This window comes from Exiguobacterium sp. BMC-KP, assembly GCF_001275385.1.
In the GTDB taxonomy this organism is placed as follows: domain Bacteria; phylum Bacillota; class Bacilli; order Exiguobacteriales; family Exiguobacteriaceae; genus Exiguobacterium_A.
Genome location: NZ_LGIW01000011.1, coordinates 115,344 through 173,014 on the forward strand (window position 1 = coordinate 115,344; position 57,671 = coordinate 173,014).

A 57,671-nucleotide genomic window follows, 5' to 3' on the forward strand; every position below is an offset into this window, starting at 1 on the left:
CACACTGATGTACTCGCCATAATCAGGATCTTGAATGACATCAGTCGCAAAAGTTTGTCCTTTTAAAACATCTTTCATGTCTTTTGCTTTTGCTCCAGTCGCAGGGGAATCGATTTTTACAGCGTCCTTTGCAGGTAATCCATCTACTAAAAGATGAACTTTATTATTTTCTACTCGTGCTGTGTACGCATACATTAAGCCATTTTCCTTGCGAAGGGTATTTAATTGTTCACGCAATTGGTCGTACTTTGCTGATGGCGTTAGTTCATTTAGAAAGGATTCATATTTCTCTAAACTAATTGTATTTGCAATACGTAACGCATCTTTTTCAGCTGTAGCTTTTAAGGTAGATAATGCAGTCTGTTTAGTATTAAAGTAAAGTGATGCACTACTTATAATAAAAAATAAAGTAAAGATTAGTCCGATAATCAACAATAATCGAGTGCGAATGGAGTGTTTTTTCCCGCTCATGCTCAACCTCCTAAATAAATTGGTAACGAGAGTATAGTTCATATATCGGACTGGATGATGAAAAAGTAAATAGTATTTTCAATCACATATGTAACTATTTATACATCTATAAATTCGGGTATATACTAAACTATACTATTCTTAGTTTAATACGATAGAAGAAAAAACGACAACAAGCATTATTTCTAGCAATCTATAAGGAGGATTTGAAAATGTATTCTTATTCAGTTTCTGCTTATCAATCTAAATTCATTTTTGAAAACGAATTAAAAAGAAATGGTTTGACTACAAAAACTGCTAAGATCAAATTGTTTTCTTGTTTAGGATGTCGAACATTGATTCTATCAAAAACAGATGATTTGATTACCCATCATTGCTGTGGAGAAAAGAGGAAGTTCTTATGAGTCAACCACAACTCATTGTTTAAGATAGTTGAATGAACAAACGAAGCAGAAAGTAAGAATTATGACATTATTGTGTTCTTTTTTTCTGATATCCATTCCCATTTTATGTTCTTTCCTTTTCCGATACATCGTATCTGACCTTTATTTCGCAAAATACGCAACATTTTTTCGACAAGCTGTTTACCTGCCTCAGGATGATGTTCTAGCAACTGTTGTTTTGTGAAGGGTTCCGATTGAGAAGTTATAAACGTAAAAATTTGCTCCATCTTGATTTCGGAAATGGAACGGTTTTTATAAGCATTGATAAAGCCGCCTATTTCTTTGTAAGCTGTTAGAACAGTTTCTAAGTAGAATTGAGTCCATTGATGTAACGGTAAGATGGCATCGGCATCTTGATCTTTAAATCTTTGTAGAAAGCTGTCATGAAAACTGTTGTAGGATTCATTAAATTGTCGATCGAGTGAAAAGTAACATTGGATTCGATAATCAAATTGGTGAAGTAAGTAGATATTCAACAGCCTCATGAGTCTTAATGCATCATAATGACCTCTTATTTGTTTAAAGAATTTATGGAGTAATAACGGAATTGCAATTAAAGGATGCATTTTTTGGACTTCAATTGATGATTGAAATTCAAAAAATAACTTTTGAAGGTCAGCTGTAGAAAGACATTGACTAGTCGACGTGATGGAGTGGGGAAGTAAAGGGTTCTCGGGAAATAAACTTGTTTTTTCATTGAGTTGGTCTGTAGTCAAATGCTGATTTATTTCCTTATGAATAATATACACGATGCGAAAATCATAAACTGAATAGTCGATGTGATGATCATGTATATAAGAGAGGGCATCACGATGGCCAGCGAGCTCACGTTCTTGTATATGAAAAGGACTATACGTGTTTCTTACCAGTTGAATCATACGTTCTTCCGCTAAATGTATAGAAGTCAAATTATTTAATGCTTGAATCGTTAATAGGTTCGCTTGTCGTTGTAAATGTTTCATTAAAGAAGGGTACTGCAACTCTTTTTTATGTAAATGATGGTCATAGAATTCAATCTCATGAACGAATTCTAAAAGGTGTATATTCTCTTTGTAAGAATTCGTTGCACTTAGTGTATCAATTTTCATTATGTTCCTCCATTATTCTAAGTATAAAAATTATCTAGTGTATAATATTTTATCATTATTTCAATTATTTTGAAATACTGTTGTAAACTCGATTAACTATATCAAGATTTAACTAATAAAATTGTCTTTAAAAGGTTTAATTATTAACTCTCTGGGAATATATAAGTAATGTTATTTCATTTGATTAAACTTGATGACTTATTTGTACCGTGTCAGCAAATGAGCATCGATATAATCAAACTCCCATAAAAGCGAGAAGTAGTCTAAGGACTACTTCTCGCTTTTTAAATTACCTTGAATAATTCATAAAGAAATACTGAAGTAGGGCAATTACTTCGTCTATTGGCTCATGAGCAGCTAATACGATTTGATGCTTGCTTCCATTTGAGAACTCGAGATAAAAACGCTTCTCAAGCGTCGGAAGACTTAGATGGTAATGAACTTCACCAACAAAAATTCGAGCAGATTCTAATTGTTTAGGGCTCGTTGAATAGTGTGAAATTGGTTCGTTGAAGTATATCTTAACTTTCGCCGCATTCGCTGTAGTGATGATATTTTCAAAAACAAAGCACTGTATAAAAATATGTTTCTCTAGGTGACTTGTAAGTTGATCTCCTTTGATGAGTTTCAATGTTGTTCACCTCTCTATCGTAAGTAAAAGGACATTAGTAAATAATGTCCTTTTCGAATTGATCATTTGCTGTATTTTTTGTTTAAAATTGATTGAAATCAGGTGGTGGGTCGTTGGGTCTACGTGAATCCTTTGGACGATCAAAGTTAGGACTTTTATGATCATTCGGGTCGATCGGGTAATCATCTTGCTGTGCTAAATCGTTTTCTGGCAATGCACCTTTTGGTGTACCCTGTGTCGTCTCATCTGTTGAAGAAGAGCGCGCTGAGCGTGGTGCACGGTCTGGTGTGACATCATCTGCTGCTTGTGAAGCTGCACCTTTTGCTGCATCTTTCAAGCTCGGTGATGAAGAAGTCGATGCTGACTTACTTGGAAGGTTCGATGTGTCAACTTCCGTGTTCTCTGCTTTCTTTTGCAGACGATCGAGGTAACGCGATGCATTATCACGTCCACCGAGACCAAAGGCAAGACCGAACGCAAGCGCAAGTGCTCCCAAGATCAAGATGAAGGCTGAGTTGACGATCGTATCAGCAACACCCAATTGATCAAGTGCCATGAAGACAGCAAGTGCAAGAATCACATACTTCGCAACGCTTGAGAGGACTTTTAGTTCAGAGTTGCCGAACAAGCTGTCCATCGTACGTTTGACGAGATTGCTGACGATGATCCCGATTGCGAGAATAATGATCGCTGTTAGGACACTTGGTAAGAACGCAAGGACAGCACGACCGAGGTCGACCATGAAGTCAAGACCAATCAAGTTGAAGGCTTCGACGACGAAGAGAACGACGATGACGATCTCAACGAGTGCACCAACGATCGAAGCTGGTGATGTAGAAGCTTGGTTCGCATCCCACGTACCGATCTTCAAGTGACGTGTCAGGTTGTTGAAACCAAGACGTGATAAGAGATCCGTCACGAATTTCTTAACGAAACGTCCGACGTAAAGACCGACAAGAATTAGAACGACACCAACGATGATGTTCGGAATCATACCAAGGACATCGTTCAACATGTTAATCGCTGGTCCTGTGATTCCTTTAATGTTCAATTGATCAAGTGCTGAAATCGTGATTGGAATCAGAATCAAGATGAAGACGACTGTTCCGAGAATCGACGAAAGTGATTTCGCATCTTTTTGATCCGTTGACCCGAGGTTGAAGCGAGCTGCGAATTTATCCGTTCCAACAGCATGAAGGAAATTCGTCACGATATCGCGGACGATTTTCGCTACGAGGAAGCCGACGAAGAAGATGGCTGCCGCAGCAATCAAGCGTGGAATGAATCCAAGGAATGACGATAACAATTGGCTGAACGGTTGTGAGACACTCTCAATGTTCAACGCACCGAGTACACCCGGTAGGAACAGAAGCAAGACGAGGTAGAAGACGATCTCCCCTGCTACTTTTGGATAAGCTGAAAGATCCGTCTGACCTTGAAGCATCTTGTTCGAACGCACTTTGTCGTTCGCCATCAACTTCGTTCCTGCTTTGACGATGATCATGCGGAGAACGACCGCAATGACGTACGCCAAGAGAAGAATGAGAGCTGCTTTCAAGATGTTCGGGATTGCCGCGAGTAATGTACTCATCGTATCCGCAAGTGGTCCAGCAATGATGTTCAGATCAAGGATGTTGAAGACCAAGATAAGAACGAAGACCATGAGAACCCAGAAGACGACGGTCCCGATGATTTTTTCAGGTGTCCACTTTTTCTTCTTTGGTGGCGTACCCTCTTTTTGAGGTGATAACTTGTTGACGACCCCAGACTTCTCTAACGCTTTTTGAACTCCGTTCGCGATCAGCTTGGCAATGAGCCATCCAATCAAGAAAATGATGATCGCTCCAAGCAAGTTGCCGAGTGATCCGAGAATGCCGTTCAAGTTCAACGACGTTCCGTTCCAAATGTTATTCATCCTTTCACCTCCGTAATGAGTTAAAATAAAAATATACATGAAATAAATATTTATTTATTCCCGAAAATTAATGAGATAATACAATAAAACTAAATTTTCTGAATATTTAATTTTAAATATTTTTATTTATTTAGCTTTTTTATATTTATTTCTTCTAAAAATGGTATAAAAGAATTCTATTAACTTATTCTTTAATAAAGTTAATTTTTTTTATTACATGTTAACAACAAATAATGATAGCATCTAATGCTAGTGGAATGACTATCAGAGCAATACTGATAAGTATCAATCCGGTTGCATTGTCTGCTTGTGCGATATAAAAAATACAGGGAACATAAGAATTCCTATATTTGTTGTTATAAAAAGCTAAGTTTTGATCGATTGCATCGATTGATAAATTTGGATGAACGGAATTATGTCTAAAGAAATAAATCGGAGAATGCGTAACACATGAAATAAAGAATAAAGAAAGGGTACCAGTGCTAGGTAATAAAGAATCAATAAAGTATATCCTAGTTTTTCAAAAAATAATTTGTTCATTAAACCATTAAGTAATAAAGAAACACCAAAACCGGCGATGCCAATCAATCTGGTAATCATCAATATAGTACAGATTTTTAGATATATGACACTTAGTTGGAATGGCTTCATGTCTACGCCTCCTTATAATTTTTTCAAAGGTACAAATGGTATAAACATTCGAAAATAATTGAATAACAATTATCCAAAATCAAAACAAATAGATGGCAAGATTTATTTTAATGAGAAACTTATCTCATAAATGTAAGTAACGGAAAGGAACTTTAAATGAAAATTTGGTTAAATCGAACCATTGGAAGACAAATCATGTTTGCGTTTTATAGCGTATTTATAACATTACTTTTATCTACCCTTTGTATCTATTTTTATACAAAAAACCAAATGATTGATTCACAGAAACAATTAGATACTTTAAGTGAACACCGGACGAAAGCTACTCTCTTACATGAGTCGTGGTTAATGCTTCAATATGACGTTCGAGGTTACGCACTTTATGGTGAAACTTCTGTATTAAATGAAATCAATAAAGAAAAAGCAAATATCGAAGAACAAACAAATTGGTTTAAACTAAATAAGACAACTGAAGTAGATGCGAAATATGCCAAGGATACACGATTCCTTTATGAGTCCTATACAAATCGTGTCATACCGAGCGTCATCAATTATGTTAAAGAGAAAAAAGATGGAAAAATCGATGAGCCTTTCCTACAACAAAATACATTGTCGAAGTTGACTCCAGCTGCAAGCAACGACAATCAACAATTGTCCAATAGTAATAGTTCTTCTTTAGACATGAGAGAAAACATTTTAGATATGGAAACAACATTTACAACCTATCGAAACGAAATAAATAAACAAGAAAAGGCTGCTCAAAAAAGTTTGGGTAGCCTAGTCAATGCATCTCAAGTTCTTGGAGGAGTTAATATTGGGATATTGATTCTATTGACGTTACTCTTTGTACGACCTTTTACAACACGACTTACACGACAGTTAAAACGTTTAAATCGAGAAACAGATAGACTGGCTCAAGGAAGTGATACGGAGCCAATACCAGTTCTAAATGAACAGGATGAAGTAGGAGAACTCACTAAAACATTCAATCAAATGTCAGCATCGATTATTGGACAAAAAAAGCATTTGCAGTTAAATAACGAAGCATTACAAATGCAAAGTGAAGAACTGCTCGCTCAACAAGAAGAATTACAGGCTCAGCAAGAAGAACTCGAGGAAGCATTAAGTATCACACTTCAAAATGAGCAACATTTAAAGTATCGAAATGAACTGACCGAAACCTTGGCATCTCGAGAAACATATACAGCCTATGAAACAATCATTGAAAAGCTAGTAGCCATTACACATGCAGAATTTGGAGCAATCATTTTTTATGACAGAGAACATTTAGAGCAGATCTTTTCATTCGGTATTACAGAAACCTCACTTGGAAAGATAGCGATGCCTGGTTCACTCTTAGAGCGAGCTAAACTTTTAAAACGCAGTACGCACTCTACTAAACAGATTGCACTAGATCACCCGTTACCACACCCGTACTATATCTACGAATCAGCTGTACCTGTATTAGACGCTGGTTCTGATGAAGTATTGGCTTGTATCTATCTTGGTCGCTATAAAATGCCGTTTGAAACAGATGAACTAGAAGATATGATGTCCTTTGCTCGCCAAATTGCGTTATCACTCTTACGCATGAGGGTATTTGATGAGATGCAAGTCGAGAAAGAAAAAACAACGACTCTGATCCATTCAATTCGAGAGGCAATGATGTATTTTGAAGACAATAAAGTACTTGCTAATCATGCACTGCTAAATTTATTTGATTACAGTCAACAGAATAATGAAAAGCAAAATATCCGGGGTCTCATCTCATTAGACGTTCAAAATGAACTATTAGTTCGACGAGTAGATCAAAAAGAAAAATTTAATAAATTCATTGATAAAGTCTATTCAAATTCAATTCCACAAGAAGACATTCAAATCACATTAAATGATGGAGCGAAAATAGTAACAATTTATGCAGAAGAAGTTCGCTATCATGCATCTTTGAAAGGAATCATGTTGGTGTTAAAAGATGTCACGCATGAAGTGGAAGTGGATCGTCTGAAGTCAGAACTTATTTCAACTGTTTCGCATGAGTTACGAACACCACTTTCATCGATTTATGGATTTACAGAATTGCTATTAGCTAAATCGTACAATATGGATCGTCAGAAGAAATACTTGGAAACGATACACTCTGAAACAAAAAGATTATCTTTGTTGGTTGATAATTTCTTAGACATACAACGTATGGAATCAAATCAACAATCATTTGTGATAGAGACGGTAGATTTAGTGGAAATCATTCAGAACATAGTAACGGTACAGCGTGAGGAGGACTTACTCCACATATGGAATGTTCAAATAAACGAACAGGAAAAAATGGAGGTCGAAGCAGATCAAGAAAAAATGGCACAGTTATTCACAAATTTGATCTATAATGCGAGAAAATATTCTCCAGAAGGTGGGTCTATAGAGATCTGGATGAAGCAGAAAGCGGCTATGATAGTTATTCAAATCCGAGATGAGGGGATTGGGATTTCTGAAAACGATCAATTAAAAGTCTTTGATAAGTTTTATCGAGCACACACGAGTTCATATCCTAAAATTGAGGGGACAGGCTTAGGTCTTGCCATCTGTAAAGAAATTGTCGAGGCACACAATGGGAAAATTGAGTTAAGTTCCGAACTTGGTAAAGGTACAATCATTCAAGTCATTTTACCAACCAAGCAAAGCTAGCTATAAACTTTAATGAAAAATACTAATTAAAAAACGTCTTTTGTTCGTGGGGCACACGGCTAAAGACGTTTTTTATGTTTTTTGGTAGATTAATTGTCCATTTTCCAATTTAAATCCATAGCGAGAAAAACATTCTAAAGAGATCAATCCAGAATGCGAGATATGATTATAACTTCCATGGATAGAAAATTTATTATACTGGCATTGAAGGTCGTCAATTAAAGCTTCAAGCAACAATCCCCTTTCGCCAATCCCTTCTTTTCTTACATATAAATCCAATAGCTCGAACTCTGAAACGCTGTCAATAAGTTTAGATTCTGGATGAACCTGCTGAACACTTAAGGAAGACTGCTGGTTCAAGATATTCGGATGGATCGATTGTTCTTCCAAAAGAGTTACATAAAAAATAGAGGCTGAAGCTAAGGTGTTTTTGGTAATCTGAACAAGTTGTTCTTCTTTGTTGTAGGCTAATCCAACAAACGTTTCATAAGGACGTGTTTGCATTTTTACGTTACGACGTGCACATGTTCGTTGCCACTCAGATTGAGGAATCCAATATCGTTCAGAGACAACACGTTTTTTCAAAAAAAATGCAACGTTTAACCCCCCCATGTATTACATGATTAAAGTATACATGTTTATTAAAGGGATTAAAAGGTATTTTTTTGAAAATATAGTGTTTGGAAAATAAAAAAATTAAATTTACTTTTGTTTAGATGTTAGATGGAGGTCGCTATATAAAACATAAGCACCTAAACGATTCTTTTTCGCTTGATACATAGCTATATCTGCCTGTTTCATGATTTCCATAGCAGTTGTTGCGTCAGTGAGAGAGGATGATATACCGATGCTTGGAGGACAGAGTATGGTTTGGCCGTTAATGTAATAGGGTGCTTTTAAAACAGAAAGAATTAACTCGGCTCGTTGTTTCAATTGTTCTTGTGTCAGCACATTTTTAAGTAGTAGAGTAAACTCATCTCCTCCTTGACGTGCAATCATTTCAAACTGTTTCTCTATAGATTTTAGACGTCCCCCTACAGCCTGCAATAATAAGTCTCCAATATCGTGACCAAGGGTATCGTTAACATGTTTAAAGTCGTTTAAATCGATGAAAAATAGCGCTAACTTAAAATCTGATTGTTTGAATGTTCCTTCTATAAGAGAAGTTAAATGATTTTCAAATGCAGATCGATTACTCAAGCCTGTCAATTGGTCATGATAAGCGAGATATTTCACTTGTTGTTCAATAGTTTTTTCCTCTGTAACATCTTTTCCAATGGCAAAAATACCGACTATCTCGTTTTGTACAATGATTGGGATGTTTGTGAGGTTCATACAGATGATTCCTCCTTCACTGTTAAGAATTTTGACTTCATAGCTGCGTGGGGAGCCCTTAAAGACAAATTCGAGTTCTTGAAGCATTATCGTTTTCGACTTTTTTTCAATAAAGGCTAAACTATTTTGACCGACTAATTCATCAGAACTAAGATTAAATAACTGACTACATGCTTCGTTTACACTTTCAAAGTTCCCTTCTAAATCCATCGAACAAACTGGATGAGGATGATATTCGAACAACGACTTGTATCGTTCTTCGCTTACTTCTAGCGCATTAGCCTGATGAATATATTTATCGACAAGTTTTTGATTTTCTAGAACAATCACAATTTGTCGAATGAGTACAAGACAAATCGATATTCCACACCCCGCTGAAATAATGTCAAAGCTATTGGAATGAAATACCATGAAAGTAAATAAAAATAAAATCCCGCTATAAGGAATTAAAACTTGAAAGATGTTTAGTTTTTCCAGTTGAATAGAAGAATGTTTAATAACGAACTTAGAAGTTTTCGTTCTTCCTGCAAAACTTAATAAGATTATACTCAAGATAAAGAGTGGATCAACCACACTACCTGAAGAGATATTATCGATAGAAATTAAATAGAGATAGGCTGAATCTGCAATTGCCTGTATACATACGGCTAAGATAATCACAATCATAGAGGACGTATGGGTTCGAGACGATCTATGCATCATTAAAAAGACAGCTGCAATTAACATCCCAAGGTCACCAATAGGATAAGCTAGGGAAATGATAAATGCTAAAGGTGTAGCTGCACTACTTGCAAGAACCGGAGAAATTAAAAGGTACCAAGAAAATGTCGTTGCGATAATGAGAATAATAAGGAAATCGAACATGAAAGATAAATGCATGATCATTTTGGTTTGATGCATGATTTTATAAAATAATGCACTGAGAATACAGATGATTTGTAAGAGATAAAAAACATCCGACCAACTGATAAAAATTACTTCTTTACCGAACATAGTGTCTGATATCATCCATAAAATTTCCGCTGCTAAATAAAAAAATGTGCCTAGAGTGATGATGGACCAGAATGTGCGTTCTTTATTTATGGTTTTCAAAAGAGTAAGGATCAAAAAATACAAAGCAATCAAGAGGCCAATGATTGAACAGATACTGCTTCCAATGGATTGATAAGGAGAGTTTGGATATAACAAAATCCAGCAATAATAACCGAGTAAATACAAAACGAGAATAAAGTAACGCAGATTGATTCTATTGAACATACCGCATTCGTACTCCTTTTAACGTTAATCTCACTAGTATAGATGTAAAAGAACAGAGATGATTTATGACTTCTAAAAATAGGTGTATGATTCATAGCAGATGTAAAAATATTTAGAAAATCGACAACAATCAATGATTAGTAATGGTATATAAACTATAAAATGCATAGAGCAACGATTATATCAATCGGTTGCTTTATGCATCTTAATTCAGGACGAAGTGACATTTGACTGTGCATACGATGTAAGGAAGTCAACAAAAGTATAGTAATCAACAGGTCTTGAGAAGAGATAGCCTTGACCAATCATACATCCATTTCTATAAAGGATTTCTTTTTGCTCCACTGTCTCAATGCCTTCCGCTACAACGTTTAATTCCAGATTTAATGCCAGTTCTATGATTGTTTTTACCATAGGTGAAGGATTATTATATGAAACTCGATCGATGAAAGATTTATCAATCTTTAAGGTATCGATGGGAAGTTGTTCTAAAACATTTAGAGAAGAATAACCAGTTCCAAAGTCATCAATGGATATTTTTATACCCATTGATTTTATTTGTTGCATTATGTTAAAGCTTTCTTTAATGTTTTGAACAATACTTTCTGTAATTTCTAATTCTAACCATTCAGGATCTAATTTTGTTTTTGCAAGGACTTCTCCCACCATGCTGCAAAAATGAGGGTTTTGAAACTGAAGAGCGGATACGTTCACTGAAACCAATAATGGTTTAAATCCGATTCGTTGTAACTGTTTGTTGTGCTGTGCAGCCGTGTATAATACCCATTCTCCAATTTCATTGATTAATCCAGTCTCTTCAGCTAAAGGAATGAACTCAGCAGGTGAAATCCATCCGAATTTTGGATGTTCCCATCGTAATAATGCTTCCATACCGACGAGACATCCAGAGGTGAGATCAATTTTAGGCTGATAATATACGGAAAGCTGATTATTATTGATTGCGTTCTTTAAGTGAGACTCCATTTCTAATTTACGTAGCAGGTTTGATTCTATTTCATTGTTGTAAATAACAAAAGAATAATTACCATACTGTTTTGCTTGATAGAGCGCTTCAGCCGTATGTTGTTGAACTTTTTCCAAGGATATACTTTGCTTCGGATAATGGGTGATGCCAATATGTCCAATGATGTTCAGTTCGAAATCAGATGTTTTGAATGTCGGCTGTAATACATTAAAAATAGACTCGTTTAATAACAGAATATCTGCAATGGATTTATGTGGTGTTACGATCATAAATTCATCTTCACTAAAACGATATAATTTAACATTCATATCAATGGTATGTTTTAAGCGATTGGAGACCTCTTTAATAAGTTTCTCACCCGTTTGATGACCGAAAACATCATTAAACATTTTTACTCTTTCTACTTGTAAAAGTATAAAAGTGAAATCTTGTTGACTCATGTCCATTGCATATTGTGTTTCTTTAAAAAATGCCGCGCGGTTTCCTAGCTTGGTAAGCATGTCCGTATAAGCAATTTCATTAAGTTTTAAAACTAATCTATTATTTTTTGAGGTCGTGATTCCTTGCCTTACAATGATCAATAGGAAAATCATGATCCATCCGAAGCTAAGTGCATTTAGTGACCAATCGTAACTTTCCATCATTAAAATTGATAAAACTAAAATACTTAAATAAGGAAAGAGGAACTCCTTTTTTAATGTAGGGAAAAAGGCAGTTCTAGGCTCAATCGTAAGCTTTGATTCATCTTTATAGAAGTATGCGGAACAACCTATAAATAGTAAAGCAATCGTCCAAACGAAGTCGACAACCTTTCCGCTTTGATAGTTCTCACTAATCATCATTTGAGCAAACAGCATATCACCTAATATTTGTAGGAATAGGCCTATGATCAGATAATTCAGGGATTTATTTTTCTTATTAAACTGAATTAGATAAAAGAGAGTAATGATAAAAAATAAAATGCCCAAATCAGCAATTTGAAAAATAACAGTGTATGTAATTTTTCCTAATGAGTGCTCTTCAATACGATATAAAGGATAAAGCAAGTAATAATAGCTGATTGAAATGGCAGCAATCATATAAATCATCGTGTTAAAAAAATAAGTCATATTCGCAAACTGAATAGAAGCTCTTCTTAGTCTGTATAATAAAGCAATAAAATAACATATATAGCATAGTGCCCACAAAAAATATGAAAGTGGAGGGGCTTCAAATGCCTGTTTTGTAATTGTGAGGTTAATGATCCAAACTAAAGTACCGATAAAGGAGAGTCCTGTACCCATACTCAGGAAGAGCCAAAATAGCTTTAATGAAGTACTAAGACTTCTTAAGAGGCGTAAAATCCAAAACGTGCTCACTATTCCAATTATAAGTTGAATAGTGTTAAGAAAAGTTAAACGAATCCACTCAGACCCTTCATAGACCATATTTCCATACCAAAACATGACACTGATTCCTATTAAAATTAGGAATGGCCACTTAGTTACACTATTCAAACTGCTTCCTCCTAATAAAAAGCTTCTCTTTAATTATCGGCTATTTCCAGGTGATATAAAGTAATTCTTCTGAAGAAATAAATTGAGTTCAATAATATTGATAATGATGCAATTATTTGATTATTTTATACTAGAAAGATAAGATAAAGTAGAATATAAAAAGAAAACGCTTTTTTGCATTAAAATAAAAATGAGAGTGAGAGAAAATCGACCTTTATCAACTTAATTGAAAAAGCGGAAGAGTGATACTATGCTACTGGTCAGACCAATAACTTCACTTTTTTTTCTAGTGATTTTTTGTGTGAGTCTTACCCAATCAGAAAACGAGACAAGTAAAGCTGAAAAACGAATAAAAATGAAAAATCTTTCTTACATGGATCAGAACGACTTTTTTGATGGTAGGCGATATATAAGTAATAAATTTAGTATCTACATAAAAACGATTGAAATGATTCCACCTAATCCTATCGAGAATAAAACGATGCCATTGCTACTAATTAAATTTAAAATTAAAAATCTTAGGATGGAAAGTCAAAATGAAATGATATCTTGGTTAGAGTGCTTTCAGGTAGAACAGGGAGGAAAAGCTTTAGATATTGAAGACGTCTCTACTTCTATAAAAACATCTTCAAAACGACTTTTTAATTCTGAAACTTATGATCGAAATAAAGGGATAATTGCTTATAAGTTACGTAATAGGAAAGAAAACGTAGTGTTAAAAGCATATAAGACAAATATCATGAAAGAAGTAAGTGTCAGAACGATACGAATGATAAACAAAGATTATAAATAAATACTTATCTTAATAATGTTTAATGGAGGTTAACTAAATGGAAAATAAAATTTGTTCATCCTGCGGAAGTACTAAATTTCACGAAGCAACAGACTACATTCCACTAAAACCAACAAAAGGATCATTTCAAGGTGCTCATAAAATATTTTCGTTTTGTATGGATTGCGGTATCGTAGATTCAATTCGTATTGAAAACACAGAAATCTTTCAAAATAAGGATTAAATATTTAACCATTAAAAAAGAGCGTCCGACAAGGATGCTCTTTTTTATAAAAGAAGAAAAGTTTATATGCTCAGGAAAAACAGGAAGATCTATTAATTTCATACATAATGAATACTGGTTGATGAAATATCTATCTTTTTCTTAAATGATACTGTAAATGAATATCTAACCATTCAAGCCAGTCGGATACATTTAACCAACCAAGTTCTTCTTGATAAATTTTTCTTGAAGAATCTATTGTTTGAGCGTGTGTCTTAACTTGGTCGATACGTGTAACTAATTGTCTTGCGCTCTCCTTAAGAATAGCATAATCTAAATTATTTTCTAATTCGATATCAAGATCATCTCGAAACCTTATACGTACCCATGGAACTTCACCATATAAGAAAACTAAGTTCCCGAATCGTGTTCGTCCTTTCGTAGCTAAAGGAGGGGCGAACTCACATTACTCTGCAAAATCAAGAAACTCATTGCTCTTATCAATAAGGTGTCTATAGAGTTGGAGAATGGACCAGCTGTTCATAGTTTGATGATGTCTATAATAACTCTTTTCATATTCATCTAATTCACTTAATAAAGGATGAACTGGTGAAGATATCATATTATTAACCTCATGTTTCTGTAGAATATAACATATATTATATTTATATGTTTTTAGCTAAAGTATACACAAACTTGGAGATCATCGTAATCTTTTTATTATTGAGGACAGTAGATTTTACAAACGAATATGAGAAATAAGCTTAAATTTCTTTTATTTTGATATGCAATATATTTTTATAAGGGAGTACTTTTAATTCAAGATTTGATTTAATGAGATAAACTTCATGCCGAAAAGAGTCAAAATTTTCAATGTAAGCATCAAAGTATAGAATCCGATAAGAATCGATGGCTGCAATAGATATGATATCTCCATTAGCAGCTGCTTTTTCTATAAAGCTCCCAATTTCAGACACTTTGCTTTCGTCATGGACGATTGAAAAATAGTTTAAATTTTTCTTTCGTGTAGGTAAAAAATAAAAATATTTTTTTGTACTATCTTTGTCTCGAGACATAAAACCATTCCTTTGGACAATTTTAAATGGAACAGAATAACAAAGTATTTATAGATAATGTTCTTATCTAATTGTACCCAAACATGTAAAAAATATAGCTTTTTTTTAGAAAAATTCATATGCCATACAAAAGATTACCATAGAAAATTCAATAAAATTCTTTCATTGTTTCATATTTTAATTTTTAAAAGGTTAAATAAATATCTTTATTAAAGATAATAAACTAAAAAAAGTATAAGTTAGACTTTACACAGTCTAACTTATACTTTTTTAAAAATATTAATATCAATTGTTCTTCATGATACCAAAAGTACAAGTAACAAAGCTATGATTGCTGGTAAACCTTGTTTTATTAAAATAGATCGATTAGAGGTAATAGACCCATATAAAGCTGCAATAATAACACAAGATAAGAAAAAGATCACAATTCCCTGATCTTCACGAATCAGTCCGTATAAAAGTCCGGTTGCTAAGAAACCGTTATACAGTCCTTGATTAGCAAAAAGTGTTTGAATTTGTTTTGACGCTACAGCTTCATCACTGAGACCAAAAGAACGTTTAGCTGCTTGAGAAGATAGGAAAAACATTTCGAGAGCAAGTATGTAGAAGTGTTCTAACGAAACAATTAAAACAAAAATAATGGATAAAAAAGACATAATTTCTCCTCCTAAAGAACCTTTCATGATTTTGAGCTACCTAAGTTATGGCGTTATAAAATAAAGGCAAAAAAACTCTTGATAAATAGATGAGTTTAACATTTTAAGAAGGCATGGTTAAAAAAATTGTGTTCATACTTTCAGAATGATAGTATCTTCAATTGTGCATATAAACAAAAAACGTTACTCATAAAAGGTGTTTTGCGACTATCCATTCAAAAAAAATCAAATTCCGAACGAATTTGCTGCATTAGATTGAGGGCTATTTATTTTTTAAGCGTAATGCTTTCTTTATAAAGTAATATATCATAAGCAATAGTAAATTCTTCAAGTGCAATTTGCATACAAATCAATTGAAACTGTTCTGTTTTCAATATAAAGCTCCTCATTTCCTCTTCCCTAGCCAATGATACACTATATTCTTATCAACAGTTGGTATTTGAATGTGCTTGAAGCCTTCCAAATAGGCAAGAGAGAAATACAACATGAGCAATTAATGATGGATTAAAGACTCTTAAGTAGTTAATTTTTGATTGAAGAGATGAAAGTGAGTGAATGGAGTGAAAGGAGAAAATGGTTTTTAATCGCATGGAAAAATCACAATTCACAACTTGACATAGTAATTAATAAAAGAATCATTTTAATGAAAGGTGGGTAAAGAGTTCATCTGGATTATCTATAAGATCTGCCAGCGTATATTTATCTAGTTCTCTCAAAAAGGCATCTAACGCTTGATCAAACATTGATTTCCAGCGTTCATTTATATTACTAAAGGGAAACAGTGGGCTATCTATTTGTTCAATTAAATGAAGAGGTTCTATTTCTCGAAAAAGTCGACCGATGTTGATTTCATGTGGACGTCGTCTTAAACGAATGCCCCTAAAGGACCCCGTCTTGTTTCCGTATATCCCAGCGATGAAAGTGTCGCATCACTTTTCGTAAATGATTCGATGAAATAATATAGTGATCTGCAATATCTTCTATCTTTTTAAAGTCTTCTTGATTACTTCCTAAATAAAGCAATAATCGAATCGTATGATCGGTATATTGTGTGATCCTCATTTCAACCCTCCATTAATAATTCGACGAAAATGTGATAACACTGTTTTCTCAAGAAAAACGAGCGTATCCATTCAAAACCATTCAGTAATTTTTATTGAAATACACTTACAATAAGGTATTTATTAATAAATAGAGATTATCTTATTGTGGTATAGGGTATTGTTGAAAATGGTTCCTTAGGGATTATATACCATAAAAAAGAATGGAAAAGGAAGATGATTCACATAAATTACTTAAAGGAAGTAAAAGAAACCAATTATTTTGTATGACGGTTTGTCAAATTAAGCGCAACACTTCTTCGGAAAAGACCTCGTATGCAGTTTTCCAATCCAAACACTTTCTTGGTCGATTGTTGATTCTAGAAAGTGCGTAATCTAATTCTGTCTTGTTGATCATTCCGAAGTTGGTTCCCTTTGGGAAGAACTCACGGAGAAGACCATTTGCATTCTCATTGCTGCCACGTTGCCATGAAGAATAGGGATCCGCAAAGTACATTGGGATACCAAGAGAGTCCTGTATCCGTTCGTGACAGCTGAACTCCTTACCGCGATCCGTCGTCATGGTTTGAAACGTTCCCGATGGGAAAGAAGAGTAAAGTGTTTGGATGGCATGTTCCATCGAGTGAGAAGAACGATCGACCATCGGTAGTACGATATAGAACCGACTTTTACGTTCGATGAATGTCGCAACACACGCCTTTGTCTGCCCTCGTCCCGATACGACAGTATCCAACTCCCGATGCCCGAACGTTTCTCGACCCCGGACGTCCGACGGACGTTTACTGATCGGAAGCCCGATGTTGAAGCGACCTCTTGTCTCACGTGGCTTTTGGCGCTTTCCTTTTTGTCGTAAAACGCCTAAATCGCTCTTGATGAATCCTTTATATATCCATCGATAGATTGTACTGTACGATGGTCCCTGTTCGTGAAAGAGCCGTCCGGCGATCTGTTCGGGAGACCATGTCTCTCGCAGTTTCGAAAGGATACATGAGCCAAGCGAAGTGCTGAACAGCGTGCGTGCTCCACAATTCTTTTTTTGCATCTCATAACGCAGTCCGGCGTTGATCGCATTGTAGGAAGGATTCCGTTTGAGCTCACGTGAAATCGTGGACGGCTGTCGTCCGAGATGCTGAGCGATCTTTCGCATTGAAAATCCAAGCTCTAGATAAGTTTCTATTTTGACTCTTTCTGATGTGGTAAGATGAACATAGCTCATAACGAATCCTCCGTTGAATTTGGTGTGGTAACTCTATTCTACACGAGGTCGTTATGGGTTTTTTTTGTGTTTTCAGCTAGGTGTTGCACTTAATATTACAATTCGTCGTATCTAAAAATGGAACGGAAAAAGGATATACCTTGTATTTAATAGGGTTATAAATTAATAGATTTAATCTTAAATCAAAAAGAAGGAGGGAGACGATGAGAGAAAGAACTCGCATTTTAATAGGGATGTTGCTAGCATGTCTCTACATTTCCCCGATGGTCTTACTTGGGGAACATGCTCATGTTCGTATTCATGATAATTTAGATTCGAATATCGTTTGGTACAAAACATTGGTCGATACGAATAGTATTTATGCAAGCCTTCAAGCGACTGTTCCTGACTTATTAAGTGGGGTTGTCTCAAGAAATGCCTTTGTCAGCGAATTTACGGCTATCATTTGGCTGTATCAATGGTTCTCGCCGTTTACGGCATATGTAATCAGTCAAACACTGGTCCGAATCTTTGCTTTTTTAGGAATGTACCTATTGTTACGTGATTATGCGAAAGGTGTTATTCCTAAATCATATACTTTATGGGTGGCGGTTTTATTTTCTTGGACTCCATTCTGGCCATCAGGCATGCTCAGTACGCTTGGGATGCCGCTCTTATTGTGGGCGTACTGGAATATCTGGCGTGGCCGAAAGATAAAGTTGAGTGCGTTAATACTAATTTTGGTTCCATTCTATTCTAGCTTTGTGTTAGGAATCATTTTCTTTTTAGCAACGCTTGCCCTCTACCATGTGATGAAGGAAATCCGCGAACGTAGTTTTCATAGTCGATTTTGGATCGCATATTGTTTTCAAGTCTTATTATATTTACTAATTGAATATCGATTGGTCTTCTCGATGTTGTGGGAGGAAGAACCTACCAGTCGAAATGACTTCGAGACGGGAAACAACGGCTTTTGGTCCAGTATCCGTTTGTTTTTTAAAAATTTGATGTTCGGTCATACACATGATCGGGCGGTTCAGTCGCCCATTATCCTACTAACACTCTTGATTGTCGGATTTTTAGTATTCCGTCAAAAAGATCATGCAGCAAAGCGAATTCGAACTTTAATGTGGTTTGTTTTTGGTTTATCACTTTGGTATGCATTTTGGTTCTATGAGGGATGGAACCCGTTAAAGCAACAGGTCTCTCTCATCAGAACTTTCAATTTCTCCCGATTCCACTTTCTTCAACCGATGTTGTGGTATGCATTGTTTTACTTGATGCTCGATTGGTTATGGAGAACAGCTAAACTAAAATGGGTGATTTGCCTGCTAATAGCCCAAACCTTTGTCTTGCTCGCATGGAATCCCGAGTTCCTTTATCGTCATCATCCATCCTATGAGGCATTTTATGCGACTTCTCAGTTCTCTGACATCAAACGGTTTATTGACCAACCTACAAAAGATTACCAGGTTGCCTCTATCGGAATGCACCCTGCGATCGCTCAGTACAATGGGATGCAGACTGTGGATGGCTATGTGAACTTTTATCCGCTATGGTATAAAGCTTCCTTCCGAAAGGTGATTGCTGAAGAACTAAATAAAAGTGATCTATTGCAACGTTATTTTGATACGTGGGGAAATCGAGTTTATTTGTTTTCTTCCGAGCTCGGTAAAGAATACGAATACACGAAGAAACACCAAGTTCCAATTCAACATTTGTCCATCAATACAGCACAGTTGAAGCAGATAGGTGCAACATATCTCTTATCTGCTGTACCAATCAAAAATGCTGCAGCGATTGGATTGCAGTACGAAAGAACGTTCGAAGATCAGCATTCCGCTTGGAAGATTCGGTTGTACCGTATTCAAGCTACTACAGAGAGCACGAAGTAATTTCGTTCATGGAGGAGTAATGATATGACAATGACGAAGACACCTACGCTAGGTGTAATAATTCCATGCTATAACGAGACGGAAGTATTACGCTTGACGGTCCGTACGATGCACCGTTTTTTAACAGAGTGGCGAGAAAGACACCTCATTTCTGAGGACTCCTTTGTCTTATTCGTAGATGATGGAAGTAAAGATGATACCTGGTCTCAAATCGAAGATGTCCATGCACAGGATGGTCGGTTTAGAGGATTAAAATTAGCTCACAACGTTGGACATCAAAATGCTTTGTTCGCGGGTCTTGTCGAAGGACACACACATGCAGATTGTGTTGTGTCGATGGATGCAGACCTTCAAGATGACGTAAAAGTAATCGAGCAGTTCTTGGGTGAATTTGCGAAAGGGAATGATATAGTCTATGGCGTACGAGAAGATCGTCAGACCGATAGTTGGTTTAAACGGTCCACTGCTCAAGGTTTTTATCGCTTCATTGACTGGCTAGGTGTAGAAACCATTTTCAATCATGCAGACTATCGTCTCATGAGCAAACGAGCCGTCGAAACGCTTTGTGCACATCCGGAACGTAATCTCTTTTTGCGAGGAATGGTGCCTTCCCTTGGTTTCCAAACAACAGAAGTGACCTACACACGTCAAGCACGTCAAGCAGGGGAATCGAAATACCCATTACGGAAGATGATGGCTCTTGCATGGGACGGGGTAACCTCATTTAGTGTCCGCCCGATTAAGCTGTTATTTTTAGTCTCACTGTTTATGCTCTTCGTCTCGGTCGGATTTGTTGGGTATGCCCTTTATCGCAGATATGAAGGAGAGGCAATGGATGGATGGACGTCATTAATGATGTCCATCTGGTTCATCGGGGGACTTCAGTTACTCGGGATCGGACTGATAGGTGAATATATCGGTAAAATCTATCAGGAAGTCAAGCGGCGTCCTCGTTATGTCGTCGAGAAAAAACGAGAATGATGACCTTCCTTCGTTTCTTATTAGTAGGAATCCTCAATACGTTGGTTGGTCTGACGTTGACATTGTTTTGTTTTCATGTCTTGCATACTGGTTATTGGGGAGCGACGGCCATTGGGAATGCATGTGGTGTTTGGATCAGCTACATGCTCAATCGCCGTTTCACCTTTCGCCAAGAGGCAGGAGGGTTGTCCTATTGGATCCGTTTTTTAATCGTCGTTTCCATCAGCTACCTCATTGCCTATCGTTTTAGTCTATGGGGAGTCCATTACCTTTTACCAAATCTACAAGAGACTGGCGCAATTCTAATCGGGATGGTCATCTATACGGGATTAAATTATCTTGGTCAGTCTTATTGGGTATTTCGCAAATCGTAAAAAAACAAGCTATCTAAATAGGTGGCTTGTTTTTTTATATCTAAATTGCTCTTGAGAAAGAGTAGTAGCAGATTAAAAGGCTGATAAATCAATTTGTAATATTGTTACATTCATTCAATTTTCTTCTTAAAATTAAGATATTTATTTTGTCTGGACATCCTACATATTCTATAATAAAAAAAGTTGTAAAACTGTATTATATCGAAAAGAATGATTTGTTATATGCCGACAGATATGGTTCATTGTAGAGCGCAAGGAGGACTCTTATATTTATGAGAATAAACGTATCGACCGATTATGCCATCCGTACACTGTTGTTTGCTGGGACACACCCTTCACGATTAGTGACAGTGAAAGAAGTAGCAGAGGCTCAACGCATCTCGGAAAATCATCTAATGAAAATTGTTTGGATCTTGAGTAAGCTAGACCTTCTTCGCACTGTTCGTGGAAGGGGAGGTGGATTTAAGTTAGCAAAACCAGCTACTCAAATTAAAGTGAGCGAAGTCGTTTTACAATTTGAAAAGATGACGCATTCCACAGATGCAGAACGTAGCTATATAGGTGGATATGCCATCCCTTACGTGATGGATAAAGCCTATTCCTTATTCATTGACTCCCTCCATTCCACTACATTGAATGATTTATTGATAATTGAGTCGCAAAAGAACAATAAAAATGATGTGTATGAGAAATCTAGGTCACGGACTTAACTTCCATATAAGCCATATAAACGAATCTCTGCTTCTACTTGTAGGAGTTAATTACGGCTAAGAAAAGATAAGTGATTTTTATTTAATCGAGTTAGTCTGTAGTTGTTTCTGATCGATAAAGTAAAAAGTCGACGTGTTTAAAATAATAAAGAGCAGTCCTCGTCATATAAAGACAGGGACTGCTTTTTATTGGTCAGTTATATAACAAAGAAACTCTAAAATTCTTAAAAAATAGGAAGAAACAAAAAAGCGATAGTTAAAAATAAAGTACCTCAAAACAAACATACGTTCGTTTTAAGGTACAATTTAAACAAAGGTTTGTCTACTCAATTTTCATAATATTAGTATAATCCACATTAAAAGATAAGTCTATATCTTATTAATCATCTTCTCTATAGTAAAACTACAAAAGGAAGACGCTATTCCTTATTTATTTGAGAGGAGTTATTATGAACAAAATTTATTGGAATTCGAATGTGAAAGTCAGACTGGTAGGAGAAGGATTATTTAATTTATTATTTTGGATGTACTTTCCTTTTTTGACGGTCTACTTTGGTCAAAAACTTGGCTTACAGACTGCTGGACTAATAATGGTACTACCGCCCTTACTAAGTATCATCGGAAGTTTAATAGGAGGAGGTGTTGCGGATACGTTAGGGAGGCGTCCTGTCATGCTGATCGGAACATTTTTGCAAATGAGTATGTTCATTCTATTTGCCGTCTCCTCCTCTCCTTGGATCGATTATGTTGCATTTATCGGAATTGGGATAGGGGCAGCATTTTATCGGCCCGCAAGTTCAGCGATGGTAGCGGACACGGTACCAAAGGATGAATTGCGACAGGTGTACGCGACATTTATGACTGTGAACAATATAGGTGCCGTTTTAGGACCTATTATCGGGGCAGTCTTTTTTTTTCAATATCGTCAACTGTTGTTATGGACCTGTGCAACGGTTCTGTTCCTTTACTTCATCACGATCTATTTTATCGTCAGTGAAACCTTACCTGATCGTTCCAAGCCAAAAGATGTCACAATCCCACTTAAATCTGCCTTTCAATCTAAATGGTCTGGTTATCGATTTATTCTCAAAGATCGTATTTTTCTGATATACGTGATTGCGGGAATTTGTTCGCTCTTCCCAGTGATGCAACTCGATCTCTACTTACCAGTCTATGTGATAGAGAATGTACCTACACAACCTCTTGTACCATACCTGATGGATTCATTTCAGCTCACGAGCCAATCCATTTTTGGGTGGTTGGTAGGCTTTAATGGTCTTTTGTTTGTCATCTTGATTCTTCCCGTAACGAATCGACTCAAACATTGGTCAGAAAAACGTCTCTTTGTCATGTCGACGCTACTTGCAGGAGGAGGTACGTTTTTAGTCGGATGGAATAACAACATCTGGTTTCTGTTTGGCTGTACGCTCATCTTCACGTTAGGTGAGATCATGCGTACACCTGTCACACAAAGTTTCATCGGTCATTATGCTCCTGAAGAGGCAAGAGGTCAGTATCTAGCTGCTGATAGTCTTCAAAACACACTTGGTAAGTCGCTGGCTCCTCTCGCCATCTACGCATCAGGATGGATTGCACCTCTCGGTATCTTCACTATCATTCTCCTTTTCGCTATCATTGGTGCATGTCTATATCTGCAATTATTTAGACTGTATTCTTCCGCCTGAAGATCAGGGTGATAGTATGATTAAAACGTTACTACAATTAATAGTGAGAATAGGATTTGGAATTTAAAATACTTCAATAGTTATCGGTTTGATAAGGGAAATATACAATTATCGCAGGATCCTTATAACGACAATGAAATAATTTATCTTAAAAAGAAAAAGACACCGTTCTTTGAACTCCCATTCAAATTCCAATAAAATACGACGATATAAGAGGCGAGGTTTAACTGGAAATGAAGGGGAGAAATAAATGAAATGGTTTAAAACAGCAAAAGTAGTAACCTTTGATGCGTTAATTGAAGCTGAAGCTACGCATGCCATCCTGAAAGTACCGAGTTCTTTGGAAGAACAGCTTCACTTAATTGATCTAACCATCCTCGATTTACAAATGGTACGTGTTATTTATACGGATGTAGCTCATTGGATGCCTAGTATGGTCGATGCGTTCTATGAAGAGCTGATTCGGATTCCTTCTTTACGTCGTTTGATTGAGCATCATTCGACTCTCGAACGATTAAAAGGAACGCTCTCTCGACACATTCTTCAAATGTTTGAAGGAAAAGTGACGATGGAATACATAGAAGCTCGTCGTCGGATCGCAGATCGCCATGTACAGATTGGTCTACAGACTAAATGGTATGTTGCTGCTTTCCAAAAAGTATGGAATGTGCTAAGCGATAAAATTGAAAATAGTGACTGGCCAGAAGCTGAGCGTATTCGTATTATGCGTTCTGCGAGTAAACTGTTCAATCTAGAACAGCAAATCGTCATGACGATGTATGAAGGGCAAGTTGAAGAAGAGCGACAAGCAATTGAATTAGCAAAGCGTCAAGTTGGTGAGGGTGTTCAACGATCAATTGAGGGATTAGCGGCGATGAGTGAAGAATCGTCAGCGAATTTTCAAGAAATCGAGCAGCATGCGAAACGCGTCTCACTGACAACCGACACAATTTCAGATCGTTTAACAAAAGCAGTTGTGGAGGCAGAAGATGGAGTGACATTGGTCGAAGAAAAAACGCATCATTTTCAAGATGTTGTTCATGACCTGACACAGACAACCGAACAGGTCGCAGAGCTATCTCGGCTATCCGAAGAAATCGAACAAATTGCTGGGATGGTAACGACGATTTCGGACCAAACAAATTTACTGAGCTTGAACGCTTCAATTGAAGCTGCGCGCGCAGGTGAGATGGGAAGAGGATTCACGGTCGTTGCTCAGGAGGTACGAAAGTTGGCAGAAGAAAGTAAACAATCAGCAGCAGAGACATCACGTATCGCACAGGAAATCACACAAAAAATGCTGGTTGTGTCGAAACGAATGGGGGAGACAGAAAGCGCAGTCGTTCAGACGACGACTGAAATGCAAGAAATAGTCCACGTATTCTCTAGAATCTCCGAACAGACAGAAGTTGTCTCACGACAAGTACGCGAGTTATCGTCAGATACAAGTGATGTCGCCGGAACAATCGAAGGGATGCGCCGCATCGCCGATTCAATTGCCGAAACAGCAGACAATTTACAAGAAGTCGCAGCTTCGATATAAGATCAACATCCCCTAGTATTTATGAACTGAACCAAAAAAGTTAGACAATAAATAATTTGTCAGGCGACCTTGAGGACCTGAGTCCGGTATTCCACTGGGCTCAGGTTTTTTAGTCGTCCCTTGATACGACGATGGTTATAGTACTCGATGTAACGCTCGAGCTCACATTTGAAGTGGTCCATGTCATCGAACTCCTTGAGATACAGGAGCTCTGACTTGAGCACAGCGAAGAAGCTTTCGATGGCTGCGTTGTCGAGGCAGTTGCCCTTACGGGACATGCTTTGCGTAATGCCGTGCTCGTGAAGCGTACCGACGAACGCTCGATATTGATAATGCCACCCTTGGTCGGAATGCAGAATCGGTCGGGCTTTCCCGTCGAGCTTCCCGATTGCCTGATCCAACATTTCACCAACGAATTGATAGGTAGGGCGGTCCGATAGGGTATAAGCAATGATCTCACGGTTTCCCAAGTCCATCATCGGCGAGAGGTAGAGCTTCTCCCCGAACAGGTGAAACTCAGTGACGTCAGTCACCCATTTCTGGTTCAGGCCGGTGGCCTTGAAGTCACGTTGGAGAAGATTCGGTGCGACCTTTCCGACCCGTCCTTTATAGGAGCGGTATCGCTTCATACGGACGAGACATTTGAGACCGAGCTCATTCATTAGACGGCGTACGGTCTTCGGTCTTGCCGGAAGCCTTGGCGTTCGAGAAGTGCGTGGATGCGACGATAGCCACATCGTCCCTTGTGTTCGTGGAAGAGGGTATGGATAGCTGTCTTCACCTTCGCATACTTGTCCTCACCCGTCAGGCGCGTCCGCCAATAGTAATAGACGCTTCGTGCCATACCGAGCACGCGAAGGAGTCCCGGAACGGGATAGACTGACCGCAATTCGTCGATTACTTGTGCCTTGATCTGGTTCGTCGCGCATTCTCTTCTTGAACCAAGGCTTTCAATTTTTTTAACGCAGCGTTCTCCATCTCGAGATACTCGATCCGCTCTTTAAGCTTCTCGACTTCTGTCATTTCTTCAAATTCCTTCTTCTTGCGTCTCGCCATCGGGGCACGTCCTTTCGGTCTGGCGACCAGACCTGCGGTCCCTTCCCGTTCATACGTTGATCGCCATCTCGAGATCGTCCCTGGGGAGGAAATTCGGTACTTTACGGCCGCTTCTATATTGGACAGCCTGTTAATCACCATGTCATTTAATACCTCCAGTTTAAATGCCAGCGAGTGGCTTGTATAGGAAGGATCGAAGATCGTTTCCCCCCAACGCTCATAGAGACGCAACCACTCACGGATCAGTTCACGTGCTATCCCGAATTCTATCGCTACACCTCGGTATCCGTCTCGTCCTGTCAGATAACGCTCAGCGACCTGGACTTTAAACGCCTTTGTATATTTGATCATAAAAAACACCCCATAAAAGTTGGATTTTTATGTCCAACTTTTATGGGGTAGTTCATTATTGAAATGTGGGTGCTTTAGTGTTAATTTACGATTTTACAAAGTCCATTCTAACAATAAACCAGCTTGAGTCAGTCCGCCCCCAAATCCATATAAGAGGATACGGTCACCCGACTTGATCTTTCCTTCTTTAATTCCTTTGTCTAATGATAAAGGAATGGTTGCAGAAGAAGTATTTCCGTAGTCGACCAAGCTATACAGAGTTTGCTCCAAAGGAAATCCGCTTTTTCCACAGATCGAATCAATCATTCTGAGATTAGCACTATGCGGTATAAACCAATCGACTTGCTCTAAGGAAGTCGCCCCTTTTTCGACAATTTGTTTCATTCCTTTAGGCACGGTACTGACTGCCCACTTGTAAACTTCTCTACCGTTTTGAACAATCTTTTTACTGTCTACTATTTCGTCTTTAAATATTTGATCGGAGAGATTAGAACAATATAAGCTCTTTGCTTTTTCTCCTTCAGAAATGAGATGTGAAGAAATAAAACTTGAATGGTTTTCGTCGAATTCGACCAGTGCTGCTCCACCACCATCACCAAATAAAATACAGGTATTACGATCAGTATAATCAGTGACTTTAGAAAGCGTTTCAGCACCAATAACGAGTACCTTCTTATGCAATCCAGAGCTGATTAAAGCATTTGCCATATGTAATCCATACGCAAAACCAGCGCATGCAGCATTTAAGTCAATGGCACCCGCATGTAATATACCTAATTTTGCTTGAACAAGGGAAGCGACACTTGGCGTTTTAAAATCAGGTGTCAGGGTGCAGACGATAATCATATCTACATCTTCTATCGACTTCTTGTAGCGCTCTTTCAGATTTAGTACAGCTTGATAAGCAATATCACTTGTATACTCATCTTTATTCGCTATTCTTCTCTCTTTAATACCGGTGCGTTGTACAATCCATTCATCATTTGTTTCTACCATACTTTCTAAATCCATATTGGTTAATTTGTTTTTTGGGACGTAGGAACCAATTGCAGTGATCTGAGCTTTAGAAACAACCATTTTATTCACTCCTCGATACGATAATGTACTCTCGATTGCTATATTATTACTAGTTCCTAGTATTAGATACTAAACGGAACTTTTAGACCTTAGGACTTCTTTATTATTGTAAAAAATGTAGTTAGAAGGAAAAAAGCTGTTTACGTAAAAAACCTGAACTATAGTAAATAGAAAGATTGTAAACCAAAATATTTGTATAAAATACTCTCACACATTTTATTATTGATTGTAACCCTGACATTATTTTGATGAAACGAATAAATTAATAATGAGTGTATACGGTTCGACGTCGAAATCATTCGTTTATTATTAATTTTACCGATAATCCAATTAATTTCAGTAGTTTTAATGAAGATAACATTTCTTATCTATACTCGAAAACATCAGCACTACATGTAAAAAAAGAGGGGAAACAACCCTCTTCATGAAGTAGTCCGGAACTTTATGGGTCACCGCTTACTTTTATAACGTTTTTACCCTAATTAGTCTATATAGCTACTAACATCGCTGTAAGGATAGGTCAAGACGCATACTTGTAGATCCTCGAGCACTTTCAGCTGATGCTGCATTCGCTGATGGGATGGAAGCGGGCATCGCGGAATTGCCTATAGCAAAGACAGCATTGTCTACAAAAAATGAATCATCTGCAAAAGAGAGTAGCCCTTTTGACGCGACACGTGATGGCTTTGTGATGTCGGAAGATGCAGGCATCTTGATTCTAGAGTCGTTATCACACGCGAAGCGACGAGGATCGTCCATCTATGCGGAAGTCGTCGGATATGGGGGCAAGTTCAGAGACCTATCGTATAGTGGCGACCCATCCAGAGAGTCAGGGAGCCTACCTCGCCATGAAGCGGCAGGGATCGAGACGAATGACATCGATGTAATCAGTGCCCATGCGACGAATATGATTGTCGGTGATCAGTCCGAGATACGTACGATTAAAAAATTGTTTGAGGAACATGCGAACGCACTCCCGGTGGATCGGAAGCGATCGCGCTTGCGAAATGTTTACAGGAAGGAATCATTTCACCCACGATTAATCTTGAAGTCGATGATCCCATGTGCGACTTGGATTATGTAACAGATGGGGCTCGCTCGATGGAAATGCAGTAATTATTTAACTCGTTCGGATTCGGTAGCCATAACGCAGCGATCGATGTGAAAAAATATATGGAATAAAAATAAGACATCAGATTTAGACAAAGAAGTCAGTAATCAAATCAGTAATCGAATACTTACTGAACAAAGAGTGTAGACATTTCGACATCGAAATATCTACACTCTTTGTTTTTATATGAAAAGTTAGAGGAAATATGTGTTGATAAAAAAGAATTCAGAAACATGCAGTTATCATGAAAGACCTTTTTTAGAATACGTGTTTTTCTTCAGAACGGTCTTATCTTGTGGAATAAGATTTAGGTGTTTTTCATAAATTTCAGTAGTAGACGAAAAAAGTAACGGAAATTATTTTTTCTATAAGTATAGAAGGATTTTGAACATAATTTGAGAATAAGGAGCTTAACTAAAATTTTGATTTGATTGATCATTTTTTTACAAATAATAAACCATGATGTGGAAAAAGAGGTAAAGACCTAAAGACTAATACAAGTATGTAGGGTTCTAAAAGTAAAATAATATCTCGAATCCAAAAGGAGGATATATATGTCTAAGTACTGTTTATTTACTAAGTTCTTTGTATCAGAAAATAAAAGAGAAGAAATGGTTGATATCCTTTTAAATGCCTCTCGATCAATGGAAAAATTAGAGGAATGTGAAATTTATGTTGTAAGTGTTTCTGATGAGGAAGCAAATGTGGTTTATGTATACGAAGTATGGTCGAATGAAACATCCCATAAAGCGTCTTTAAATCTAGCAGTCACTCAAACTTTGATTCAAAAGGCAAAACCTCTTCTTGAAAACGTAGAGAGAGTAAACACGCTGCAAACAAAAGGTGGGAAAGGTCTTTTAATAAACAAATGATCTTTCAATAGATAACTATTAAAAGGTGCGAGATAATTCCTTACAAATATATGATGAATTTTTATAAGCAAAGGAAAGCTTAAAGATACATACTACTTTAAGAAATTTAAAAAGATACATACTACTTTAAGAAATTTAATGTGATGGTTGACTAAAAATATAAAAGGGGAATAGATATCAACTTTGTATCAAATAAATGAATGCTAGAATAAACGTATTAAATTAAATGCAAACCAATAACGTCTCGATTTTTTTCTAAGTCCTAGTATTTGAACAGTTTAATACAACCACCTTAATTGGTTAAAGCTTGCATGAAGATGACTTCCGTTTTGTATCGGAGTCATCTTTTATAGTTCCCATGTTTATCTTTAACATGTATAGCAATGTTTTTAAGTCAGCCACGATCCGATAAAATCGATGATTCCTGTAATAAGTAGAAACGATAAATTCAAAACGAGAGTAATTAATATACCGATAACGGCTTTACTATCATTCGATGAGCTAATTTTCATCATTAATAGGATAGAACAAAAAGTGAGCAGAAAACTGAAGAATACACAAAAATGCATGACGTGGATAGACGAAAAAGTCGAAATGAACAGGACGAATTCATAATTAAAAAACGAATTATAAATAAATAAAAATAAAAAAATAGTTAGAAGATATAAGCCCCATCGTAAGTGTTTCATAGTTCCTCCATTCTAAAGAGATAATCAAAAAAGATATCTCTAATAAGTAAAAAGAGATCTACTTTTAATATGAATACATACTTTAACAATTGAAAAAAATAATTTACAAAAATGACATCGAAAGAAAGTCACAGCAATAATACTAGAGGTCACTATAGTAAAGGAAAAACTAGGAAACGGAGTAGGTGATCTAAGTCAGCTGTGATAAGAAATGAGAGCATCGTTTAAAGGGTTTATGGACCGACGTATATGACGGAATACCTGGTGTTCAAAAAAATGTCCATCGTGTACTTTTATTTTATCAGGAAAATATGTAAAAAGAGTAAATTGTAGGGCGTTTCTACTTAAAATATTTTTTGTCTACGCTTTCACATTTATTATAAATAAAAATATTAAAACATCTTCTAGATGAAGGTACCATTCTTTCTTTTGGTATAATTTATGTAACATTATGGTTATAAAAAAGGAAGGATCTACACTGAATGAAGCTACCGCTTAAGTTTTGGGTCATTACCGTAACAATGGTAACTATGATTGTAGTATTAATCTCTATTTTTGCTACGATTTACTATGTTAACCGACAAACGCTGAAGGAAAATACGATAAACGAAAACTATTCAAATGCTAAGAAGTTAAGTGCTCTAACTAATGATACATTTCTACTAATGGAGCAAACATTACTCGCACATCATGAAACTATCCTATCCAATTGGGATAATTCCCAAAAATTGAACGAACTTACACAAAATTTGAAAAAATCTAATTCTAATTTTAACTCGATTGCAATCATCGATAAAAATGGTATTGGAAAAGCCAATACTCCTGACTTGAAGCTTATGGGAACTAAGGTGGATACGGAAGGTGTACGACTAGGATTGCTATTAAAACGAAATTTTACTTCGAGCCCTTATATCGGGAAAAATCAGAAACTGATGTTAATAGTTTCGACAGCACTCTATAAGGATGGGAAATATTTCGGTATGCTCAATGGATTAGTCTGGTTGCGTGAAAAAAACTTTTTGACTCACCTTCTCGAGGAAACGTACGGCAATGATAAATACGACGTAGCCGTCTACGACTCGACCGGTACTTATATTTACCATAAGAAGCGCAGTTGGATCGGGACAAAGGCACATAAACACCAAGCGACCATTAATCTTGATAAAGGAAGACCTGGTAAAGGAACGATAGTGGCGCAGACAGGGGAACAAGTATTCGCTGGATATACAACAGTTCCTCAAAATGATTGGAGAATCATTTCGATGACACCTGTATCAAAAGCGTTGGCTCCTGCTCAACTGACAGCAATCAAAGCAGCCACTATTGGGTTTCCATTGATTTTGATTTCATTTCTTGTCTTGATTGGATTAATTATCTTTATTACAAAACCGTTGAATCGCCTTTCATTACTCGATTATAAAAAACCGATAGGTGAAATCATACAAGAAACGAGAGGTTTAAACTCCCCCTATCGGGAAGCTGAAAATATTCGAGCTATGATTCTCTCGTTTGCAGAAAACCAACAGGTCATGTTACGAGATTTTGAAGAAATGGCAGTAACAGATCCAATGACGGGTCTTGCAAATCGACGACGATTGAATCAATTGATTCAAATGATACGAGATAACGAAGAGTCTTTTGGTTATGTATTGCTTGATATTGATCGGTTTAAAAGCATCAACGATACGTATGGACACGTGAAGGGAGACCAAGTGTTGATAAAACTCGCTAAACTGATTTCTTCTGTCACTCCCCATTCAGGTTTACCTATTCGAATTGGTGGAGAAGAGTTCGCGATAATTCTTCAAGAAACATCACCTGATGACATTATTGCTTTTTCTGAACATCTGCGTCATTCCGTAGAACAGACAGACTTCTCATTACCGCAACGAATAACGGTCTCCATTGGAGCTGGTTATTTAGGTTCTGACTCTTATGATGTTTCCCATTTCTATAATGATGTGGATCAACAATTATATAAAGCAAAGAGAAAAGGACGTAACCGTGTAGAAACCGTCTTTATTATTGAAGGTAAAAAATACATTTCATAAAAACTAGAAATTTTATGAAAGAATAAAAGATGTCTCCAGCCTCATTTATTAATTAAAAAGTTAACAGAGTATTGTCTAAAATAGGTGTATGCATTTCAATATCGAAATGTATACACCTATTTACAAAAACTCTTATTCCTTAATTTGTTGTCAGCCTAATTATCTCTAAAAAAGAATGCTTTTCACTACGTAATTCATAATTCATAATCTTTTCTAAATTAATTATCTACTTGTTTATCTTACAAAGTAGTGCATTTTTTTAAAACGTATTGAAGGCATCGAAAAACAGCACTGATTGCTAATGGGAAGATGACGATAGTAATCCCTAAAAGGACTACTCCAGGAGCATCGTCTGCCTGACCAATATAAAAGAAGACTGGTAGAATACAGGCGGCTAAAACAGCAATAACGAGGAACGAATTTTTAATAATATTTGACGATGAAGAAATAGAAGACGCTGAGTCAAAGTCCTTTGCAAATGCGTTCAAAATGCGGAAACCATGAAAGATAGAAGTTAACAAAGGTATGAGAGCAATATAAGCAACCATTAACACTACGTATCCTGGTTTCTCAAAAATAACTCCATTTGATAAACCTTTAAACAGTGTAAATGATCCATAAATTGCTAAACCTAGAAGACCAAGAAAAAATGCAAAAAGACATGTTCGTAGTAACAAAATACTTATTTTTGGAGGATTCATTTTAGCATTCCTACTTTCCATATGATTCTTCAATAAAAGTAAAGTGTACGATTAAATAGAAAATATTACTTTAGACTTCAGACTGATTTCACATAAGTAATAATAAAATAGTGATAAATAATATCAGATAAAATTCTATTTAAAATAGGTTAAACCAGCAAGAACAAGATGATTTTGATTTCTATATTACGTAGCGGTGATCGAAAAATCACTCACGAAAGTTGATTATCAAAAATGACCACGAATACTAAATTCCTAGTTTCTTTTTTACTTTGTATTTCACGCATAATATTTTGGATCCTTCTAGTTTATATAGTAGCTTTATTTCTACAGTTTATTAATCAAATTAAATTCTTATAAAGTGTATTGTTTACATCTATTTTTATCCTATATGCGTTCATGCATTGGTTTTCGTTTAAATTTAAAGGAACTGCTATTTGGCATTATCTAGTATTTCAAGGATCCCTGATTTTCATAGCTGCTTTCTTACTGCTGAACTGAACCCTACAGTTTGGACAGTTTAATAAAAGTACCCTTAACGTTTTAAGCTGCTATGAGATGGCTTCGGTATTGTACCGGAGTCATCTTTTGTAGTTTCCATTGTCTTCGTTCGCTATTGTAATAATCAATGTAAGCATCGACCATGGCACAGACCTCATCGAGGTCAGATGCTAATTTATAATCGACATAATCTTTCAAGTGCCCAAAGAACGATTCCATTGGGGCATTATCCAGGCAGTTTCCTCTACGAGACATGGATTGAAGCATTCCCATCTCACGGATGCGTGTTAGATAAGCAGGATGCGTATAATGGAATCCTTGATCGGAATGTATCATGGCTTCCGGGTGTACATTCCCTTGAAGTCGTTCTGCGAGTTTATTCGTTGTATGAAGGACGAGTTCCATATGGAGGCTTTTAGATACATGATGTGCCATAATTTCACGTGTAGCGATATCCTTCACACAAGAAAGATAAACAGTTTGGCCAGATCCAATACGGAGATAAGTGTTGTCTGTGACGAATACTTTACCAGGCTCCTGCTGATTGAACCGACGGTTCAAGTGATTTGGTACAGTCTTATGTTCATATGTCGCTTTAGCGATTTTACGGTAGGCGTTCTGCCTACGGATTTTCGTCACGATTCCAAACTTCCTCATGATACGCAAAATACGTTTATGATTCATCGGCCCCCCGATAAGATCAAGCATCTCCATGTAAAGACCACGATAGCCGATTTTTCCCTTATGACGATCATGAACATATTTCAGAAGGAGGTAGTCCGCATAGTCGCGTTCTTCCCGAAGGGAAACACTATCTGTACGTGCGAGCCAGGCGTAATAAACGCTGCGGCTCACTTCAGCGAGCATACATAGATCCGTCACGAACCGACTCGACGATTGTTTTCGTAAGACAATATTGATTGCCTGATAGCGTTCAGATGCTGTTAGTTTCGGTACTTCGCCTCTCTTTCGAGAGCTTCTAGCTTTTTTAGTAATTCATTCTCCGCTGTGAGGTACTTGATTCGTGCTTCAGCTCTCGCAAGTCGTCGTTCGACGGAATCATCTTTTTTCGGTCGACCTCCAAGATTAGATTTTCCATGTCTCTCATTCAAGAGTCCTTTTTCTCCATAAATGCGATATGTCTTCCGCCACCGTTTCAGCGCTTCGTTCGGCGTTTGCTTACCGATCATGTCCAGGTCAAAGCCGCTTTTCCTCAAAGATTTGTATTGGTCGCTTACCAGCTAAATTCTCACGTACAACGTGAATCTTAAATTCTCCTTTGTATTGAATCGTACGATCTGATACAGAGGCTACGTGAAGATTCGCTTCAAGTTGTCTGATTTGATCTGGATTGAAGGTGCGTCTGTTCATGAATAGTTCTCCCGTCTAAATTGAATAGGTACAGTATATCGATATCTTTAAACACAAAAAACCCCGAATGGGGTCTTTTATCAAGTGTCCACCATTCAGGGTTCAGTTCAAAAAGACGATCTGAGAAGTATTTCGTATAATCTTATTTGACATGTTTTTTTATAATAGTGAGCGAAACAAGTATGTAAAAAAATAGTGAAATACAAGAAGAAAACGAGAGCATTGACGTAGATTTTGAAGTATTTCTGACTTACATTGAGGATGAGGATTTCGGTGGAAAACTCGTCAATCGAAAGACAAATGAAGAATATTCATTTGATACGAAGGTTGCAAATTCTTCTGCAGTACCTTTGATAGTAGTAGCAGTACAAATTGCTAGGTATGGTGTCACGTGGGCCATAAAGAAATATGGTGACGATGTCGTAAAAGCTGTGCTTAAGTCTTCCGCACATGAGGCAGCTAAAGATATTAAAAAATCATTATTGGATGATGATGGAGTTATAATCAAATTGTTTACGCAGAAGATAAAAGGATCGCAAACAAAAAAAGATCCTAAATCAGGTTGGAGTATTTCTAGAGATGTCGGTAAAGATAATGCTCATGGTGGAAGCTACTGGAAGTTGATGAACAAGGCAGGTAAGCGTATCGCCACATTAGATAAGAGCGGGAAAGTATTAAGAAAATAAAAGTGATAAAGGAGAATTTAAATGAAACTAGAACGATATTTACAAACAGAGTTTCAGAATGTAACTTTATTTGAAGATTCTTTTGTCGGAAAAGAATTATCAATACGCCTTGAGTTAGAAAAAAATCTCTACCAACTGAAAGACGGTTCGGATGACATCAATTTTGATTACTTTCATAGCGTCTATGAAAAATCAATTGCCTTATTTGAAGATATTTTTCGAGAAGAAGAGCAATTTTATTTAGTGACACATGTCAGGAGTGAGTTAAATTTTGCTCAAAAGACGGCTACAAAAGTATTTCATCATTTGAAGCATAAAAATGATAAATATAAGATGGAATATAAAAAAAAGGTGATTAACGAAGAAGAAAAAATTATCCAATATGCGGTTCTCTTACCAAGCAAAGATGCTCTAGATTACAGGATGTTAATCAAAGCTATTTGTAATCAAGATTTTAAAGACCTACAACCTAGGCTCCGTCATAAATATACGTACTATCCCGAAGTATTTTTTGTGAACGTAGATCGAAACATTATATTGAATATTTTCGATGATCGAGGTTGCTTCGTTCTTTTTAGTGATGAAGATGAATTGAATGGTTTTAGAAATGTCTACAAAGATAATATCTTTGATGATACTTATTGAAAATGCAAAAAATAGGCATTATCTTGTGTGGTTCAATTTTAATTGCTCTAGTCATTATTTTGATGATAAATACCATCAGTAAAGACAAAACTATTGATGAAAATCCTTTGACGGAAAAGCAAATCATAGGCTGGGGTTCGAATTATATTGGGTACGACACTGCAGTAAGAAAGAAAAAAATTAAAGTTGCTATATTAGATAGCGGAATTAATAGAGAACACGAAGATCTTCAAAATAAAGTGGTTAAGTCATTTAACGCTGTCAATAAGACTAAACCAACTCAAGATGATTTTGGTCATGGAACAAACGTCGCCGGAATCATTACAGCAAATGATAATGATGTCGGTATAGTTGGAATTTCTCAAAATGTTGAGATATATGACGTCAAAGTTTTGGATTCACAAGGTGTGGGCGAGGTTAAAGATGTAATTGAAGGACTTCGATGGGCATTAAGCAATAACGTAGACATCGTCAATATCAGTTTTGGCTTCATAAAAGATTATCCGGAATTAAAGGAAATGATTAATATACTGTTGTCTGAGCATAAAATCGTTATTGCTTCAGCAGGAAATATAAAAATCTCAGACGGACGCGAAGTCGAGCAGGAGGTTGAAGGTGTCGTCAATATCTTAGCAATTGGAGAGCGGACACGGGAGCGTGTCTATCTGGATGCTGTAAAAAGAAAAGATAAATGATGAATAGCTTTGTGGCATGAATGAAGGAGGTAGGTATTTTAGCTACCTTCTTTTTTTATGTGCTGTATTTGTCCATCAGTGACGATTATTAATACTGGTGTTTTCAATATGATTTTTCGACATCGCATCAATTCCATCGTTTATGAGAACGGAAAAAGGCAGCGACGAGTATCTCGTCACTGCTTCAGTATATTTTGCTATTCGATTGGATGGGAGATTTATTCTCCGACCATGCCGTCATGGTCGTTGTCCCGCATATATTGATACAGCCAGTGCTTCTCCGTGATTGGCATCGCGTAGCCGGCATCTTTCGCTTCCTGGATTGTCACCTGACCATTGCCGTCGGTATCGACGCGCGAGACGTCTTCGGTCTTTGCGGTATCTGGAGTCGACTTCGCTGTCGCTTCTGTTTTCGTCTTCTTTTTCTTCGTCAGACCGAGTGCAGCATTCGTCTCGTCCGGATTGCCGTTCTTGAACCGGTCGACGACAGTGTTTCCACGGACCGTATAGGTATACTGATATGCGGACGGAATCATCGTCGATGTATCCGGATAGGTGATCTGCGCTTCGAAGTTCGTCGCGCCACCCGCCTTGCGGATGACGTCCTCCATGTACGCCTGGTCCCCATGACGATTCAGTGTACTGTCCTGCGGAGTGATGTTGTAGGCGTTCGAGACGCCACCGAGCGAATCGGCAATGATATGTCCTTCATCAAGATCCGGACGTTCGACTCCAGGCACTTTCGCCTCGTCCGAGTAGTAGCGTCCGTCACGCGTGACGTCTTCCGTCTCATCATTCTGGAGTGTAATCTTCTTCGCGATGACGCGGACCAGCTGTCCGTGCTCATTCGTGAACGCCCAGTACTTCCGGTCACCGAATCCAATGTCGACGACAACGTTCGCCTGACGACTACCGGAAAGATCTCCTCCGTCGACCGTAATTTTCTTATATCCTGTGAAAGAATCTTTTGCAGTTGGTGTTTTTGATTCCGTTGATGCCTTCGTATCCTTTGACTGCTTGACTGTACGAGTATCCGCCTTTTTTTCAGGATGTTGATCGGCGTCCTTCGTCGCATCGGTCTTTTGTGTAGGCGTGTCTTCCTGCTGCGTCGCTTGCTCTGTAGGCGAGGTCGTTTCCGTATCCGTGCATCCTGTCATCAATAGGACGGCGAGTGGAATCGTTATATATGAAAAATGCATGGTATATTTGCTCCTTCGAAAAAATCTAATTAATGAAAATAAATCCATATTTTTATAGGGATATCTAGAAAAATATGACTAGAAAAGATTTGTATAAAATTTTAGGAATGTAGAAATAAAAATAGAAAATTCGTATTACAGTAAAAAAGACTCCGGTAAAGAAATTCGGAGTCTTAAAATCTAATGTTAGAAATGCTCTTAAATAAGTTCTCATAATGAGAATTTTTAAGATTAATATTAAGAATTGTATCCGATTACTAAAGTGAAAAGCATAAGAACTAGAGAAGAAATAAGCAATATTAATGAAATTACAGTAACAAAAGTTAACATCATTTTAGAAACTTGATCTTTTTTCTTCCAAATAGCAATAAGTAATATAACGCTAATAATCGGTATTATCGCCATCAATGAGAGAGGAAGAAAACGTTCTTTAAGTAAATATAAAAAATCCATATGAAAAAACTCCTTTTTTTATCTTTTCTGAAAAATTGTTTTTTCTCCTTTTTTGTTATATAGTACTAATTGTAAAATGGTTTTTATTACTAAAGGAGGAATAAAATGTTTAATTTTTTCAAAAAAGGTTTTTTGTTATTTGCTGTCCTGTTCATCTTCACTATTACAACACAAAGTGTTGGAGCATCTAGTCCATTGATTTTTGATGAACCAGAAGAAAGTACGGATTCATCTGAATTGTTAAAAGACTTAGATCAAGAAACGCTTGATTTGTTTAAAGAAATGGATAAGTATACGGTGACAGATGAGAAAGGATATTCAACTATCGATGTAGCAGCTGCTGAAGCAAACGGTGTTTCGGAAGAATTTCTAGCTGTTATGCGTATGACTAATGAAATTAGCGCCTCGGAAAACAAAACAGTTTCCCCAGGAACAATTACTACATATGCTTTTGATTTACCAATCGGTAACTACGGTAAATACTGTGGTAAAGGAAACAAAGGCGGCACTGCTATTGATGACCTAGACAGAGCTTGTAAGGCGCATGATGCATGCTTCCTTGGTATGTTCAATGTTTCTGAAAAGAATAAAAAATGTAACATTGCTTTTGTCTCGAAATTACTTCCAATTGTCCAAAAAACATCGATTACTTCATATAAAGGTATTTATGCACGAGGAGCACTTAAGATTTTCTCGAAAAATACCTAATACAGATATTTTGAAGAAACGATTTAATCGTTTCTTCTTTTTTTATTCCTAAATTAATCATACAAGTTCAAAAAACATCAATATGTTTTTTATAAAAAGGTAAACGCAGGAATATCCTTACTCTCTCATTTAAATCCTTTTATGTAAAGGATTTAACTATAATGAAATAATTCAGAAATCTTATTGAAATAACTATTTTTATGTATACTCTTTTCTTACATATCTGGTTTGTAACAATTTATTTATCACTATAGCCATCATTTCAAAGGTATGGAACAGAGCGTTACCGCTCTGTCTGATGGAAAGGGACCGCAAGCCGTCCTGTTTCCGTACTCTAGCTCGCTCCTCGTTGGCGCAAGGGTAATCAAAAAAAGCCGCTGCCGTTCCTTGTCTTCCTCCGCGTTTTGGCTCAAAGCACGCTTTTCGCTCGCTGCGTTCCCGTCAACAGGACGGCATCGTGTCGGACTGCATCCCACTCGCGAAAGGAGCTTTTCTATGAAACTGACTACACTCGTTGAAATCACTCGTATCCGCCAAGAGGTCCGGGAGCCAGACGTCGCACTCGAGACAACGCACATCACGTCACCCGAGGACGCGTTCTGTGTCGCGAGACGTTTTATCCAGGACGATGACCGTGAAGTGTTCCTTGTCATCCTGCTCAATACGAAGAACCGCGTCATTGCCGTCCATCGGGCACACGTTGGTAGCATCAACTCGAGCGTCGTCCACCCTAGAGAAATTTTCAAGTCCGCCATCCTCAACAATGCGACATCGCTCATCGTCAGCCACCAGCATCCGAGCGGTGACCAGCATCCATCACGGGAAGACATCGAGGTGACCGAACGGCTCGTCGAGGTCGGACGCATCGTCGGCATCCAGCTCCTCGACCACATCATCGTCGGTGCCGGAGAAGAATACGTCAGTTTGAAGGCACAAGGTGTTTTGTAAAGGGACGATAGAGCGTAGACAGGACGGGACAATCCCGTCCTGTCCATGCGCGAGGGCATGGACGAAAAACGACGTCGTTTTTCTTTTGAGAGAGCGCAAGCGAGTAAGGAATGGATTCGTCCCGAATCCAAGTGCATTGAAAGACCCGCAGTGGACGGATCCACTGCGGGTAAGAAAGTACATCTGGTCTTTTCTATATAGAAGGGTGTGATGAAGGATGCAGTAGTGAGACAGTATTGAAGTGTACGAAGGTTCGAGGAAAGATAGATGATTGAAGTGAATCGATCCTCCTATAAATAAGTAGCGATCTTCTTTCTACTGGATGTACAGCATGAGGAGAATCTTCGGGCTCATTCGTGAGGCTGTAGGCTGCACGCAGCAACATCCGCATCGCACCGCTGCCCTCCTGCCGAATCGATAACGAGAGCTGCGACTCGCTTGCGCGAGGCATCTCTACGTTCCTGTTCCTTGCGACGAAGGACACGGAGCGTTAGAAGCATGATTAAAATAAATTACCATAATCATATATATATAAAGACTCTAATAACGTAAATTGGATTTAAATGATAGTTATTGACTATTTTAAAAAAGTATTGTTAAATTATTTCAGTCTAGAAATTGGGATTTTTATTTGAATTTCTTTTCTTAACATTAATTAGGTAGGATGGGAGATTAGTAAGTGGAACAAAAATTTAAGAAGTATGTCATACTTCCGATCATTGTTGTCTTTATTTTCTTTATCGGATCACTCTTTGGAACGTATAGTGCACAGACTGAAATCGAGGATGGTGCTCTCTATAGTGATGAGTTGCGTGAGAAAAATAACGCACTTAAAAAAGAGAATACAGACATATTAGATTTAGTGAAACAACGTGATGCCATTAAAGAAGATTATGAAAAAACTAAAGACAAGAATAAGTCACTCGAAGAAAAAATAAGTAAAAAAGAAGAGGTTCTTAGTGACTTAACTTTTGAAGTCATCTATGCAAAGCGTAAGCCCATTACACTGAGCCCTGGTCAATATATCATCGGTGATGATGTGCCAGTCAATCGATACCGTGTTGAAAGTATTGGAGAAGGGTCGAATTTTACAGTTAATTCGATAGATGGAGACTTGAAAGTGAACACGATTCTCGGTGTGGATGGAGTAAACTCTTATACATTCTTTGGTGAAGATGGCGATGTATTAGAGACGCAAGCAGATGTAAAATTAAAGATCATTGAATAATCTTTTGATTACGAATTAACAAATACTCAAAAGTAGCAATTGAACTTATAGTAGAAACAATCAACTGGTGTTTGTATTGTAAACGTATATTCAACGTAATTCAGATTGTTGTATTTAAATAAAATAGCGTCTAACAAGCAATAGGGAACTCGGTAAATGAGAACCCTATTGTTTTTTGGGGTTTTGTTCTAAAAAGATGGGTTAGCTATAGGTAGTATAAAAATCAAAAGGAGTGTTTAAAAGTCTTTTAAAAGACTTTTAAAAGGTGTATACTAAAGAAAAATAAGAGGAGGGCATAATGATGGGAATGCGAATACTTGATATTCCAACCACTTCTATATCTGACGTGAAACGGTCTCCGATGGAAGCTTTCCAAAAAGCAGATCGTGAAGCGGCCGGCGTATATGTTTTTAACCGTGAAAAAGTTGCGGGCGTCATGTTGACACAACAGCAATACGAATCACTCAATAAAGAAATTGAAGAATTGTACAGTCGACTAGATGATTTGACTGTTGAGATGCGACTATCTAATAAAAATGTCCGCACTTATACTGATTCAGAAGTCCGTGGAGAACAGGTAACTCACCCTACGACTATTGATGAAATGGATGGGTGGGAGTGATCATTGTATCAACTTGAGTGGACGCAGTATTCGAAAGAAGATTACGATAACCTCGATGGTAGTCAAAAGATATTCGTAGACAAAGCATTGAACCGTATCATTTCTATAGGAATGGCGGCAGGACAGCCACTCAGTGGAAATTTGTCGCATTGCAATAAGTTAAAAAATAGAAAAATGGGATTACGCGTTGTTTTTAGAGAAGTAGAGGGTAAACTCCAGATCATTCAAATTGTAGCGATCGGTAAACGGGATAAAGATGAAATTTATAAAATGGCTGAACAACGATTAGATGGATAATTGAAAAAGGATCAACGTTCAGATACTCGATGGTATCTATACGTTGATCCTTTTTGTCGCACTTTTTGAAAAGTATGACCGAAGTTATTTATCTTTTTTATGCATAAAAGGACTATTTAAAAATACATTGATAAAAAGATGCGTTTATAGACTTTGATATTGAAATCGATCCATTCGATTCAACTATGTGAAAAAATAATCATTTTTGTATACATAACGGTCGTTTTAAAAACAAAAAAAGAAAACTCACATATTTCCTCAGATGTGAGTTCTACCTGTCTTATTTATAGATATCACGACGATGCCCGATCTCGAGAATCAAAATCACGACTTTTTCATCTTGAATGTCAGCAATCAGACGATAATCACCGATGCGATACCGCCATTCACCCGAGCGATTCGAGACGAGTCCTTTACCATGACGACGCGGATCATCCGTCCCGACCAGATTCTTCTTGATCCAGGACATGATGATCCGCGCTTGTTGAGGATCCATCTTCTTGAGAGACTTTTGAGCTCCGCGCTCAAACTCTACCGTAAATGCTGTCATTCTAAATCAAGTTCCTTCATCATATCGTCGAAAGAGATCGCTTCTGATTTTTTACGGTGTGCTGCCATCGAATCATGATAGAGTTGTAAATCGATTTCGTCTTCGATGCGGTCGAGGACGGCATCGCGAACGAGTGTAGAAATCGTGATGTTTTTTGCCTTCGCATATTCTTTGATGAGTCGTGTATCCTGGTCATCCAGACGTACGGAAATGGTACTCATGATTATCAGCTCCTTTGTAATACATTGTAATACATATTCCGGTAGTAGTCTAGAAATGGCACCGATTTAAAATAGGATTGAACCTGTTATAACTAGTATGAAAATGATGAATAAGTATGAAAAAAGAAAGACTGCTGTATCGCATGCCTTTCTTTTTGTATAAGACGTCGCACACGCTGAAATGCTCATGTGGAGGATCATAAATACACGGAAATACTATACAACGCTGCGAAAAATAATGAGATCGAGACGCCTAATCCAAGATAGAGGGTCTTGATGGAGTCTTGGGTTGATCGGATGACGTACACCAACAATCCCACGAAAAGGAGGCTGATTGCCATCAAGAAGAGGGATATCATGGTCGGCTCGAACCGGATATCAGAATAGGTGAAACGCAAGCTAGGGAAAAGAAACCCTGACAGTGGACCAGCCCCGCTGGATTGAAGAGTATCCTTGATCGAGTGAGGGGGTTCCTGTTGACCGAGCCACGCAGTCGCTGTGAAGAGAAGCAGGATCAAGATACCTTCCATGCGCATCCGCATCCGTCGGACTTCAAACGATCGTTCAGGAGACGCGTAACTCCACTTCCCGTTCATGATACCGATGATCAGCACGGGTAGAATCAGGACGTGTTTCCAGAGTAAGGCTTGTCCATACGGTAAAATCCAGGAATCGGAATACTCCTCTACCTGCACGACGACAGACATCAGATAGATGCCGGAACCGACGATCAGTAAGAAACATAGCGTCACGAGTGGTTTGAACCATTCGAGGAAGATGCCCCAGTTACGGTCTGATGGACTCCAAAAGCCGAGTATGAGCAATCCACCGGTCCAGATGAAGACGGCGAGTGCGTGAATAGAATGTACGAGCATGCCTTCTGCCCCTTTGATGCTAGAGGCGTGCCCGGACCACGCGAACGTAACGACCATCGCCATAACAAGGAATACCCCTAGTTTTATACGTCCAGGACTGAGTGATGCACGATTGATGACGATGAGAAGGAGTACACTCCAGAGAGCCATCAGAATCCAAGCGTTCCCTGCCTCGAATGTAAGTAACACGGATCGCAGTGTTATCCAAAAACCGATCTCTTCATATAAATACAGTACGATTCGTAAGACGGACAGGGAAAAGGATAACAGCATCAGCACGATGAGCATGCGAACCCAGCGGATTGAAAGCGATACGTCAGGTCGGTAAGAACGAGGGATGAGCTGGACGGAAAAGAAACCGATCAACAGCGCAAGACAACCGTAGAGGAGCGTATCGCCGATCAGATAGAGCGCGGTCATCGCTTCCGCCCCTTCCCGATAAATCAGATCAGCTCGTCCAAACATTCACCGTTTCCGGGATGGACTGTAGTAGCTGTGCTAAGACGATCGAACAACACTTTCAAAAGATGCAAAATGTCCAGACCGTCACAGTTTCGTTTGCCCGTGGGGAGATGGAAATCGACCATCAGCTGGATGCTCGACAAGTCCAAAGCGAGCTGAACAAGATCGGTTTCGATGGATACGTCAAGGGAAAGAAAACGTCCGAGGCACCGGTCCGGTCGTTCGAGGGGATCTCCTTGATCCTGTCCGGGATTTTGATTGGTCTGGGATTGCTCATCCAAACGAGCGGAGTAGCGTATCTTCCGAATGTTTTGTACGGTATCGCCTTGATCCTCAGTGGGGGGAGAGTTTTCCGGAGTGCCTATTATGCCGTCCGTGCCCGCTCACTCGACATGAAAGTATTGATGAGCGTAGCAGCCATCGGTGCCGCATGTATCGGGGAGTGGCTCGAGGGAGCGACCGTCGTCTTCCTCTTTGCCATCGGCAATTTGCTTCAGAATCGCTCCCTTGCGCGGACGCGCAATTCCATTCAGAAACTGATCGAACTGTCTCCGAAGGAAGCCTTCGTGCTGACGGACGGGGACGTTAGACGTAAACCGGTGGAAGCGGTGCGAGTCGGAGAAATCCTCCGGATTCGACCAGGTGATCAGGTTGCACTGGACGGCACGATCCTGAACGGGACGACGACCATCAATCAAGCACCGATCACGGGCGAATCGATTCCTGTCGATAAGAAGGAAGGCGATCACGTATTTGCCGGAACGCTCAACATGGATCGTTCGTTCGACATGATCGTCGAGAAGACGTATCAAGATACGACGCTTGCGCACATCATTGAACTGGTCGAGGAAGCGCAGGATAATAAAGCACCGAGTGAAGCGTTCATCGATCGTTTCGCGAAAGTGTATACACCGTTCGTCTTCCTAGGTGCATTGTTGCTGATGATCGTCCCACCTTTACTCCAACTTGGTAGTTGGGGAGAGTGGTTCTATAAGGGGTAGCGTCAGGAAAATGCGGATTTACAATGCTAAGGAAATTCCCATACTAAAAAGCCAAATTTCTCAACATCAATTGAGAAATTTGGCTTTTTCCGTTGCTCAGTTAAAGCGTCCTTTAGTTGTATATTTCCTGTTAATATCCCTTTTGAAGCATAACATTGTTTTCAATGATCGCACCCGATAGTTGACGCCCATTTTAGAACCTATTCTTTGATTTTCAATAAGCGTAAACTGTTTAATGTTACAAGTAAAGTTGCTCCCATATCAGCAAATATAGCTATCCAAAGTGTTAACCAACCGGGCATGACCAAAAGTAATGCCACTAATTTAATCGCCAAAGAGAAGGTAATGTTTTGCTTGATGATTGCTAAAGCCTTACGGCTTAATTTTATTGTATATGGCAATTTACTCAAATCATCAGACATTAAGGCGATGTCAGCCGTTTCTAAAGCTGTATCAGTTCCAGCACCACCCATTGCTACACCAACGGTAGATGCCGCAAGGGCTGGAGCATCATTCACGCCATCTCCGACCATCCCCACACTTTGATGTTTTTCTCGAAGTTCTTTAATAAAATTAAGCTTATCTTCTGGAAGTAAGTCAGCTTTAATATCCGAAACACCAACTTGTTTTCCGATGGCTGTTGCCGTTCTTTGGTTATCGCCTGTTAGCATCACTGTTTCGATTCCCATATTGTTCAACTTGCCGATAACTTCTTTAGACGATTCCCTCATTTCATCGGCTACGGCAATAAACGAAAGAATTTCTTTTTCTGTTCCTAACACCATCACCGTTTTACCTTGAGTTTGCATATCGGCAATTTTTTCTTTCCTATCGCTTGAAATGCTTCCGTGTAATTCCTCAAAAAGATTTGGACTTCCCACATAATACATTTCATTATTTATTTTGGCTTTAACGCCTTTACCTGTAATGGATTGAAAATCCTCTACTGTTACTTCGTTGAATTTTAATCCATTTTCTTCTGCTTTTCGCATAATCGCTGAAGCAAGAGGGTGCTGTGATCCTTTTTCAATGGCTGCTGTTATGGTCATTAATTCATTTTCATTTCTACCATATGTCACAATGTCTGTTACAGCAGGAATCCCTTTGGTTAATGTTCCTGTTTTATCAAAGGCTATCGCTTTTAATTGTCCTGCTTCTTCTAAATGGATACCACCTTTAATTAAAACACCATTTTTCGCTGCATTTCCTATTGCTGTAACCACAGCAACTGGAGTTGAGACTACTAAGGCACAAGGACAACCAACCACTAATACAGCTAAGCCTTGATAAATCCATTGGCTCCAGTCTCCGCCAAATAATGGTGGAACTACCGCAATTAAAAGAGCTAGTATGACAATAGCTGGTGTATAGTATTTTGCAAATTTATCGACAAACGCTTGAGAAGGGGCCCGTTCTGCTTGGGCTTCTTCTACCAAGTGAATGATTTTTGAAAGAGTAGTATCTTCAACTCGTTTTGTTACTTTAACCTCAAGTAACCCTTCTTCATTCAAGGTTCCTGCAAATACTTCATCATTTGTGGTTTTCGTTACTGGAACACTTTCACCTGTAATCGCAGCCTGATTTAATGTCGATGTACCTTTAACCACTATTCCATCCATTGCTAACTTTTGACCGGGCTTAACAATCATGATGTCTCCAACTTGAATATCATCAACATGAATCATCATTTCTTCATTGCCTCGTCGAATTAACGCTTCTTTTGGGGCAATATCCATTAAAGATTCAATAGATTGACGTGCTTTATCCATTGAATAACGCTCTAATGCTTCACTAATCGCAAATAGGATAACAACGGTTGCCCCTTCACCCCATTCACCAATGAATGCAGCTCCTATAATTGCAATAGTCATAAGCGTATTCATATCGAAATTTAATCTGCTTAGATTTTTGAGACCTTTAATGAATAACGAATATCCACCGATTAAAATGGACGCTGCATAACCAATTGTCGGTAGAACATGCTCTTCACCATACTGCTCTCCTAAGAACCAGCTAACTACAAGTAAAAGAGCTGATATATATACCTTAATGTTTTCTTTCTGCTTCCAAAAAGGTTCTCGTTCTACCCTTTGTTCTTTTTCATCTCGAATTTTTAAATTTTCAAATGCTCCTGCTTTTTCTAATTCTTCAATGGTTGTCGTCCCTTTAACATAAACTTTAGATGCTCCGAAATTTACTTTCGCATCCTGAACACCGGAAAGTTCTTTAACATTATTTTCAAAAATGGCTGCACAGTTAGTACAAGTAAATCCTTGAACACGATAGGCTTTCATTTCTTCTTCAGACAGTTTTGCTTTCCCACTAGACATTGATCTTCACCTCTTTCTTATGTGCCAATGCAATTATCATAATTTGTCTGATATGCTCATCATCTAATGAATAAAATGCAAGTTTTCCCTCTTTTCGAAACTTAACAATCCCTTGCTTATGGAGCGTTCGCAGGTGATGAGAGGCATTTGCAACCGTAACACCTATAATATTTGCTATATCACACACACACAGTTCGTCATCTTGACATAAAGCATAGGTAATTTTTGCTCTATTTTCATCTGCAATAGCTTTTAACATTTGGGCAACACTAGAAATATCTACTGTCTGTAAATTACCTTGTATTCGATTGACCTTTTCTTCGTCATAACAATAAATTTCACAAGTATCTTTCTTAATCACATTCTCACCCCAATATCATTCAAGTGTTTATTTGAATATAGTATAACCATTTTTAATAATTCATTCAAGTGTTTATTTGAATGAGTAAAAAAATTCATAAAAAAAGAATTGGAGTACCCAATTCTAATAACAAAATAACCAAACTGCATAAGACTTTAAGTACATAACATTATCTGGCCAATTAATGGAATAGGACTGAACTATTTGTTCTCTTCCGATAGCTTTCTATATAATGAAGCCCTAGACACATTTGTAATTTCACAAATTTGATTTACAGTCATATTTCCTTCTTTATATAGCTTTACTGCATAATTCATTCCCGCATGATTTTTATGATATTTCTTTATCCGACCTTTAAACTTTCCTTCTTTCTTAGCCAGCTCAATCCCTTCACGTTGACGCATACGGATAAGATCTCTCTCTAACTGGTTAACACCAGCCATTACTGTAATTAAGAATTGGCTGTATGGATTATCCTCTGATAAATCTAGCCATGTATCCTTAAGTGATTTTAAGCTGGCTTTTTTCCTTCGTATGTAATCGATCAATTCAAATAAATCTTGTGTACTACGAGTAATTCGAGTTAAATCTGTAACATAAATGGTGTCACCATCTTGTAAGTCCTCTAACATTTTTTGAAGTTGCTCACGTTCCTTCGTTGCCCCAGAAACTTTTTCTTCGTATATAATATCCATTCCGAATTCGCTTAGCTGCTGAAATTGTCTTGAAGGGTTTTGACTAGTTGAACTGACACGTACATAACTAATTTTCCGCAAAATATCACCTCACTTTTGAGACAAGTCTTATGAGACGCTAGATCACAGCAATCCACTTCAAAATAAATGACTTGATGAAGTCACTTCAGATCATAGAAAAACCCTCATTTCGACGTCGAAATGAGGGTTTTTCTATGATCTGAAAAGATGCTGTCTTAGGACATCCTCTCTTCTTTTTTTAGGTTACAAATAGTTCAATGGGTTGACACTATTCGCTGCAGAATAACTGCTGTATTTATAACTGTTTTTATGAATCTCAAAGTGTAAATGATTTCCGAACGAGTTTCCTGTATTCCCAACTGTTCCAATCTTCATACCTTTAGAGACTGTCTGACCACTTTTTACCGAAAGACTATTCATATGAGCATAAACGGTTACGTATTTTTGATTCTTTAGACTATGTGAAATCATAACGTGTTTACCATATGCACCGCTGTTTTTAGAGGTAGTGACTTTTCCACTCGCAGAAGCATAGACAGGTGTGCCTTTTGTTGCAGCTAGATCAACGCCATTATGGAATGTATAACCGTAAGCGCCATTAGATTTTCCGTATCCTTGGGTCAGCCTCCCTTTAGTAGGAGAAGCAAAAAGAGACTCATTATACGTCATTTTTTTTGCAACGTGGCTCTTATATTTTTTTAGGTAAGAACTATAGATATACCGTGTGTTCCCTTTGTAAAGTACTTTTGTCCAAGCTCCTTTTTTTCCTAAATAAGAAAAAGTCTGACCAGTGTTAGTCACGCCGACTATATTGTAATTGAGAGAAGGACCAGTCCGAACACGGAGATCGTCTGTCTTTACTTTTACTTTATATGCACTACTTGCTTCAACTTTTGGGCTATGCATTGAAAAAGTTGTTGTGAGTAAGACGCTAGAAGCGATAAGTATTACCTTGTTTTTCATTAGTTGTACTCCTTTAAAGATAAAGATACGGTGACAAACGATTTGTTAAAAGGAGTATAGCATCACTATATTACAAAAAAGTGTATCAAATTCATTTCAAAAATTGATACGAGATTTAATCAAAAAATGCATAGGTTTTTCACAAACAGATTTTATGATTAAAATTAAACACATTTCTTTTTTATACATCTTAAAAAAAGATTTATTTTTTAGAGTTCGGGAGGAATTTGATGGAGTTATCTTTTTTGTTAGCTTTTGGAGCAGGGTTTTTATCTTTTATCTCGCCATGTTGCCTAGCTTTGTATCCTGTTTTTCTATCTTACATTACAGGAATTTCAGTTACAGAGTTAAAAGAAAATAAAAAGTGGAACTGGAATGGTGTTCCCCATACATTCGTTTTCTTACTTGGATTTTCGAGCGTATTTTTAGTGATGGGTTTTTCAACGTCATATTTGGCTGATTTTTTTATAGTGTATAAAGATGTTCTACGGATGAGCGGTGCACTTATTTTATTCATATTCGGTGTTATTTTAACTGGTCTGTGGACCCCAATATTTTTACTTAAAGAGCGAAGAATGAACTTAGGAAAAAGAAAGCGTGGTTATATCGGAACGTTTATTGTCGGAGTCGGATCGGCTGCTGGATGGACTCCTTGTACAGGACCAATCCTCGCTGGAGTTATTGCTTTGATCGCCACGAATCCTAGTAATGGATTTTTATATATGCTCTTTTATGTACTAGGTTTTTCTATTCCATTTTTCTTGATGTCGTTTTTGGTCGGGAAATCCAGATACTTAATGAATTATTCTTCAAAGGTTATGAAAATAGGTGGCTGGTTTATGATTTTATTAGGTATCATATTGTATTTCGATGGTCTGACGAAACTAACTACAATATTGATTGATTTTACAGGGTTTAGAGGGTTCTGACGCTCTATTTTCTATTTCGAAAGGAGATGCATCGTAAATGTCTCGTGAAAATGTCCTGATAATGGGAGTAGAGGAAAACTGGAAAGTGATGGAGAACATAAAACAACTTAAACCTGTAAGTATAGATATTCATATTTCTTCAAAAGAAGGATGGGTTCGAAAGCTATTTCCTGATTTTAAATATTTTGATTCATTTTCAAAAAAAGAATCAGAAGAAGGGTATATTAGTAATCTGATTGAATATTGTACTTCTCAAGAAATAGGCTGGATTATCCCTTTAAGCGAACAAGAAGCATCTACGTTATCAAAACATAAGTTGAAAATGAGAAAAAATAACGTAGCGTTTATAACATCCTTTGACTGGGATAAAACAGTACTTCATGATTCATTTTCGGTTCAAGGTAATACTTTCACTTATTCTTTTGACCAGATAAAGAATGCGCCTGAAGGTGTAAAGGTGGGGAAAATTGATGCATATGTCGATTATCGATCTAGTGAAGTGATTTGCTGTTTTATGAGAGAAGAGTATGAACGGTACCAAGATACTGTTCTTTCATACGAGGTGTTTGCCAACTCGATTTTAGAGGAGTGCGTAGCAATAATTGCTCAAAGGCTTAATATAAAGGGTTCTTTTTCTTTCGATTATCAACGTGATTCGGAGGGAATGTATACGATTACAAAAATAGAATGTTTCATGACGCATTCTACTCGTGAGGCTATTTTTAGTGATTATGATTTCGCTAATTATTTGTGGAGCAATATTCAAGGAATTGTCCTTTTAAAAGAATCAAATGATAAAAGCTCTTTTGTGTATCGCCTAAATGAAGAATACTTTCTTTTCTAAATCTCAACAGTTTGTTTTTATATGTAATCATCTTAAATGAGAAAGGTACTTTATGAATAAACTTTCATTTAAAATAACGTTATTTTATTTTTTCGGGATTCTCATGATTTTCATTCTCTCATCTGCTATTGTATACAACATTCTTGAGCATCAACAAGTAGAAAGTGAACTGGAGAGCCTTCAAGAGAGAGGCAATAGTCATCGAGATGTTCTTTCCACTAACTTCGACAAGCAAACAGTTGAACACGTTGTTTTAATGGAGGAAAAGGCGATGACTGATGTGATTATCTTAGACAAAAATAATCAAGTCGTCGATTCATCTAACGACGCTGAACAATTTTTGAACCCGGATTGGATTCAAAAAAAGGATGGAATCGTAGAAGGTAATTGGAGAGAGGGCAAATTTTTAGTGACGGTGAGTAATATTGAAGATGGCGGTCAAATAATCATGTTAGAGCCGACGAAGTATATACAGCATTTGATGGGGGAATTGAAACAACAAGTAGTGTTCTCTCTATTCTTGTTAGTACTTTTTCTATTAGTAAGTGTTTATTTTTTGAGTTATATCATTATAAAGCCACTTTTATCAATGAAAGAGGCAACGGTAAAGTTAAGTAAAGGCGAGGTGCTGAAAATCAGAGAAGCTGAGAGAAGCGACGAAGTAGGAGATTTAGCACGAGCGATCACTAAGTTATCTGTTGATTTACGTCACATTCAAAATACAAGAAAGCAATTTCTGACTTCAATCACACATGAATTGCGTACGCCGATTACCTACATTAAGGGATATGCAGGACTCCTCAAAAAAGACGAATCGAGATTTGGAGATATTATCTATGAGGAATCCGAAAGACTTCAAGAACTGATTGAGGATTTGTTTGAACTTGCTAGATTGGAAGAGCCACATTTTCAAATAGATCCTCAGATCACAGAGATGAATGATTTCTTAAAAAAAATCAGTGAAAGAATAATTTTTAAATTTGAGGAGAAACAAGTGAAATTAATTCTTCAAATTAATAAAACTCCCATCTACAAAGAGATAGACCAAGCTAGATTTGATCAGGTTCTCTTAAATTTACTGGATAACGCGCTAAAATATACACATGCGAACAAACGCGTATTTTTAAAACTTGATGAAAACTTTATTGAAGTTACGGATGAAGGTGGTGGTGTGGATGAGCAATCACTCCCGTATCTTTTTGATCGTTTTTATCGAGTAGATTCTTCACGAAATCGTGAAACAGGAGGTACTGGGCTCGGTTTGGCTATCACGAAAGAAATAGTTGAAGCGCACAAAGGGACCATCGTAGCTATTAATGTAGAAAACGGGCTGAAAGTTGTCATTGACTTGAGGGGGATTCCAGGATGAGAACCATTGCTTTGGTAGATGATGAGAATCGAATGTTAGAACTGATTGAACTCTATCTGCAAGACAGTTATACCTGTATTAAGCTGAACAGCGGAAGAGAGATATTGAACTTGATTGATGTAGATGAGCCTGACTTAATCATATTGGATGTGATGATGCCTTTAATGGATGGTTTTGAGACCTGTCAAAGGATAAGGGAAGTTTCGAATGTACCAATCATTTTATTGACAGCACTCGACGGAAAAGAAGAAATCGTAAAAGGATTACAACTGGGAGCAGATGATTACATTGTGAAACCGTTCGACGAGGCGGAATTGAAGGCAAGAATTCAATCGATTTTCAGACGAACTACAGTTTCTTCAGGATCAAAAATCGAATCGTCGGGTCTAATCTTAAATGAAGACGCCCATGAGCTGTATTATGATAATCATTTAGTCAAAGTCACGCCAAAGGAATTTTCATTACTTGCTAAGTTATTAAAAAATCCAGAACGTGTCTATTCAAGAGAGGAACTGCTCTCAAGTTTATGGTTAGCAAATGAGTGGACAGATGAACGAACGGTCGACTCTCATGTAAGAAACTTAAGAGAAAAACTTAGGAAACTCGAGTTTCCTATTGAAGAACACTTTCGCACAGTATGGGGAATTGGTTACAAGTGGGTTCCTTAAATAAGGAGAAATAAGACAAGAGAGGAACGGTTAAAAAACCGTTCTTCTCTTGTTTATCGTTTATTCTGCAGATAGTTCGTCTTCAGTCACCCATTTATGATTTTTCACTTCTTCACCTGTAGTCGATTCGAAATCAATCATATACACTGTTGTTTGCTTAGCTGAGTCGATAGTGGCCGTAGCATCCTTCATTCCTTTCATATGATCCGCGTCTACTTTTACTTCATCGCCTACTTCATAAGGAGATGACTTGGCATCTACAATCTCTTCTTGAATAATCCATTTATGATTCGTGACGCGTTTCCCGCCATTTGTAGGGTCATAAGAAATGCTATAAGCAGTAGTATCATAAGCTCCTACAATTTTAGCCTCGGCCCCTTTCATGCCTTCCATATGTGCTTCTTTGATCATCGCCATGTCGCCTACTTTAAATTTAGGGTTTTTAGCCTCTTGGAGCCCTTTCGGAACCTCTTTCGATCCAGACATGTCCATCGTCGAATGATCCATACCGTCCATATTTTTATCCATGCTTCCTGTTGATTTAGAATCATCACCATTGCTTCCGCACGCAGCGAGTGCTAAAGAAAGCGAAGCAGCCATAGTTGTCATAAAAATCTTTTTCTTTAATTTCATAAAAATTACCTCCAATTGTTTTTTTATGCTTTCCATAGACTCTATCACATAAATTTGCAGAAACATTGCAGAGAGCAGAAAAGTAACACATTGAAAAAAACTATAAAATTCATGGGTGGAAAGACATATTTTTTTCACAATCATTCTTTAAGTTAAAGATAATAATTAATTGAAGGGAATGATCCATGTGAAGAAAAGATGGTTAATCGCAACTATCGGTATCTTTACTCTCATGATTATAGTGGGCGGTTCGTATTTACTTTTTATCCGAGGTACTATGCCAAATAACAAACAGCACATGAAATCTATGATGAATGGAGGGAACACTACTACAAATCAGACTATGATGGAAGGTATGGGACATGGCGCGAGTGTCGATTTAAAATCAACTGAAGAAAAAGAGCGACGATTGAACATCCCTAAGATGCTAAAATCCGATCGTGAAACCAAGAATTCCATTCAATACACGATTGTCGCTAAACAAGGGGAGACACAGTTCTTCCGAGATAGTAAAAAAACTGAAACTCTAGGATATAACGGAAATTATTTAGGTCCTGTAGTGGAATTGAAAAAAGGAAAAATGGTAACAATCCGTACGGTGAATCGCTTATCAGAAGCGACTACATTCCATTGGCACGGTCTTGTTGTACCATCATCCGTAGATGGCGGACCACATCAAGTCGTGAAAGCTGGTGAAACGAAGGTAGTAAAGTTTAAAGTGAAGCAAGATGAATCGACATTGTGGTTTCATCCACATCCAATGGGGAAAACTGCTGAACAAGTATACAAGGGGTTAGCAGGATTGTTGTACGTAAAAGATGAAAAAACTAAAGAGACGATGCTACCTCAAAAATATGGTGAAAATGATATTCCATTAATTCTTCAAGATCGAAAAGTTAAAAACAGGAATGTCCTTGGATATGCTGATGTAGAAAAAACAGATGGGGCTTTAGGCGATACCCTCCTCGTAAACGGTACGATTAATCCATATTTCAACGTAAAATATTCGCAACTTAGAGTCAGATTGATAAATGGCTCCAATGCACGTAACTACGTAGTGAAGCTATCTGACGGTTCATCCTTTAAAAAAATTGCTGATGATGGTGGTTACATCTCAAAACCGAAAAACGTAAAGAAAATTGAATTAAGTCCAGGCGAACGTATAGAGGTATTGGTAGACTTTTCAAAAAGAAAAATTGGTGAGACTGTTTCATTTGAGACGAATGGAGTAAGGGTCGTTAACTTCAAGCTGAAGGATAAACAAGGGACGAACCTAAGTGCATTGGCGCCGAAAAGTGGATATGAAAAGCCGCTAAAGACCTTGTCTACAGTGAATCAAAAGTTAACTCTTTTCGGGATGGGCAAAAATGTTGAAATCAATGGGAAAAAGTTTGATGAGAAGAGAATCGATATTAAAGCGAAACAAGGAGAAACCGAAATTTGGGAGGTCTATAATAAAAAAGACATGATGGGTGGAATGACTCATCCCTTCCACATTCATGGAGTCCAATTCAAAGTATTAGAGCGAAACGGACAGAAACTGGATAATCAAGAAGCAGGTCTAAAAGACACTATCGCTATAAAACCAGATGAACGAGTTAAGATTCAGATGACTTTCAAGGAAAAAGGGGTATTCATGTACCATTGCCATATCCTTGAACATGAAGAGAACGGAATGATGGGTCAGTTGAAAGTGGACTAAAAAATAGGTGAATGTTTTCATCTTTTTTTCACAAACTAAGGAAATAGGCTTTGTGTAAGTCAAAAAAGACGGAAAATGGAGGTATTTTAGAATGAATACTGGACAACAAGAAATCTTAGGTGCCCTACACAACTGTATAGTGACTTGTAATGAATGCTTTGATGCGTGTTTGAGTGAACATCATGTTTCTTCGATGGCAGAGTGTATACGTCTAGACAGAGATTGTTCTGAAATTTGTAGTCTTTTAGTACAAGCTATTTCTCGAAACAGCAGCAATATTGATGTTCTTGCAAGAAGCTGTGTTGAAATTTGTGAAAGATGTGCCGACGAATGTTCGAAACATGATCATGATCATTGTAAAAAGTGCGCTGAGGCCTGTAATGAATGTGCAAAAGTCTGTCGTAAATTAATTGCTTAAAGCGAAGTGTTAAAAATGAAGGAGCATCTATGTCGCCATGCCGAAAAAGGTATGAGCTAAAAAGCTGATGCTCTTTCATTATTTATAAGCACTAAGATACTTAGTTATGAAAAAGTTCATAACCCTTATAGACCAGTAGTATGGTGAGAGAAAATAAGGATACATAGAGGATAACGATCAAACTCTTCATAAACACTTTCATGAAAATCAACTCCATTCTATAGGTTGAATTGATTATATAGAAAGTTCGTGAAATTTATGAGGAAATAGACTAACAATCATTTATTATTAAAAAATTTTAATGTAAGAGGTGGTGACTAGGATGGATAAAATATTAATTGTTGATGATGAAATAAGAATGAGGCAATTATTAAGACTCTATCTAGAACCAATAGGATATGAATGTAGTATGGCGAATGATGGGATCGAAGCTTTAGAGAAAGTGAAAAAAGAAACCTTCGATTTGATTTTATTGGATGTAATGATGCCAATGTACGATGGATTCGAAGTATGTAAGAAAATAACGGATTCTCACCCGGAAGTCCCTATCATCATGATAACGGCTCTAAATGATGCTGAATCCATCGTCAAAGGACTAGATGCTGGAGCTACAGATTATGTCACAAAGCCGTTTAACGGGGACGTACTTTTAGCAAGAGTTCGGTCTGTCATGAGAAGGAAAGCAAAAGAACCCGTTATCTACCACGGACTTACGTTCGATGAGAGCAACAATTTAATTTTACTAGATGGCAAGTCGATTGACTTTACACCAAAAGCACATGCATTACTGCGACTATTCCTTCAACATCCTGGAAGGCTGTTCAACAGACTAGAGCTTTATGAATTCGTTTGGTCTTATACGTCAGAATCGGATCCGAGGACAGTTGATTCTCATATTAAGATGATTAGAGAAAAGTTAAGAGAGTTAGATTACCCGATCGATAGGCATCTGAAAACAATTTGGGGGAGAGGATATCGTTGGAGTGAGAATGAAACGAAATGACACTCTTACTATAGGAGCAAAAGTGTCATCATAAAAATCATAAGGGAGTCGGTGTCGGCTTCGAGTATCCATCTTTATATGAAGAATCGATTGCAGAACGAATATCTTTAACCGATTCTCCGTCCCGTTGCTTCAAAATAGACTTTACAGCAATCTCGAGACAGGTGCTGCATGTCGTTCCGTGACTTGTCCATTTCACCGATCCATTCGTCGCGTTTTCTTCTATAAAGCAATCATAATTAT

54 protein-coding genes and 2 pseudogenes (2 of these 56 cut by a window edge) are annotated in these 57,671 nt (G+C 37.5%); 28 read left to right on the forward strand and 28 right to left on the reverse strand.

Annotated features, from left to right (window positions below; genetic code table 11):
• The 4 genes from ADM98_RS00975 to ADM98_RS00995 all read right to left on the reverse strand — a co-directional run.
• On the reverse strand, window positions 1-471 hold the 5' end (the start) of the coding sequence (locus ADM98_RS00975) for a methyl-accepting chemotaxis protein (RefSeq protein ID WP_053451853.1). 1,269 nt of this gene lie to the left of the window's left edge; the window shows 471 of its 1,740 coding nt (coding positions 1-471); it begins with the start codon at window positions 469-471; its stop codon lies beyond the left edge, outside the window.
• Window positions 472-934: 463 nt separating this feature from the next.
• Window positions 935-2,002 carry a hypothetical protein gene (locus tag ADM98_RS00985; RefSeq protein WP_053451855.1) on the reverse strand — a complete coding sequence of 356 codons (1,068 nt, stop codon included), beginning with the start codon at window positions 2,000-2,002 and terminating at the stop codon, window positions 935-937.
• Window positions 2,003-2,291: 289 nt separating this feature from the next.
• Entirely contained in the window at window positions 2,292-2,633 is a 342-nt protein-coding gene (locus tag ADM98_RS00990; protein WP_053451856.1) for a hypothetical protein, read from the reverse strand.
• Window positions 2,634-2,715: 82 nt separating this feature from the next.
• Window positions 2,716-4,548, reverse strand: a complete 1,833-nt coding sequence (locus tag ADM98_RS00995; protein WP_053451857.1) for a mechanosensitive ion channel — start codon at window positions 4,546-4,548, stop codon at window positions 2,716-2,718.
• Window positions 4,549-5,355: 807 nt separating this feature from the next.
• Here ADM98_RS00995 and ADM98_RS01005 point away from each other — a divergent pair.
• Window positions 5,356-7,878 carry an ATP-binding protein gene (locus tag ADM98_RS01005; RefSeq protein WP_053451859.1) on the forward strand — a complete coding sequence of 841 codons (2,523 nt, stop codon included), beginning with the start codon at window positions 5,356-5,358 and terminating at the stop codon, window positions 7,876-7,878.
• Between the two features lie 72 nt (window positions 7,879-7,950).
• On the opposite strand, the gene ADM98_RS01010 is transcribed toward ADM98_RS01005, so the two are convergent.
• The 3 genes from ADM98_RS01010 to ADM98_RS01020 all read right to left on the reverse strand — a co-directional run bounded on the left by ADM98_RS01010 (window position 7,951) and on the right by ADM98_RS01020 (window position 12,951).
• Window positions 7,951-8,463: a hypothetical protein gene (locus ADM98_RS01010; protein ID WP_053451860.1), complete on the reverse strand. Its 513-nt coding sequence runs from the start codon at window positions 8,461-8,463 to the stop codon at window positions 7,951-7,953.
• 117 nt (window positions 8,464-8,580) lie between these two features.
• On the reverse strand, window positions 8,581-10,470 hold the full coding sequence (locus ADM98_RS01015; protein WP_053451861.1) for a diguanylate cyclase domain-containing protein: 1,890 nt from the start codon (window positions 10,468-10,470) through the stop codon (window positions 8,581-8,583).
• Between the two features lie 210 nt (window positions 10,471-10,680).
• Complete coding sequence (locus ADM98_RS01020) at window positions 10,681-12,951, reverse strand: putative bifunctional diguanylate cyclase/phosphodiesterase (protein WP_053451862.1); 2,271 nt, start codon at window positions 12,949-12,951, stop codon at window positions 10,681-10,683.
• 373 nt (window positions 12,952-13,324) lie between these two features.
• Here ADM98_RS01020 and ADM98_RS01025 point away from each other — a divergent pair, with 373 nt between their 5' ends.
• Both ADM98_RS01025 and ADM98_RS01030 read left to right on the forward strand, forming a co-directional pair.
• The gene (locus ADM98_RS01025; protein ID WP_143404498.1) at window positions 13,325-13,744 is read left to right on the forward strand and encodes a hypothetical protein; all 420 of its coding nucleotides are present in this window, start codon (window positions 13,325-13,327) and stop codon (window positions 13,742-13,744) included.
• A gap of 37 nt (window positions 13,745-13,781) precedes the next feature.
• Entirely contained in the window at window positions 13,782-13,967 is a 186-nt protein-coding gene (locus ADM98_RS01030; protein WP_053451864.1) for a hypothetical protein, read from the forward strand.
• A 743-nt stretch (window positions 13,968-14,710) separates the two neighbouring features.
• Here the strand turns inward: ADM98_RS01030 and ADM98_RS01035 are convergent.
• From ADM98_RS01035 to ADM98_RS01050, 4 genes are all read right to left on the reverse strand, one after another.
• Window positions 14,711-15,022: a YolD-like family protein gene (locus ADM98_RS01035; RefSeq protein WP_053451865.1), complete on the reverse strand. Its 312-nt coding sequence runs from the start codon at window positions 15,020-15,022 to the stop codon at window positions 14,711-14,713.
• 296 nt (window positions 15,023-15,318) lie between these two features.
• Window positions 15,319-15,678 (reverse strand): DUF1304 domain-containing protein, encoded by a 360-nt coding sequence (locus tag ADM98_RS01040; RefSeq protein WP_053451866.1) that lies wholly within the window; start codon window positions 15,676-15,678, stop codon window positions 15,319-15,321.
• 635 nt (window positions 15,679-16,313) lie between these two features.
• Window positions 16,314-16,595, reverse strand: coding sequence for an Rrf2 family transcriptional regulator (locus tag ADM98_RS17710; protein WP_442855410.1), 282 nt, complete (start codon window positions 16,593-16,595; stop codon window positions 16,314-16,316).
• Between the two features lie 421 nt (window positions 16,596-17,016).
• Window positions 17,017-17,955, reverse strand: a complete 939-nt coding sequence (locus ADM98_RS01050; RefSeq protein WP_053451868.1) for an IS30 family transposase — start codon at window positions 17,953-17,955, stop codon at window positions 17,017-17,019.
• Between the two features lie 203 nt (window positions 17,956-18,158).
• Between ADM98_RS01050 and ADM98_RS01055 the strand changes: the two genes are divergently transcribed.
• The 6 genes from ADM98_RS01055 to ADM98_RS01080 all read left to right on the forward strand — a co-directional run bounded on the left by ADM98_RS01055 (window position 18,159) and on the right by ADM98_RS01080 (window position 25,122).
• The gene (locus ADM98_RS01055; protein WP_053451869.1) at window positions 18,159-19,829 is read left to right on the forward strand and encodes a DUF6044 family protein; all 1,671 of its coding nucleotides are present in this window, start codon (window positions 18,159-18,161) and stop codon (window positions 19,827-19,829) included.
• A 24-nt stretch (window positions 19,830-19,853) separates the two neighbouring features.
• Entirely contained in the window at window positions 19,854-20,810 is a 957-nt protein-coding gene (locus tag ADM98_RS01060) for a glycosyltransferase family 2 protein (protein ID WP_235504807.1), read from the forward strand.
• Window positions 20,807-21,184, forward strand: a complete 378-nt coding sequence (locus ADM98_RS01065) for a GtrA family protein (RefSeq protein WP_053451870.1) — start codon at window positions 20,807-20,809, stop codon at window positions 21,182-21,184. The genes ADM98_RS01060 and ADM98_RS01065 overlap by 4 nt, the downstream gene beginning before the upstream one ends.
• Window positions 21,185-21,456: 272 nt before the next feature.
• On the forward strand, window positions 21,457-21,894 hold the full coding sequence (locus ADM98_RS01070) for an RrF2 family transcriptional regulator (protein ID WP_053451871.1): 438 nt from the start codon (window positions 21,457-21,459) through the stop codon (window positions 21,892-21,894).
• A 449-nt stretch (window positions 21,895-22,343) separates the two neighbouring features.
• Entirely contained in the window at window positions 22,344-23,579 is a 1,236-nt protein-coding gene (locus ADM98_RS01075) for an MDR family MFS transporter (protein WP_053451872.1), read from the forward strand.
• Window positions 23,580-23,829: 250 nt separating this feature from the next.
• Window positions 23,830-25,122, forward strand: a complete 1,293-nt coding sequence (locus tag ADM98_RS01080; protein WP_053451873.1) for a globin-coupled sensor protein — start codon at window positions 23,830-23,832, stop codon at window positions 25,120-25,122.
• A 59-nt stretch (window positions 25,123-25,181) separates the two neighbouring features.
• Here ADM98_RS01080 and ADM98_RS17715 read toward each other — a convergent pair whose 3' ends face one another.
• The 4 genes from ADM98_RS17715 to ADM98_RS01095 form a co-directional block, all read right to left on the reverse strand.
• Window positions 25,182-25,859 (reverse strand): IS3 family transposase, encoded by a 678-nt coding sequence (locus ADM98_RS17715; RefSeq protein ID WP_442855408.1) that lies wholly within the window; start codon window positions 25,857-25,859, stop codon window positions 25,182-25,184.
• Window positions 25,784-26,011, reverse strand: a complete 228-nt coding sequence (locus ADM98_RS17720; protein ID WP_442855409.1) for an IS3 family transposase — start codon at window positions 26,009-26,011, stop codon at window positions 25,784-25,786. Before ADM98_RS17720 ends, ADM98_RS17715 begins: the two co-directional genes overlap by 76 nt.
• A gap of 8 nt (window positions 26,012-26,019) precedes the next feature.
• Window positions 26,020-26,529 (reverse strand): helix-turn-helix domain-containing protein, encoded by a 510-nt coding sequence (locus ADM98_RS17725; RefSeq protein ID WP_053451874.1) that lies wholly within the window; start codon window positions 26,527-26,529, stop codon window positions 26,020-26,022.
• Window positions 26,530-26,622: 93 nt separating this feature from the next.
• Window positions 26,623-27,606: a ketoacyl-ACP synthase III gene (locus tag ADM98_RS01095; protein WP_053451875.1), complete on the reverse strand. Its 984-nt coding sequence runs from the start codon at window positions 27,604-27,606 to the stop codon at window positions 26,623-26,625.
• Between the two features lie 544 nt (window positions 27,607-28,150).
• Here ADM98_RS01095 and ADM98_RS01100 point away from each other — a divergent pair.
• The 3 genes and pseudogenes from ADM98_RS01100 to ADM98_RS01110 form a co-directional block, all read left to right on the forward strand.
• Window positions 28,151-28,788, forward strand: a pseudogene (locus ADM98_RS01100) (beta-ketoacyl-[acyl-carrier-protein] synthase family protein); the annotation flags it as partial.
• A 483-nt stretch (window positions 28,789-29,271) separates the two neighbouring features.
• The gene (locus ADM98_RS01105; protein ID WP_053451877.1) at window positions 29,272-29,589 is read left to right on the forward strand and encodes a putative quinol monooxygenase; all 318 of its coding nucleotides are present in this window, start codon (window positions 29,272-29,274) and stop codon (window positions 29,587-29,589) included.
• A 1,171-nt stretch (window positions 29,590-30,760) separates the two neighbouring features.
• On the forward strand, window positions 30,761-32,329 hold the full coding sequence (locus ADM98_RS01110) for a sensor domain-containing diguanylate cyclase (RefSeq protein WP_053451878.1): 1,569 nt from the start codon (window positions 30,761-30,763) through the stop codon (window positions 32,327-32,329).
• A gap of 239 nt (window positions 32,330-32,568) precedes the next feature.
• On the opposite strand, the gene ADM98_RS01115 is transcribed toward ADM98_RS01110, so the two are convergent.
• Both ADM98_RS01115 and ADM98_RS17065 read right to left on the reverse strand, forming a co-directional pair.
• The gene (locus ADM98_RS01115) at window positions 32,569-33,030 is read right to left on the reverse strand and encodes a hypothetical protein (RefSeq protein ID WP_053451879.1); all 462 of its coding nucleotides are present in this window, start codon (window positions 33,028-33,030) and stop codon (window positions 32,569-32,571) included.
• Between the two features lie 543 nt (window positions 33,031-33,573).
• Window positions 33,574-34,902: pseudogene (locus ADM98_RS17065) on the reverse strand (IS3 family transposase).
• 200 nt (window positions 34,903-35,102) lie between these two features.
• On the opposite strand from ADM98_RS17065, the gene ADM98_RS17520 reads away from it, so the two are divergent.
• From ADM98_RS17520 to ADM98_RS01140, 3 genes are read left to right on the forward strand one after another with little or no spacing between them, the layout of a single operon-like run.
• Window positions 35,103-35,588: an SAR2788 family putative toxin gene (locus tag ADM98_RS17520; RefSeq protein WP_268760702.1), complete on the forward strand. Its 486-nt coding sequence runs from the start codon at window positions 35,103-35,105 to the stop codon at window positions 35,586-35,588.
• 21 nt (window positions 35,589-35,609) lie between these two features.
• Window positions 35,610-36,233: a DUF3885 domain-containing protein gene (locus ADM98_RS01135; protein ID WP_053451881.1), complete on the forward strand. Its 624-nt coding sequence runs from the start codon at window positions 35,610-35,612 to the stop codon at window positions 36,231-36,233.
• Window positions 36,234-36,235: 2 nt separating this feature from the next.
• On the forward strand, window positions 36,236-36,928 hold the full coding sequence (locus tag ADM98_RS01140; protein ID WP_053451882.1) for a S8 family peptidase: 693 nt from the start codon (window positions 36,236-36,238) through the stop codon (window positions 36,926-36,928).
• Between the two features lie 218 nt (window positions 36,929-37,146).
• Here ADM98_RS01140 and ADM98_RS01145 read toward each other — a convergent pair whose 3' ends face one another.
• Together ADM98_RS01145 and ADM98_RS01150 are read right to left on the reverse strand one after the other, a co-directional pair.
• The gene (locus ADM98_RS01145) at window positions 37,147-38,127 is read right to left on the reverse strand and encodes a DNA/RNA non-specific endonuclease (protein WP_053451883.1); all 981 of its coding nucleotides are present in this window, start codon (window positions 38,125-38,127) and stop codon (window positions 37,147-37,149) included.
• Window positions 38,128-38,364: 237 nt separating this feature from the next.
• A complete protein-coding gene (locus ADM98_RS01150; protein ID WP_053451884.1) occupies window positions 38,365-38,580 on the reverse strand; it encodes a hypothetical protein in 216 nt (71 codons plus the stop codon).
• A gap of 105 nt (window positions 38,581-38,685) precedes the next feature.
• On the opposite strand from ADM98_RS01150, the gene ADM98_RS01155 reads away from it, so the two are divergent.
• The 5 genes from ADM98_RS01155 to ADM98_RS01175 all read left to right on the forward strand — a co-directional run bounded on the left by ADM98_RS01155 (window position 38,686) and on the right by ADM98_RS01175 (window position 42,383).
• A complete protein-coding gene (locus ADM98_RS01155) occupies window positions 38,686-39,288 on the forward strand; it encodes a phospholipase A2 family protein (protein ID WP_053451885.1) in 603 nt (200 codons plus the stop codon).
• 495 nt (window positions 39,289-39,783) lie between these two features.
• Window positions 39,784-40,236: a JAB domain-containing protein gene (locus ADM98_RS01160; protein WP_075643079.1), complete on the forward strand. Its 453-nt coding sequence runs from the start codon at window positions 39,784-39,786 to the stop codon at window positions 40,234-40,236.
• 679 nt (window positions 40,237-40,915) lie between these two features.
• Complete coding sequence (locus ADM98_RS01165; RefSeq protein ID WP_053451886.1) at window positions 40,916-41,464, forward strand: hypothetical protein; 549 nt, start codon at window positions 40,916-40,918, stop codon at window positions 41,462-41,464.
• 298 nt (window positions 41,465-41,762) lie between these two features.
• A complete protein-coding gene (locus ADM98_RS01170; protein WP_235504808.1) occupies window positions 41,763-42,086 on the forward strand; it encodes a hypothetical protein in 324 nt (107 codons plus the stop codon).
• A gap of 3 nt (window positions 42,087-42,089) precedes the next feature.
• Window positions 42,090-42,383 (forward strand): type II toxin-antitoxin system RelE family toxin, encoded by a 294-nt coding sequence (locus tag ADM98_RS01175; RefSeq protein ID WP_053451888.1) that lies wholly within the window; start codon window positions 42,090-42,092, stop codon window positions 42,381-42,383.
• A gap of 280 nt (window positions 42,384-42,663) precedes the next feature.
• Here ADM98_RS01175 and ADM98_RS01180 read toward each other — a convergent pair whose 3' ends face one another.
• From ADM98_RS01180 to ADM98_RS01190, 3 genes are all read right to left on the reverse strand, one after another.
• A complete protein-coding gene (locus ADM98_RS01180) occupies window positions 42,664-42,933 on the reverse strand; it encodes a type II toxin-antitoxin system RelE family toxin (RefSeq protein WP_047395636.1) in 270 nt (89 codons plus the stop codon).
• Complete coding sequence (relB, locus tag ADM98_RS01185; protein ID WP_026829710.1) at window positions 42,930-43,154, reverse strand: type II toxin-antitoxin system RelB family antitoxin; 225 nt, start codon at window positions 43,152-43,154, stop codon at window positions 42,930-42,932. The genes ADM98_RS01180 and relB overlap by 4 nt, the downstream gene beginning before the upstream one ends.
• 197 nt (window positions 43,155-43,351) lie before the next feature.
• On the reverse strand, window positions 43,352-44,494 hold the full coding sequence (locus ADM98_RS01190) for a copper resistance D family protein (protein ID WP_053451889.1): 1,143 nt from the start codon (window positions 44,492-44,494) through the stop codon (window positions 43,352-43,354).
• Between the two features lie 14 nt (window positions 44,495-44,508).
• On the opposite strand from ADM98_RS01190, the gene ADM98_RS01195 reads away from it, so the two are divergent.
• Entirely contained in the window at window positions 44,509-45,492 is a 984-nt protein-coding gene (locus tag ADM98_RS01195; RefSeq protein ID WP_082318458.1) for a heavy metal translocating P-type ATPase, read from the forward strand.
• Between the two features lie 200 nt (window positions 45,493-45,692).
• Here ADM98_RS01195 and ADM98_RS01200 read toward each other — a convergent pair whose 3' ends face one another.
• The 4 genes from ADM98_RS01200 to ADM98_RS01215 form a co-directional block, all read right to left on the reverse strand.
• Window positions 45,693-47,822, reverse strand: coding sequence for a heavy metal translocating P-type ATPase (locus ADM98_RS01200; RefSeq protein ID WP_053451891.1), 2,130 nt, complete (start codon window positions 47,820-47,822; stop codon window positions 45,693-45,695).
• The gene (locus ADM98_RS01205) at window positions 47,815-48,183 is read right to left on the reverse strand and encodes an ArsR/SmtB family transcription factor (RefSeq protein WP_053451892.1); all 369 of its coding nucleotides are present in this window, start codon (window positions 48,181-48,183) and stop codon (window positions 47,815-47,817) included. Before ADM98_RS01205 ends, ADM98_RS01200 begins: the two co-directional genes overlap by 8 nt.
• A 200-nt stretch (window positions 48,184-48,383) precedes the next feature.
• Window positions 48,384-48,959, reverse strand: coding sequence for a recombinase family protein (locus ADM98_RS01210; protein ID WP_053451893.1), 576 nt, complete (start codon window positions 48,957-48,959; stop codon window positions 48,384-48,386).
• Between the two features lie 183 nt (window positions 48,960-49,142).
• Window positions 49,143-49,862, reverse strand: a complete 720-nt coding sequence (locus ADM98_RS01215) for a peptidoglycan DD-metalloendopeptidase family protein (protein WP_047395615.1) — start codon at window positions 49,860-49,862, stop codon at window positions 49,143-49,145.
• Between the two features lie 230 nt (window positions 49,863-50,092).
• Here ADM98_RS01215 and ADM98_RS01220 point away from each other — a divergent pair, with 230 nt between their 5' ends.
• The 4 genes from ADM98_RS01220 to ADM98_RS01235 all read left to right on the forward strand — a co-directional run bounded on the left by ADM98_RS01220 (window position 50,093) and on the right by ADM98_RS01235 (window position 53,672).
• Window positions 50,093-50,791 carry a cytochrome c biogenesis CcdA family protein gene (locus tag ADM98_RS01220; RefSeq protein ID WP_034786404.1) on the forward strand — a complete coding sequence of 233 codons (699 nt, stop codon included), beginning with the start codon at window positions 50,093-50,095 and terminating at the stop codon, window positions 50,789-50,791.
• Between the two features lie 37 nt (window positions 50,792-50,828).
• Window positions 50,829-51,635, forward strand: a complete 807-nt coding sequence (locus tag ADM98_RS01225) for a hypothetical protein (protein ID WP_050678844.1) — start codon at window positions 50,829-50,831, stop codon at window positions 51,633-51,635.
• A 103-nt stretch (window positions 51,636-51,738) separates the two neighbouring features.
• Window positions 51,739-53,004: a HAMP domain-containing sensor histidine kinase gene (locus tag ADM98_RS01230; protein ID WP_160315906.1), complete on the forward strand. Its 1,266-nt coding sequence runs from the start codon at window positions 51,739-51,741 to the stop codon at window positions 53,002-53,004.
• Window positions 53,001-53,672, forward strand: coding sequence for a response regulator transcription factor (locus ADM98_RS01235; RefSeq protein ID WP_029343435.1), 672 nt, complete (start codon window positions 53,001-53,003; stop codon window positions 53,670-53,672). Before ADM98_RS01230 ends, ADM98_RS01235 begins: the two co-directional genes overlap by 4 nt.
• Window positions 53,673-53,732: 60 nt before the next feature.
• On the opposite strand, the gene ADM98_RS01240 is transcribed toward ADM98_RS01235, so the two are convergent.
• Window positions 53,733-54,305, reverse strand: a complete 573-nt coding sequence (locus ADM98_RS01240; protein WP_029343434.1) for a YdhK family protein — start codon at window positions 54,303-54,305, stop codon at window positions 53,733-53,735.
• Window positions 54,306-54,648: 343 nt separating this feature from the next.
• Between ADM98_RS01240 and ADM98_RS01245 the strand changes: the two genes are divergently transcribed.
• The 3 genes from ADM98_RS01245 to ADM98_RS01250 all read left to right on the forward strand — a co-directional run bounded on the left by ADM98_RS01245 (window position 54,649) and on the right by ADM98_RS01250 (window position 57,428).
• Window positions 54,649-56,007: a multicopper oxidase family protein gene (locus ADM98_RS01245; RefSeq protein WP_050678846.1), complete on the forward strand. Its 1,359-nt coding sequence runs from the start codon at window positions 54,649-54,651 to the stop codon at window positions 56,005-56,007.
• Between the two features lie 91 nt (window positions 56,008-56,098).
• Window positions 56,099-56,425, forward strand: a complete 327-nt coding sequence (locus ADM98_RS17070) for a four-helix bundle copper-binding protein (RefSeq protein ID WP_071908772.1) — start codon at window positions 56,099-56,101, stop codon at window positions 56,423-56,425.
• A gap of 322 nt (window positions 56,426-56,747) precedes the next feature.
• Entirely contained in the window at window positions 56,748-57,428 is a 681-nt protein-coding gene (locus tag ADM98_RS01250; RefSeq protein ID WP_050678842.1) for a response regulator transcription factor, read from the forward strand.
• Between the two features lie 37 nt (window positions 57,429-57,465).
• On the opposite strand, the gene ADM98_RS01255 is transcribed toward ADM98_RS01250, so the two are convergent.
• Window positions 57,466-57,671: the final stretch of a PCYCGC motif-containing (lipo)protein gene (locus tag ADM98_RS01255; protein ID WP_050678841.1), read on the reverse strand. 298 nt of this gene lie beyond the right edge of the window; 206 of the gene's 504 nt are visible here — the last part of the coding sequence; the start codon falls outside the window, past its right edge — the gene reads right to left on this strand; the stop codon is at window positions 57,466-57,468.

What these genes read in the sequence shown, in the direction of transcription:
- ADM98_RS00985 (WP_053451855.1), bottom strand. Translation starts at nt 2,002, where the DNA reads ATGAAAATTGATACACTAAGTGCAACGAATTCTTACAAAGAGAATATA.
- ADM98_RS00995 (WP_053451857.1), bottom strand. Translation starts at nt 4,548, where the DNA reads ATGAATAACATTTGGAACGGAACGTCGTTGAACTTGAACGGCATTCTC.
- ADM98_RS01005 (WP_053451859.1), top strand. Translation starts at nt 5,356, where the DNA reads ATGAAAATTTGGTTAAATCGAACCATTGGAAGACAAATCATGTTTGCG.
- ADM98_RS01015 (WP_053451861.1), bottom strand. Translation starts at nt 10,470, where the DNA reads ATGTTCAATAGAATCAATCTGCGTTACTTTATTCTCGTTTTGTATTTA.
- ADM98_RS01025 (WP_143404498.1), top strand. Translation starts at nt 13,325, where the DNA reads ATGGATCAGAACGACTTTTTTGATGGTAGGCGATATATAAGTAATAAA.
- ADM98_RS01030 (WP_053451864.1), top strand. Translation starts at nt 13,782, where the DNA reads ATGGAAAATAAAATTTGTTCATCCTGCGGAAGTACTAAATTTCACGAA.
- ADM98_RS01035 (WP_053451865.1), bottom strand. Translation starts at nt 15,022, where the DNA reads ATGTCTCGAGACAAAGATAGTACAAAAAAATATTTTTATTTTTTACCT.
- ADM98_RS01040 (WP_053451866.1), bottom strand. Translation starts at nt 15,678, where the DNA reads ATGTCTTTTTTATCCATTATTTTTGTTTTAATTGTTTCGTTAGAACAC.
- ADM98_RS01050 (WP_053451868.1), bottom strand. Translation starts at nt 17,955, where the DNA reads ATGAGCTATGTTCATCTTACCACATCAGAAAGAGTCAAAATAGAAACT.
- ADM98_RS01055 (WP_053451869.1), top strand. Translation starts at nt 18,159, where the DNA reads ATGAGAGAAAGAACTCGCATTTTAATAGGGATGTTGCTAGCATGTCTC.
- ADM98_RS01060 (WP_235504807.1), top strand. Translation starts at nt 19,854, where the DNA reads ATGACAATGACGAAGACACCTACGCTAGGTGTAATAATTCCATGCTAT.
- ADM98_RS01065 (WP_053451870.1), top strand. Translation starts at nt 20,807, where the DNA reads ATGATGACCTTCCTTCGTTTCTTATTAGTAGGAATCCTCAATACGTTG.
- ADM98_RS01070 (WP_053451871.1), top strand. Translation starts at nt 21,457, where the DNA reads ATGAGAATAAACGTATCGACCGATTATGCCATCCGTACACTGTTGTTT.
- ADM98_RS01075 (WP_053451872.1), top strand. Translation starts at nt 22,344, where the DNA reads ATGAACAAAATTTATTGGAATTCGAATGTGAAAGTCAGACTGGTAGGA.
- ADM98_RS01080 (WP_053451873.1), top strand. Translation starts at nt 23,830, where the DNA reads ATGAAATGGTTTAAAACAGCAAAAGTAGTAACCTTTGATGCGTTAATT.
- ADM98_RS17715 (WP_442855408.1), bottom strand. Translation starts at nt 25,859, where the DNA reads ATGTGGCTATCGTCGCATCCACGCACTTCTCGAACGCCAAGGCTTCCG.
- ADM98_RS17725 (WP_053451874.1), bottom strand. Translation starts at nt 26,529, where the DNA reads ATGATCAAATATACAAAGGCGTTTAAAGTCCAGGTCGCTGAGCGTTAT.
- ADM98_RS01095 (WP_053451875.1), bottom strand. Translation starts at nt 27,606, where the DNA reads ATGGTTGTTTCTAAAGCTCAGATCACTGCAATTGGTTCCTACGTCCCA.
- ADM98_RS01105 (WP_053451877.1), top strand. Translation starts at nt 29,272, where the DNA reads ATGTCTAAGTACTGTTTATTTACTAAGTTCTTTGTATCAGAAAATAAA.
- ADM98_RS01110 (WP_053451878.1), top strand. Translation starts at nt 30,761, where the DNA reads ATGAAGCTACCGCTTAAGTTTTGGGTCATTACCGTAACAATGGTAACT.
- ADM98_RS01115 (WP_053451879.1), bottom strand. Translation starts at nt 33,030, where the DNA reads ATGAATCCTCCAAAAATAAGTATTTTGTTACTACGAACATGTCTTTTT.
- ADM98_RS01135 (WP_053451881.1), top strand. Translation starts at nt 35,610, where the DNA reads ATGAAACTAGAACGATATTTACAAACAGAGTTTCAGAATGTAACTTTA.
- ADM98_RS01140 (WP_053451882.1), top strand. Translation starts at nt 36,236, where the DNA reads ATGCAAAAAATAGGCATTATCTTGTGTGGTTCAATTTTAATTGCTCTA.
- ADM98_RS01145 (WP_053451883.1), bottom strand. Translation starts at nt 38,127, where the DNA reads ATGCATTTTTCATATATAACGATTCCACTCGCCGTCCTATTGATGACA.
- ADM98_RS01150 (WP_053451884.1), bottom strand. Translation starts at nt 38,580, where the DNA reads ATGGATTTTTTATATTTACTTAAAGAACGTTTTCTTCCTCTCTCATTG.
- ADM98_RS01155 (WP_053451885.1), top strand. Translation starts at nt 38,686, where the DNA reads ATGTTTAATTTTTTCAAAAAAGGTTTTTTGTTATTTGCTGTCCTGTTC.
- ADM98_RS01160 (WP_075643079.1), top strand. Translation starts at nt 39,784, where the DNA reads ATGAAACTGACTACACTCGTTGAAATCACTCGTATCCGCCAAGAGGTC.
- ADM98_RS01170 (WP_235504808.1), top strand. Translation starts at nt 41,763, where the DNA reads ATGATGGGAATGCGAATACTTGATATTCCAACCACTTCTATATCTGAC.
- ADM98_RS01180 (WP_047395636.1), bottom strand. Translation starts at nt 42,933, where the DNA reads ATGACAGCATTTACGGTAGAGTTTGAGCGCGGAGCTCAAAAGTCTCTC.
- relB (WP_026829710.1), bottom strand. Translation starts at nt 43,154, where the DNA reads ATGAGTACCATTTCCGTACGTCTGGATGACCAGGATACACGACTCATC.
- ADM98_RS01190 (WP_053451889.1), bottom strand. Translation starts at nt 44,494, where the DNA reads ATGTTTGGACGAGCTGATCTGATTTATCGGGAAGGGGCGGAAGCGATG.
- ADM98_RS01195 (WP_082318458.1), top strand. Translation starts at nt 44,509, where the DNA reads ATGGACTGTAGTAGCTGTGCTAAGACGATCGAACAACACTTTCAAAAG.
- ADM98_RS01200 (WP_053451891.1), bottom strand. Translation starts at nt 47,822, where the DNA reads ATGTCTAGTGGGAAAGCAAAACTGTCTGAAGAAGAAATGAAAGCCTAT.
- ADM98_RS01215 (WP_047395615.1), bottom strand. Translation starts at nt 49,862, where the DNA reads ATGAAAAACAAGGTAATACTTATCGCTTCTAGCGTCTTACTCACAACA.
- ADM98_RS01220 (WP_034786404.1), top strand. Translation starts at nt 50,093, where the DNA reads ATGGAGTTATCTTTTTTGTTAGCTTTTGGAGCAGGGTTTTTATCTTTT.
- ADM98_RS01225 (WP_050678844.1), top strand. Translation starts at nt 50,829, where the DNA reads ATGTCTCGTGAAAATGTCCTGATAATGGGAGTAGAGGAAAACTGGAAA.
- ADM98_RS01230 (WP_160315906.1), top strand. Translation starts at nt 51,739, where the DNA reads ATGATTTTCATTCTCTCATCTGCTATTGTATACAACATTCTTGAGCAT.
- ADM98_RS01235 (WP_029343435.1), top strand. Translation starts at nt 53,001, where the DNA reads ATGAGAACCATTGCTTTGGTAGATGATGAGAATCGAATGTTAGAACTG.
- ADM98_RS01240 (WP_029343434.1), bottom strand. Translation starts at nt 54,305, where the DNA reads ATGAAATTAAAGAAAAAGATTTTTATGACAACTATGGCTGCTTCGCTT.
- ADM98_RS01245 (WP_050678846.1), top strand. Translation starts at nt 54,649, where the DNA reads ATGATGGAAGGTATGGGACATGGCGCGAGTGTCGATTTAAAATCAACT.
- ADM98_RS17070 (WP_071908772.1), top strand. Translation starts at nt 56,099, where the DNA reads ATGAATACTGGACAACAAGAAATCTTAGGTGCCCTACACAACTGTATA.
- ADM98_RS01250 (WP_050678842.1), top strand. Translation starts at nt 56,748, where the DNA reads ATGGATAAAATATTAATTGTTGATGATGAAATAAGAATGAGGCAATTA.